This window comes from Gilliamella sp. B3023 (genome assembly GCF_026536845.1).
In the GTDB taxonomy this organism is placed as follows: Bacteria; Pseudomonadota; Gammaproteobacteria; order Enterobacterales; family Orbaceae; genus Gilliamella; species Gilliamella apicola_E.
On record NZ_JAFNNH010000020.1, the window covers coordinates 1 to 50,100 of the forward strand.

At 35.0% G+C, this 50,100-nt stretch carries 48 protein-coding genes and 1 pseudogene; 34 read left to right on the plus strand and 15 right to left on the minus strand.

The genetic code is table 11. From position 1 onward, the window contains the following. The first annotated feature begins 105 nt into the window (after positions 1-105). The 7 genes and pseudogenes from J3U16_RS10390 to J3U16_RS10420 all read left to right on the plus strand — a co-directional run bounded on the left by J3U16_RS10390 (position 106) and on the right by J3U16_RS10420 (position 5,445). Positions 106-672 (plus strand): pseudouridine synthase, encoded by a 567-nt coding sequence (locus J3U16_RS10390; protein WP_267331078.1) that lies wholly within the window; start codon positions 106-108, stop codon positions 670-672. Positions 673-825: 153 nt separating this feature from the next. Then, positions 826-1,749: pseudogene (gene ftsY, locus J3U16_RS10395) on the plus strand (signal recognition particle-docking protein FtsY); the annotation flags it as partial. Between the two features lie 9 nt (positions 1,750-1,758). Continuing rightward, entirely contained in the window at positions 1,759-2,418 is a 660-nt protein-coding gene (ftsE, locus tag J3U16_RS10400) for a cell division ATP-binding protein FtsE (RefSeq protein WP_267331079.1), read from the plus strand. Further along, entirely contained in the window at positions 2,418-3,386 is a 969-nt protein-coding gene (ftsX, locus tag J3U16_RS10405; protein WP_267331080.1) for a permease-like cell division protein FtsX, read from the plus strand. The genes ftsE and ftsX overlap by 1 nt, the downstream gene beginning before the upstream one ends. Before the next feature lie 163 nt (positions 3,387-3,549). Next, positions 3,550-4,410 carry an RNA polymerase sigma factor RpoH gene (rpoH, locus tag J3U16_RS10410; protein WP_065733540.1) on the plus strand — a complete coding sequence of 287 codons (861 nt, stop codon included), beginning with the start codon at positions 3,550-3,552 and terminating at the stop codon, positions 4,408-4,410. Between the two features lie 168 nt (positions 4,411-4,578). Further along, the gene (locus J3U16_RS10415) at positions 4,579-5,160 is read left to right on the plus strand and encodes a DUF2975 domain-containing protein (protein WP_267331081.1); all 582 of its coding nucleotides are present in this window, start codon (positions 4,579-4,581) and stop codon (positions 5,158-5,160) included. A gap of 75 nt (positions 5,161-5,235) precedes the next feature. Next, positions 5,236-5,445, plus strand: a complete 210-nt coding sequence (locus J3U16_RS10420) for a helix-turn-helix domain-containing protein (protein WP_267331082.1) — start codon at positions 5,236-5,238, stop codon at positions 5,443-5,445. Between the two features lie 4 nt (positions 5,446-5,449). Here J3U16_RS10420 and J3U16_RS10425 read toward each other — a convergent pair whose 3' ends face one another. Further along, a complete protein-coding gene (locus J3U16_RS10425; protein WP_267331083.1) occupies positions 5,450-6,139 on the minus strand; it encodes an aspartate/glutamate racemase family protein in 690 nt (229 codons plus the stop codon). A gap of 204 nt (positions 6,140-6,343) precedes the next feature. Here J3U16_RS10425 and J3U16_RS10430 point away from each other — a divergent pair, with 204 nt between their 5' ends. The 3 genes from J3U16_RS10430 to cobB are packed head-to-tail and all read left to right on the plus strand — an operon-like array spanning position 6,344 to position 8,717. Continuing rightward, positions 6,344-7,183 (plus strand): VanW family protein, encoded by an 840-nt coding sequence (locus tag J3U16_RS10430; protein WP_267331084.1) that lies wholly within the window; start codon positions 6,344-6,346, stop codon positions 7,181-7,183. Further along, entirely contained in the window at positions 7,167-7,979 is an 813-nt protein-coding gene (locus tag J3U16_RS10435; protein ID WP_267331085.1) for a hypothetical protein, read from the plus strand. The genes J3U16_RS10430 and J3U16_RS10435 overlap by 17 nt, the downstream gene beginning before the upstream one ends. Positions 7,980-8,024: 45 nt before the next feature. Beyond that, positions 8,025-8,717: a Sir2 family NAD+-dependent deacetylase gene (gene cobB, locus J3U16_RS10440; protein WP_267331086.1), complete on the plus strand. Its 693-nt coding sequence runs from the start codon at positions 8,025-8,027 to the stop codon at positions 8,715-8,717. Here the strand turns inward: cobB and mtgA are convergent. Both mtgA and mobB read right to left on the minus strand, forming a co-directional pair. Continuing rightward, positions 8,714-9,406 carry a monofunctional biosynthetic peptidoglycan transglycosylase gene (mtgA, locus tag J3U16_RS10445; protein WP_065563836.1) on the minus strand — a complete coding sequence of 231 codons (693 nt, stop codon included), beginning with the start codon at positions 9,404-9,406 and terminating at the stop codon, positions 8,714-8,716. The genes cobB and mtgA overlap by 4 nt on opposite strands. A 45-nt stretch (positions 9,407-9,451) precedes the next feature. Beyond that, positions 9,452-9,946, minus strand: a complete 495-nt coding sequence (gene mobB, locus J3U16_RS10450) for a molybdopterin-guanine dinucleotide biosynthesis protein B (protein ID WP_065563835.1) — start codon at positions 9,944-9,946, stop codon at positions 9,452-9,454. 62 nt (positions 9,947-10,008) lie between these two features. Between mobB and J3U16_RS10455 the strand changes: the two genes are divergently transcribed. Continuing rightward, complete coding sequence (locus J3U16_RS10455; protein ID WP_267331087.1) at positions 10,009-11,040, plus strand: threonine aldolase family protein; 1,032 nt, start codon at positions 10,009-10,011, stop codon at positions 11,038-11,040. A gap of 116 nt (positions 11,041-11,156) precedes the next feature. Here the strand turns inward: J3U16_RS10455 and mobA are convergent, their stop codons facing one another. Then, positions 11,157-11,750, minus strand: a complete 594-nt coding sequence (mobA, locus tag J3U16_RS10460) for a molybdenum cofactor guanylyltransferase MobA (RefSeq protein WP_267343013.1) — start codon at positions 11,748-11,750, stop codon at positions 11,157-11,159. Positions 11,751-11,979: 229 nt separating this feature from the next. Between mobA and J3U16_RS10465 the strand changes: the two genes are divergently transcribed. After that, positions 11,980-12,249, plus strand: coding sequence for a YihD family protein (locus J3U16_RS10465; RefSeq protein WP_065563832.1), 270 nt, complete (start codon positions 11,980-11,982; stop codon positions 12,247-12,249). Positions 12,250-12,263: 14 nt separating this feature from the next. Further along, the gene (locus J3U16_RS10470; RefSeq protein ID WP_267331089.1) at positions 12,264-13,007 is read left to right on the plus strand and encodes a DsbA family protein; all 744 of its coding nucleotides are present in this window, start codon (positions 12,264-12,266) and stop codon (positions 13,005-13,007) included. A 76-nt stretch (positions 13,008-13,083) separates the two neighbouring features. Here the strand turns inward: J3U16_RS10470 and J3U16_RS10475 are convergent, their stop codons facing one another. Together J3U16_RS10475 and J3U16_RS10480 are read right to left on the minus strand one after the other, a co-directional pair. Further along, entirely contained in the window at positions 13,084-15,051 is a 1,968-nt protein-coding gene (locus J3U16_RS10475; protein ID WP_065563830.1) for a MacB family efflux pump subunit, read from the minus strand. 1 nt (position 15,052) lies between these two features. Next, the gene (locus J3U16_RS10480; protein WP_267343014.1) at positions 15,053-16,243 is read right to left on the minus strand and encodes an efflux RND transporter periplasmic adaptor subunit; all 1,191 of its coding nucleotides are present in this window, start codon (positions 16,241-16,243) and stop codon (positions 15,053-15,055) included. 579 nt (positions 16,244-16,822) lie between these two features. On the opposite strand from J3U16_RS10480, the gene J3U16_RS10485 reads away from it, so the two are divergent. Further along, complete coding sequence (locus J3U16_RS10485) at positions 16,823-17,077, plus strand: YfhL family 4Fe-4S dicluster ferredoxin (protein WP_065733593.1); 255 nt, start codon at positions 16,823-16,825, stop codon at positions 17,075-17,077. Here J3U16_RS10485 and ispH read toward each other — a convergent pair. From ispH to folE, 6 genes are all read right to left on the minus strand, one after another. Beyond that, positions 17,074-18,024, minus strand: coding sequence for a 4-hydroxy-3-methylbut-2-enyl diphosphate reductase (gene ispH, locus J3U16_RS10490; RefSeq protein ID WP_267331091.1), 951 nt, complete (start codon positions 18,022-18,024; stop codon positions 17,074-17,076). The two genes, J3U16_RS10485 and ispH, sit on opposite strands and share 4 nt — an antisense overlap. Position 18,025: 1 nt before the next feature. Continuing rightward, on the minus strand, positions 18,026-18,490 hold the full coding sequence (gene lspA / locus J3U16_RS10495) for a signal peptidase II (RefSeq protein WP_065733549.1): 465 nt from the start codon (positions 18,488-18,490) through the stop codon (positions 18,026-18,028). A 102-nt stretch (positions 18,491-18,592) separates the two neighbouring features. After that, entirely contained in the window at positions 18,593-21,400 is a 2,808-nt protein-coding gene (gene ileS / locus J3U16_RS10500) for an isoleucine--tRNA ligase (protein ID WP_267343016.1), read from the minus strand. Between the two features lie 38 nt (positions 21,401-21,438). Further along, positions 21,439-22,377, minus strand: a complete 939-nt coding sequence (ribF, locus tag J3U16_RS10505) for a bifunctional riboflavin kinase/FAD synthetase (RefSeq protein WP_220225364.1) — start codon at positions 22,375-22,377, stop codon at positions 21,439-21,441. 165 nt (positions 22,378-22,542) lie between these two features. Continuing rightward, a complete protein-coding gene (locus tag J3U16_RS10510) occupies positions 22,543-23,040 on the minus strand; it encodes a hypothetical protein (protein WP_065563825.1) in 498 nt (165 codons plus the stop codon). Positions 23,041-23,057: 17 nt separating this feature from the next. Further along, positions 23,058-23,714, minus strand: coding sequence for a GTP cyclohydrolase I FolE (gene folE / locus J3U16_RS10515; protein WP_267331093.1), 657 nt, complete (start codon positions 23,712-23,714; stop codon positions 23,058-23,060). A gap of 205 nt (positions 23,715-23,919) precedes the next feature. Between folE and polA the strand changes: the two genes are divergently transcribed. The 12 genes from polA (at position 23,920) to J3U16_RS10575 (ending at position 37,572) form a co-directional block, all read left to right on the plus strand. Then, a complete protein-coding gene (gene polA, locus J3U16_RS10520; RefSeq protein WP_267343018.1) occupies positions 23,920-26,694 on the plus strand; it encodes a DNA polymerase I in 2,775 nt (924 codons plus the stop codon). A gap of 230 nt (positions 26,695-26,924) precedes the next feature. Beyond that, entirely contained in the window at positions 26,925-28,349 is a 1,425-nt protein-coding gene (gltX, locus tag J3U16_RS10525; RefSeq protein WP_267331095.1) for a glutamate--tRNA ligase, read from the plus strand. 44 nt (positions 28,350-28,393) lie between these two features. Continuing rightward, positions 28,394-29,980 carry an intermembrane phospholipid transport protein YdbH family protein gene (locus tag J3U16_RS10530; protein ID WP_267343019.1) on the plus strand — a complete coding sequence of 529 codons (1,587 nt, stop codon included), beginning with the start codon at positions 28,394-28,396 and terminating at the stop codon, positions 29,978-29,980. 18 nt (positions 29,981-29,998) lie between these two features. Beyond that, positions 29,999-30,184, plus strand: coding sequence for a YnbE family lipoprotein (locus J3U16_RS10535; protein ID WP_065563820.1), 186 nt, complete (start codon positions 29,999-30,001; stop codon positions 30,182-30,184). Positions 30,185-30,290: 106 nt separating this feature from the next. Then, positions 30,291-30,629, plus strand: a complete 339-nt coding sequence (locus tag J3U16_RS10540) for a YdbL family protein (RefSeq protein ID WP_267331097.1) — start codon at positions 30,291-30,293, stop codon at positions 30,627-30,629. Positions 30,630-30,787: 158 nt separating this feature from the next. Further along, a complete protein-coding gene (asnB, locus tag J3U16_RS10545; protein ID WP_065563818.1) occupies positions 30,788-32,461 on the plus strand; it encodes an asparagine synthase B in 1,674 nt (557 codons plus the stop codon). Between the two features lie 312 nt (positions 32,462-32,773). After that, positions 32,774-33,754: a D-isomer specific 2-hydroxyacid dehydrogenase family protein gene (locus J3U16_RS10550; RefSeq protein ID WP_065733558.1), complete on the plus strand. Its 981-nt coding sequence runs from the start codon at positions 32,774-32,776 to the stop codon at positions 33,752-33,754. A 48-nt stretch (positions 33,755-33,802) separates the two neighbouring features. After that, the gene (locus J3U16_RS10555; protein WP_081303305.1) at positions 33,803-34,621 is read left to right on the plus strand and encodes a PTS mannose/fructose/sorbose/N-acetylgalactosamine transporter subunit IIC; all 819 of its coding nucleotides are present in this window, start codon (positions 33,803-33,805) and stop codon (positions 34,619-34,621) included. A 38-nt stretch (positions 34,622-34,659) separates the two neighbouring features. Then, complete coding sequence (locus J3U16_RS10560; RefSeq protein ID WP_065563815.1) at positions 34,660-35,520, plus strand: PTS system mannose/fructose/sorbose family transporter subunit IID; 861 nt, start codon at positions 34,660-34,662, stop codon at positions 35,518-35,520. 26 nt (positions 35,521-35,546) lie between these two features. Continuing rightward, the gene (locus J3U16_RS10565; protein ID WP_065563814.1) at positions 35,547-36,044 is read left to right on the plus strand and encodes a PTS system mannose/fructose/N-acetylgalactosamine-transporter subunit IIB; all 498 of its coding nucleotides are present in this window, start codon (positions 35,547-35,549) and stop codon (positions 36,042-36,044) included. 16 nt (positions 36,045-36,060) lie between these two features. Continuing rightward, positions 36,061-36,504, plus strand: coding sequence for a PTS sugar transporter subunit IIA (locus J3U16_RS10570; protein ID WP_065733560.1), 444 nt, complete (start codon positions 36,061-36,063; stop codon positions 36,502-36,504). A 126-nt stretch (positions 36,505-36,630) separates the two neighbouring features. After that, positions 36,631-37,572 carry a hypothetical protein gene (locus tag J3U16_RS10575; protein WP_267337762.1) on the plus strand — a complete coding sequence of 314 codons (942 nt, stop codon included), beginning with the start codon at positions 36,631-36,633 and terminating at the stop codon, positions 37,570-37,572. A 72-nt stretch (positions 37,573-37,644) separates the two neighbouring features. Here J3U16_RS10575 and satP read toward each other — a convergent pair whose 3' ends face one another. Beyond that, positions 37,645-38,217, minus strand: coding sequence for an acetate uptake transporter (gene satP, locus J3U16_RS10580; RefSeq protein WP_065733562.1), 573 nt, complete (start codon positions 38,215-38,217; stop codon positions 37,645-37,647). A gap of 228 nt (positions 38,218-38,445) precedes the next feature. On the opposite strand from satP, the gene dnaK reads away from it, so the two are divergent. Both dnaK and dnaJ read left to right on the plus strand, forming a co-directional pair. Continuing rightward, a complete protein-coding gene (gene dnaK / locus J3U16_RS10585) occupies positions 38,446-40,359 on the plus strand; it encodes a molecular chaperone DnaK (RefSeq protein ID WP_065733563.1) in 1,914 nt (637 codons plus the stop codon). A gap of 126 nt (positions 40,360-40,485) precedes the next feature. After that, positions 40,486-41,622 carry a molecular chaperone DnaJ gene (gene dnaJ, locus J3U16_RS10590; RefSeq protein ID WP_065563809.1) on the plus strand — a complete coding sequence of 379 codons (1,137 nt, stop codon included), beginning with the start codon at positions 40,486-40,488 and terminating at the stop codon, positions 41,620-41,622. Between the two features lie 200 nt (positions 41,623-41,822). Here dnaJ and grcA read toward each other — a convergent pair whose 3' ends face one another. Together grcA and J3U16_RS10600 are read right to left on the minus strand one after the other, a co-directional pair. Next, positions 41,823-42,206, minus strand: coding sequence for an autonomous glycyl radical cofactor GrcA (grcA, locus tag J3U16_RS10595; protein WP_065563808.1), 384 nt, complete (start codon positions 42,204-42,206; stop codon positions 41,823-41,825). A gap of 167 nt (positions 42,207-42,373) precedes the next feature. Beyond that, entirely contained in the window at positions 42,374-42,940 is a 567-nt protein-coding gene (locus J3U16_RS10600; RefSeq protein WP_267343020.1) for a DJ-1/PfpI family protein, read from the minus strand. 242 nt (positions 42,941-43,182) lie between these two features. Here J3U16_RS10600 and J3U16_RS10605 point away from each other — a divergent pair, with 242 nt between their 5' ends. The 6 genes from J3U16_RS10605 (at position 43,183) to J3U16_RS10630 (ending at position 49,773) form a co-directional block, all read left to right on the plus strand. Next, positions 43,183-44,703 carry an MFS transporter gene (locus J3U16_RS10605; RefSeq protein ID WP_267331102.1) on the plus strand — a complete coding sequence of 507 codons (1,521 nt, stop codon included), beginning with the start codon at positions 43,183-43,185 and terminating at the stop codon, positions 44,701-44,703. A 38-nt stretch (positions 44,704-44,741) separates the two neighbouring features. Next, the gene (locus J3U16_RS10610; RefSeq protein WP_267343022.1) at positions 44,742-45,881 is read left to right on the plus strand and encodes a glycoside hydrolase family 88/105 protein; all 1,140 of its coding nucleotides are present in this window, start codon (positions 44,742-44,744) and stop codon (positions 45,879-45,881) included. A 95-nt stretch (positions 45,882-45,976) separates the two neighbouring features. Beyond that, positions 45,977-46,666: a uracil-DNA glycosylase gene (ung, locus tag J3U16_RS10615; protein ID WP_065733565.1), complete on the plus strand. Its 690-nt coding sequence runs from the start codon at positions 45,977-45,979 to the stop codon at positions 46,664-46,666. Continuing rightward, positions 46,663-47,661 (plus strand): gluconate operon transcriptional repressor GntR, encoded by a 999-nt coding sequence (gene gntR / locus J3U16_RS10620; RefSeq protein WP_267343023.1) that lies wholly within the window; start codon positions 46,663-46,665, stop codon positions 47,659-47,661. Before ung ends, gntR begins: the two co-directional genes overlap by 4 nt. 148 nt (positions 47,662-47,809) lie before the next feature. Next, positions 47,810-48,436 (plus strand): uracil phosphoribosyltransferase, encoded by a 627-nt coding sequence (upp, locus tag J3U16_RS10625; protein ID WP_065563803.1) that lies wholly within the window; start codon positions 47,810-47,812, stop codon positions 48,434-48,436. Positions 48,437-48,534: 98 nt separating this feature from the next. After that, positions 48,535-49,773: a uracil-xanthine permease family protein gene (locus J3U16_RS10630; protein ID WP_065733567.1), complete on the plus strand. Its 1,239-nt coding sequence runs from the start codon at positions 48,535-48,537 to the stop codon at positions 49,771-49,773. The last annotated feature ends 327 nt before the right edge of the window (positions 49,774-50,100 follow it).

Consider the following 50,100-nt stretch of genomic DNA (forward strand, 5'->3'; position numbering starts at 1 on the left):
CATGTGAGAGTAGGGTGCCGCCAGACTTTTAAATTAGAGCGAAAGCCCAGCAGCAATGCTGGGCTTTTTTGCATTCTAAGGTTATTTAATTCTTCTGAGGATAGAATGAGTTCATTAATCGCTTTTAATAAACCATTTAATGTCGTGACACAGTTTTCTGCTCATGAAAAATATCAGACATTAAAAGATTATATATCCATGCCTAGATTTTATCCTGCTGGTCGTTTAGATACTGACAGTGAAGGATTATTATTACTGACCAATGATGGTAAATTGCAGTCTAAAATTAGTTCTCCAAAATTTAAATTACCTAAAACCTATTGGGTACAAGTTGAAGGGTTAATTGATAAGCAAGCGATTGATAAATTAATCAGCGGTGTACAATTGAAGGAATTTCATACCGCACCTGCAATCGTGGATTTTTTAGAAGAGCCTATTAATTTGTGGCAACGAGTCCCACCTATTCGAGAACGCAAAACAATTCCCACTTCATGGATAAGTGTTACTATAACAGAAGGAAAAAATCGACAAGTTAGAAGAATGTGTGCCGCCGTTGGATTTCCTTGCTTACGTTTAATTCGAGTTCAGATTGGCAAGTATAATTTATTTACTCACAACCTACCCCAAGGCGAATGGCGATCTATTACTCTCAACGATCTTTATATTAAATAATTAAATTTAATTCACGAACCTTAAAAGATTCAAGGATCAAATAGATCAATAATATGACTCTCTTTGATCGAATACGTTGGGCTTTATAATAAAATAAGATAAAATGATCATTGATATTGATCATGGGATAAGTTATTTATGATTGAACAAAAAAAAGAAGGTTTTTTTTCTCGTTTAAAAAAAGGTCTTTTTAAAACTAAACAAAATATAGGATCTGGTTTTCTTAGCTTATTTAAAGGAAAAAAGATCGATGATCAACTGTTTGAAGAATTAGAAGAGCAATTGATCATTGCTGATGTTGGTTTCGATACCACACAAAAATTAATAAGCACATTAACACAACAAGCTTCAAGAAAAGAATTAAAAGATGCTGATGCATTACATGATCTATTAAAAAATGAAATGAAATCTATTTTAGATGGTGCTCAACAACCTCTAAATATAGAAAGTCATAAACCTTTTGTTATATTGATGGTTGGTGTAAACGGTGTTGGAAAAACGACGACAATTGGCAAATTAGCTCGTCAATTTCAACAACAAGGTAAATCAGTTATGCTTGCAGCTGGCGATACTTTTCGCGCTGCTGCTGTTGAACAATTACAGGTTTGGGGTGAACGTAATAATATCCCAGTAATCGCACAACACATTAATGCTGATTCTGCATCGGTAATTTTTGATGCCATTCAAGCTGCAAAAGCGAAAAATATTGATGTATTAATTGCTGATACTGCAGGACGTTTGCAAAATAAATCACATCTGATGGATGAATTAAAAAAGATTGTACGAGTAATTAAAAAACAAGATGAAACTGCTCCTCACGAAATCATGTTAACAATAGATGCAGGAACAGGCCAAAATGCTATTAGCCAAACTAAATTATTTAATGAAGCTGTTGGTGTAACAGGGATGACATTGACTAAATTAGATGGTACTGCAAAAGGTGGTATTATATTCAGCATTGCTGATCAGTTTAATATTCCAATCCGTTATATCGGTGTCGGTGAAAAAATAGAAGACCTAAGACCATTTGTGGCTGATGATTTTATTAACGCACTGTTTGATGAAGCAGAAGAATAGAGATAAATCATGATTCGATTTGAACGTGTTAGTAAAGTTTATTCTGGTGGAAAGCCAGCTTTGCAAAATATAACATTTACTTTATCGCAAGGGGAAATGGCTTTCTTAACAGGCCATTCAGGTGCAGGTAAAAGCACATTAATGCGTTTGATTTGTGGTTTAGAAAAAGCGAATGATGGTAAAGTATTACTTAATGGTGTTGATGTTTCTCGTTTAAAAAAACATCAAGTGCCGTTTTTGCGTCGTACAATAGGTATGATATTTCAAGATCACCAATTATTATTAGATCATACTGTTTATGAGAATGTGGCTTTTCCATTAATCATTTTAGGAAAGCCAGCCGAAGAAATTAAAAAACGAGTTTCAGCAGCATTAGATAAAGTTGGATTGATTGATAAAATGAAATTTTATCCAATACAGTTATCTGGCGGGGAGCAGCAGCGCGTAGGAATAGCTCGAGCTATTGTTAATCGCCCAACCGTATTACTTGCTGATGAACCTACTGGTAATTTAGATGATAAACTTTCAAAAGATATATTGAAATTATTTGAAGAGTTTAACCAGACAGGTGTAACTGTACTGATGGCAACGCATAACATGGGGCTTATTCGTCGAAAACACCATCGAATACTCAATTTAAATCAAGGACGTTTAGAGGTTAAAAGTTGATGATAAAGGCCAAGATTAAACCATCTAAACAAAAAAAGAATAATAGCTTTTTAGGGCGTTGGAAAAGGCAGATTGGCTATGCATGGCATAATGTATTTAACTATTTTTATCAAAATATATTTGCCTCTTTGCTGACTATTTTTGTTATTGCTATTTCAATTACTTTACCGACAATAGGCTATTTACTATTAAAAAATGCAAATCAAGCAGCAGAGCAATGGTATCCAACTCCTAACGTAACAGTTTATATAAACAAAACACTAACGCCAGAGCAAACTAATAATTTAATTGACCAATTTAAAACGATTCCTGAAGTTCAAAATGTGACTTATCTTTCTCGAGATGAAACACGCGATGAATTCAAAACTTGGTCAGGATTTGATGATGCACTTGATTTACTTGCTGACAATCCATTGCCTGCAGTTGCTATCATTTTTCCAGTTGAAGAAGCTAAGCAAACTAATAAATTACACGATCTACAAGCACGATTACGAAAAATAGATGGTGTCGATGATGTACAGCTTGATGACAGTTGGTTTACGCGATTAACGGCATTAACCAATATGGTCAAATCAATAGTATGGACGATTTCAATCTTTATGATCATTGCTGTGTCACTGGTTATTGGGAACAGCATTCGGTTAAATATATTTGCTCGCAGGCAAACGATTACGGTTATGCAATTGATTGGGGCAACGGAAGGCTTTATTTTACGACCATTTTTATATAATGGTATTTTTACTGGATTAATTAGTGCTATTTTGGCTTTGGTTCTATCGAAAGTATTTATCCTTCAAATAGATTCAACCATGTTGCATGTATCGGATGTTTTTGGAACAATAGTTAATATAAATGGTCTTTCATGGGATGAAAGCTTATTAATTATTTTATTCTCGATGATTATAGGTTGGTTTTCAGCATTTATTGCTACTAAAAAGTATTTGAATAAAATGGTTATAGCTTCATAATGGTGGATTAAATATTTGCCATTTTTACCAGATCCTACATAATAAAAATTATGATAAAAATGTGAACTAAATCACATTTTAGTGGTCTAAATTAAAAGAAAGAATTTAAATTGTTACACAAGTAAGATGTAACAAAATTAGTCTAATTTAAGGGGGGAATTAAATGAGTACTGATTTAAAAATGCAAGCAGGTGCTTTAATCCCACAAGGAAATATTGAATCATATCTTCGTATGATAAATACTTATCCGATGCTAACAGCTGAGGAAGAAAAGTCTCTAGGTGAAAGACTTTATTATCATGATGATGTTGATGCAGCAAGACAATTAATTTTGTCTCATTTACGCTTTGTTGCGCATATTGCGCGTGGATATTCTGGTTACGGTCTACCACAAGCTGATTTGATTCAAGAAGGTAACATTGGTTTAATGAAAGCGGTACGTCGTTTTAATCCAGGAATGGGAGTACGTTTAGTCTCTTTTGCGGTACACTGGATAAAAGCTGAAATTCACGAATACGTACTAAAAAACTGGCGTATTGTAAAAGTCGCAACCACTAAAGCGCAAAGAAAATTATTTTTTAATTTGAGAAAAAATAAACAACGTTTAGGTTGGTTTAATAGTGCTGAAGTTGATATGGTTGCTGATGAGCTTGGCGTAAGTCGTAAAGATGTACTAGAGATGGAATCACGAATGTCAGCGCAAGATATGTCATTTGATATTGATAGTGATGACGATGATAATTCAATTGTTGCTCCTGCGCTTTATTTAGAAGATGTTAATTCTGATTTTTCTAAATCAATTGAAAATGACAATTGGGAAAATGATGCAACTGATAAATTACATGATGCATTATCTCAATTAGACGAGCGTAGCCAAGATATTATTAAAGCGCGTTGGTTAGATGCTGATGATAGCAAATCAACATTGCAGGTTTTGGCTGATAAATATAGTGTTTCGGCTGAGCGTATACGCCAACTCGAAAAAAATGCAATGAAAAAACTACGTGTTGCTATTGAAGCATAAATAATTAGTTAATTTTTTGAAGCCTTGCCGTTAAACGGCAAGGCTTTTTTATAATCACAAATAAGTGAATAACGATAAATTATTATCGTTTTATTTTAATAAATTGTTGTTTTTTTATTTCCCTCAGCTTATACTCTATTTGGTAAATTTAACCAAAAGGAAATAAAAATGAACACAGATATAGCTAGAAATCAGACTCGCTTAAATCAATATTGTAAATTGATGTCAGTATTAATTTTGATCCCTATCTTATGTATGCTGATTGGAACGATATCGCCTTTGTTATATTACTTTTTTGATAAGAACAATATTGGGTTTGGATCGGATGGATATTCTTTTTTCATTTCCACTACAATGGATGATAGTATCGACATTTCCACAGGCCTAAACTTTTGGCAAGCTGCCTTAGCAACACTTATTGATACCGGCAGAATTGTTATTTTAATTTATGCTTTTAATCAACTACGATTAATGCTGGTTAATTTTGCGCAAGCGGACTATTTTTCCGTTAAATCAACAAAATACTGTTATAACTTTGGTAAATTTTTGGTAATTTGGGCGATAATGGGCATACTTTCAGAACCGGTAATAACGGCAATATTAAGTTACAATCAACCTGAGCGTTATTTTACGGTATCGTTTACTAGTGAAGATTTTATGACACTGCTTTTAGCAATCAGTATTATGCTAATTGGTCAGATCTTAAAAAAAGCCAGTCAGATCGCTGAAGAAAATAGACAGTTTATCTAAATATGGCATATAAATAATAACGTTGAGTGCGATACAATGATGTTAACCTAGAAACCGATTTAATAGGATCTTAATGTGGCAATTATTATAAATTTAGATGTAATGCTGGCTAAACGCAAAGTTAAATCCAAAGACTTAGCAGCCGTAATCGGCATTACTGAACAAAATTTATCATTACTAAAGCAAGGTAAAGTAAAAGGATTCAGACTGGCAACCCTCGAGGCAATCTGTAAACACTTAGATTGCCAACCGGGTGATATATTAGAATATACTGATAAAGAGTAAATGATTAACTTATTGCAAATAAGGCGGCTTCCTCGGCATGCAATAAAGCGGTATCAAAAAATGGCGTCAGGCAATCTGTCTGTTGGATTAACAAGCCAATTTCAGTGCAGCCCAGTATAACGCCTTGTGCACCTTGGTTAACAAGTTTTTCAATAATATCAAGATAAGCTTGCTTAGCGCTTGGCTTAATTATGCCATGGCAGAGTTCATCATAAATAACCCGATTGATGATTATTCTATCTTGCTCATCAGGAATCAGTACTTTCAAACCTTTATTAGTCAGTTTTGATTTATAAAAGTCTTGTTCCATCGTATATTTTGTTCCTAGCAAAGCAACCGTTTGAATATTGCCTTTGATTAAGTGCTGTGCCGTAACATCAGCAATATGGAGAATGGGAATATCAATGGCTGCTTGAACCTGATCAGCGACTTTATGCATCGTATTGGTACAAATCACGATAAAATCTGCCCCAGCTAATGCTAGTCTTTTCGCTGCATCAATTAAAATGAGCGTACTTTTATCCCACTCACCATTGGACTGACAATGTTCAATTTCTTGAAAGTCGACACTATATAAAAGTGTCTTGGCGGAATGTAATCCTCCTAATGATTTTCCTACCATTTGATTGATCACTTGATAATAAGTCACTGTGCTTTCCCAGCTCATCCCGCCGATTAAACCTATTGTTTTCATTTTATCCATTTCCTAAAAGTATTAAGCGAACTGTATGATTAAAATTATGTCGAAAAGATTAAATTTGTTTAATGTTAAGGTATTTTGGTAAATAAACCAAAGCGTCTTGTAACAATCTTTTAAACTTAAAAAACTTATATAACATAGTATATAAATCTTTTGATGCTATAATCGATATTAGTAGAATATAAGGAAAAAGCAATAATGCGAAAGCCGTTATCCAGTTATCATCCCTTACTTTATTGGTTAAGGATAAATCAGCGTCGCTTGTTTCGTCATTTGTACTGGTATTGTTCTTCGCGTCAATATAGCTTAAAACGTAGTCATGATTTACGTTTACCTTTTCGCTATAAAAAACATACCTCTAAGTTAATACGTCGATTGGGTAACAGCGATATTCAGCTTCAATACAATAAAGTCACAAACCTAAAAATTGCCGTTGATTCGTTAAATGGAATCTTAATTAAGCCTGGTGAATATTTCTCGTTTTGCCGATTAGTCGGAAAACCAACTAAAAAGCGAGGATTTGTGAATGGAATGGAACTTTCATTTGGCATAGCTCGTTCAGGTATTGGCGGTGGTATATGTCAGATCAGTAATTTAATTCATTGGTTAGCTCTCCATTCAGAACTCCAAATAGTTGAGCGAGCAAATCATAGCTTTGATCCTTTTCCTGATGATGGTCGAGTGTTACCTTTTGGTTCGGGTGCCGCTATTTTTTATAATTATATTGATCTTATTATTCATAATCCTACCGATAAAACGTTTCAAATTATGCTTCATGTTGGCGATCACCAACTAGAGGGTGAGCTATTATGTGATGCAGAAAGACTATACAGCTATCATGTTTATGAAAAGCAGCATGCCTTTATTAAAAGGCAAGGTGTTATCTATAGAAAAAATGAAATCTGGAGAGACACCATGACCAAAAACAATGTCGGTGGCGCCCCGGCATGTATTTGCTCTGAAATGATGTATAAAAATAATGTAATTGTAAAATACGAAGTGAATGGAGAATTGATAACAAATGAAGAAAGCCCGTAAATATCTATTATTAATGCTAATTATGTGTTTTTCCGTTTCATGTTTTGCTGATCCCAAAGTAATTCATGTCGTTGTTGCATTATGTGATAATAAGTATCAAGGAATTGTACCCGTTCCGGCAGCAATCGGTAATGGTCAAGATCCAAAAAATAATCTTTATTGGGGCGCCGCCTATGGCTTTAAAACATTTTTTAGTAAACAAAAAGAATGGCAAGTAGTCCAAGTCAATAAACCTCAAGAGGGTAAAATATTAGAAGAGATTATCTATAAACATAAAAGCAAAGATGTTTATATTATTGCGCAAGCTTATGATGGTAAATATATTGATAATACGATTGATGATTTTATTAATTACTCAGCAGGCAAAAAACAATCAACATTTACCCTAGATAACAAAAAAATAATCGCTGGCGGTGGTAAAGCTAATTTAGTTGTTTACATTGGTCACAATGGTTTAATGGAATGGTCTTGGAGTAAATTCTTTGGTTATGAAACGAGTTGGGCGTCAAACTCAAAAGAAGAGAAAGAAAAGCAAAAATCGCGCTATGCGGCCGTTTTTGCTTGTAAAAGTCAAAAATATTTTTCCAAACCGTTATTAGCTACCGGAATTTCGCCATTGATATTAACCATGCAGTATATGGCTCCGGAAGCGTATAGTGTGCACGCTATGATTGATAGTTGGTTAAATGGTGAAAGCAAAGCAAATGTAAGATCAAAAGTAGCTAGTGCTTATAGTAAGTATCAAAACTTAAAAAAACCTGCTATGAGCATGTTTACAACCGAATATAGCCAATAGCAAATCAATTAAACCTACCTAATTAGAAAGATAAGAAGTTAAGGTATGATGAAAGAAACGAAAATTGTTATTTTAACGGGTGCGGGTATTTCTGCGGAATCTGGACTATCGACATTCCGTGCACAAGATGGATTGTGGGAAGGATATGATGTTAATGATGTTGCAACCTATGAAGGTTATAGTCGCGATCCCATTGCGGTCCATTCTTTCTATAATATGCTACGAAAAAAATTACAAAGCCCTGAGGTAAAACCAAACTTAGCGCATTTTGCTTTAGCTGAGCTTGAACATAAGCTCGGCAGTGAAAATGTATTAATTGTGACACAAAATGTTGATAATCTTCATGAGCGGGCGGGTTCTAAAAATATTATTCACATGCATGGCGAATTATTGAAAGTTCGTAATGAGCAAACCGGGCAAATCATTGATTGTCATCAAGATGTGGATTATGTAAAAAATAAGCTTATTCGTCCACACATAGTATGGTTTGGTGAAATCCCATTAGAGATGAATAAAATTTACCATGCGCTTTCACAAGCTGACTATTTTATTTCGATTGGTACATCGGGCAATGTTTACCCGGCAGCGGGTTTTGTAGAGGTTGCTAATCAATCGGGGGCAAAAACTGTTGAGCTCAATTTAGAGCCGAGTTTGGGGGAAAGTTTATTTCAAACCAAAATTTACGGCCCTGCAAGTAAAATTGTGCCTGAATTTGTAAAAACATTAAGCGTTAATTAATTAAGTTTCTTCAAATATTTTTTCGTATCTAAATTTTCCATTTGGCCTAGGATCCATTTTGCTTTTTTTTGTGTAAGGATATTAGGATTAACTGGACTCCATTTTCTAGGATTAGGTAAAATTGCAGCCAGTAAACTAGCTTGCTCTTTGGTTAATTGCTTTGCACTGACACCAAAGTAGTGGCGTGAGGCGGCCTCAATACCAAAAATCCCTTCACCCCATTCAACGCTATTTAAATAAATCTCAAGTGTCCGTTGCTTTGACCAAATAAGCTCAATCCAAACTGTGAACCATGATTCAACACCTTTGCGGATCCAATTTCGCGATGACCATAAAAAAATATTTTTCGCAACTTGCTGAGTGATGGTACTGGCGCCACGGATTTTTCTATTATTTTTATTATAATTTAACGCACGGTTTATAGCCTTAAAATCAAATCCCCAATGATTGGCAAATTGCTGATCTTCAGCAGCTATAACGGCAATCTTAATATTATCTGAAATTTGATCCCAATCTTTCCAAATTCGTTGTTGATTAATATTCCAGTTAGCGATCTTTCTTTCGACCATCAACATGGAACCCCAAGGATTAACCCAACGCATAAGCAGAATAAGAAAAACAGAGAAAAGCATTAATCCAATTAGGACTTTCTTGGCAATGCTTATAGTTTTTCTTAGTCGAAATTTCATAATGATAATATTAGTTAAAAAAACAGTTAAGTAAAATACGATATATTAACGGCAAAATAAATAATTATTTATAAAATTCACAATTTGCTCTGGTTGATTAATATCTAATACAGGTAAAGATGTTATTAACGGCTCATCGCTAGCAACAGCAATGGTAAAATCATCAATAAATAATGGTTTTTGACATTGTTTTAGATGACACATAATTTTAGGAATTTGTTCATCTTTAAATCCCTCAATTAATATCACATCAACATCGGTAAACCGATTAATAAGCGTTTTTAGATCTGCTGGGGTATCGGGTGTTTCTTCAATCAATGCGTAACGTTTATCGCAGGCAACAATAGTTTGTAATGCCCCCGATTTGCGTAGCTCATAACTATCTTTGCCAGGGATATCTAACTCAATATCATGATGGGCATGTTTTAATGAACCTACTTTAATATTTTGCAAAACCATTAACTGAATAATCTTTTTTAGCAAAGTGGTTTTACCACATCCACTATATCCAGTAATACCAATAATTTTTTTATTATTCATAGATTCTCAACAATAACGTGCTATATTTAAACGTAAATATTATTTTATACAAGATTAATGATATGTACGATTTTTTAAATGATTATAATCAAACAGTACACCCTAAATTGTTAGAAGAATTTATCAATATCAATAATAAAAAGTTGATTGGATATGGCTTAGATGATTGTTGTAATGATGCAATCGATCAGATTAGGAAAAGATTAAAATCCCCGAATGCAGACATACATTTTATGGCTGGTGGGACAATTACCAATTTAACAACCATTTCACATATACTAAAACCATATCAGGCTGTGATTGCAGCGGAAACCGGACACATCAATGTGCATGAAACGGGCGCAATTGAAGCCACAGGGCATAAGGTTGTAACGGTGAAAACTGAAGATGGAAAATTAACACCAGAATCCATAAAACCTGTTTTAGATTATCATTGTGACGAGCACATGGTCCAACCAAAGCTGATATACATTTCCAACACTACCGAATTAGGTACCCTATATACCAAACAAGAGCTAAAAAAACTGTATCAATTTTGTCAAAAAAATCATTTATATCTTTATTTAGATGGTGCGCGTTTAGCTATGGCATTAGGCGCTAAAGATAATGACATTACTTTCCCTGATTTAGCCAAATATACCGATGTATTTTATATTGGTGGCACTAAAGTTGGTGGTTTTGCTGGTGAAGCGTTGGTATTTAATAATCATAATATTAATCGCGACTTCCGTTTTAATATGAAACAAAAAGGAGCAATATTAGCTAAAAGTTGGATTATAGCTGTACAATTTAAAGCGTTAATGCAAAATAACCTTTATCTTTTATTAGGCAAACATAGCAATATGATGGCTGAAAAACTAACAAACTTATTTGAAAATGAGGGATTCACCTTTGCAGCCAAACCACAAACCAACCAGCTGTTTGTCAATTTACCGAATCAATTAGCCAAAAAAATTACTTCACGTTATGCTGTGGATAATTTAGGGCAAAGTGATCCAAACCATATTTGTTTACGTTTTTGCACTTCGTGGTCAACACAAGAAGTTGAAATAGAAAACTTTGCTCAAGAATTAAAAAAATTGCTTAAAAAATGACAGTAAGTTTTTATCTATCAAACTGTTAATAATTAAAATATAAAAAAAGTTGAGGAACGGGGTTTTTAAACAAAAAAAATCAATAAGCTAACGCATAAAAAGGCTCGATTTGTGATTTATTTATTCGCCTCAATTACCAAATTGGCATTTTCTAGCATATCAACTGTATTAATATTGATAAAACTAGTAGGCGTATCGCTAAAATCAACAGCAGTTGCATGAATCTTCTTTAAAAACAACATCAGTTTGCGATCACCGTTTTCCAAATATTTTTTTAGTTGAGTAATGACAGATTTATTGATTAATAAAATGGTTGGATGATTATCCTTACCATCAAAAGGGAAAATAGCTTGATGAGTAGCTGAAAATTTTGCTAAACGAGCGAGCAAATCATGTGGTAAAAAAGGGGTATCACAACTAACAAATAAGTTCCAATCTGTATTGCTTCGTAATAAGCCACTATAGATTCCGGCAAGCGGCCCTAAAAATCCTTTTAAATCATCACCAAAAATAGGGTAGTTTAGCGAACCATATTGATCATCATGCCGATTACAATTAATCATTATAAAATCGACTTGAGGTTTGATGCGATCAATTACATGTTGAAAAAGTGGTTTCCCAGCTAATAACATCAAGCCTTTATCCACACCATTCATGCGGTTACTCTGACCACCAGCTAAAATAATAGCAGTAATAGGCAGTTTTTCCATAAATTCTTTCTCTTTTACATTGCCAAAAAGCAAAATAACATTACTATATAGCAAAGTTATTTTTTAGACATAAAATATATTTGTTTATGAATCTTTTAAATGGACAATTTAAATTTAAAGCCGAGTATATACTAGAAGCTTATTAATATATAGATTGTAAAGTAAAGATTAACATAAAGGTTTATGTCATCACCTATCAACTTAGTTGAATAATTAAAAGGTAGTTATTATGAAATGTCATCGTATTGATGAGTTAATTGAGTTATTACAACCAGCTTGGGAAAATGATTCAGACCTCAATTTATTACAGCTTTTAGATAAATTGGGTAAAGAAGCTGGTTTTGATGGTAATTTAAAAGATCTTAGTGATGAAGTTTTAATTTATCATTTAAAAATGCGTAATTCAGATAAAAACGAAGCTATACCTGGATTAAAAAAAGATTATGAAGATGATTTTAAATCAGCAATATTAAAAGCTCGCGGAATTATTAAAGAATAAGGAGAATAAATTAAATGAAAAAAACGCTTATTGCTATTGGAGTATTATTAACTTCTATAACCTGTTTTGCGCAAGAAGCGCCAGCAGATAATAAAAATGATACTCAACCAGCTACAGCAAATGTTGCTGAGCAGTTAAAACCGATTGAACAAGGTGAACAATATGGTGTTTTACCATTTGAACCTTCTCCAGATAAAGAGGTTGTAGAGTTTTTCTCATTCAACTGTCCTAGCTGTTTTAAATTTGAAAGCGAATATCATGCAACAGACGCGATTGCTAAAGCTTTACCAAATGGTACTAAATTTAAACGTTATCATTTAGACAATTTTGGTCCGTTAGCTAAAGAGCTAGCTGAAGCATGGGCGGTGGCTAATGTATTAGGTATTGAAGATAAAGTGTCAGATGCACTTTATAAAGCTGTACAAACCGAGCGTAAATTAAAAACTGCTGATGATATTAAAGCTGTCTTTGCAGACTTAGGTGTTGATGCTGATCAGTTTGATAAAACCAAACAAAGTTTTTTAGTTAAAGCGTTTATGACACAACAAACTGAGGCCTATAACCAATTAAGACCTGAGTCAATTCCAACTGTTGTGGTTAATCGTAAGTTTTTTGTGAACTCGCGTGGTCTTAATACTAAAAATACCACTGATTATGTCAAAGATTATGCGAGAGTTACTGCCTACTTAGTGGATTTAGATCCGCATGTTAAGGTAGAAATTGATAAAAAAACTGAAAGTGAAGAACAAAATAATTAATTTTTAAACGGTTATTAACAAATTGTCATCCCTTTGCAGTTTATCGTGCAAAGGGATTTTATTTTAATAGCGATTTTTATTCTCTTTCTAATGCATAAATTGGATCAAGTTTTGCGGCTCGTTTTGCTGGAAAATACCCAAAAATTATGCCAATTATACTTGAACAGCTAAAGGCAGCGATAATTGAAATGATTGAAAAACGCATTGCAAATGATGTGACAAAATAATTAAAAATCCCACCGACCACAAATGATAATAAAATACCTAATGTTCCGCCGATCAAACACACTAATACCGCTTCGATTAAAAACTGTTGCAATATATCACTTGAGCGTGCTCCAACAGCCATGCGTACACCAATTTCTCGAGTTCTTTCGGTAACCGATACTAGCATGATATTCATTACCCCAATACCACCGACTAACAGTGATATAAATGCAATGGTTGAGATTAATAATGTTAACACCCAAGCCGAGGAATTAACCGTTTCACGGATACTATCTGAATTAAAGATAAAAAAGTCTTTAACACCATGCCGTTGTATCATGATTTTATTAATCGCTTGTTCAGCAACTGATAAATCAACATTATCATTAATCCGAACCGTAATACTTCTTAACGATGTTTGTCCAACCATGCGATTAATGACAGTGGTATAAGGTAACCAGATATTAAGACTCTCATTATTACCAAATCCCTGTTGTTGTTTGGTGGCAACACCAATTACTCTTACCGGCAATTGACCCACCATAAGAATTTTTCCAATTGGATTTTCATTCTTAAATAACTGTTTAACGGTATTTTCATCGATAACGGCATCTTGTGCTGATGATGCAACGCTAGCTTGGTCAAAAGCAATGCCTTGGGTGATGTTATAACCACGAACGGCAAAAAATTGCTCTCCCACACCATTTACTGTACCAGTCATCGCCAAATTTTTGACTCGAAAATAGACTGATGTTGCCAGGTTTGGGGTTGTGCTATGAACAAAATTCTGTTTCGCTAAAAAGTCAGCATCGGATGAGCGTAGGGTGGTAATTTTATCTGCATTACGATCCCCAAATCCGCTACCGGGATAAATCTCTAGCGTGCTTGTTCCTAATGAGTTTATATTCGAGAGTATTTTTTGTTTTGTGCCTTCTCCTAATGCAACCATGGAAACGACAGAGGCTATGCCAATGATGATACCAAGCATGGTTAGAAAAGTGCGTAATCGTTGAGAACGCATCGACAATATCGCCATATTAAAGGCGTCTCGAAAGCGATTGTATTTAGCTTGAAAGTTGTCTTGGGTTTTAGTGGTTTCGATCTGTTTAACTTGGCGATTATCTTTTTTTTCTTCTACCTGATAGTTAGGATTGATTGAATCTGAGATAATATTTCCGTCACTGATTTCAATAATTCGCTCTGCACTTTGGGCAATATTGCTATCATGCGTTACAATAATCACAGTATGCCCTTGTTTATGAAGTTCTCGCAAGATAGCCATAACTTCTAATCCGCTTTTACGGTCAAGTGCGCCTGTTGGTTCATCTGCTAAAATAACTTGTCCGCCATTTATTAAGGCTCGAGCAATACTGACACGCTGTTGTTGACCTCCCGATAATTGACTGGGTTTATTATTAATTTTATCTTCAAGCCCTAAACGCGTTAATATTTCAATAGCTCGTTTTTTTCGTTGTTCATTAGTGATTCCTGCATAAATGGCGGGAATTTCAACGTTACCTTGTGCAGTTAAGGCGCTTAATAAATGATAGCGTTGAAAGATAAATCCAAAATGTTCTCGACGTAATTCAGCTAATTCATCGGGTGATAATTTATTGGTGGTTCGACCTCCAATGGTATAGACCCCCGAGCTTGGTTTATCTAAACAACCTAAAATATTCATTAACGTCGATTTGCCTGAGCCAGATGCACCAATAATGGCAACCATTTCACCGGCATTAATCGTTAAATTGATATTTTTAAGTACTTGTATGGTTGAATCACCGGCTGGAAATTCACGAACAATATTTTCAAGTTTGATAAGTGGATTATTTGTCATATCAAAATCTTATCCTCGGCGTGCGTCCATTAGGATTAAATAATGCGCCATTGTTACTACCAATAATGACGATTTCACCTTCTTTAAGTCCCGATTTGATTTCCACATTGATATTATTATTGATACCTAGACTGACTTCTCGTTCTTCAACATTATTATGTTGATCAAGTAGATAAATAATCGCTTTATTATCTGCTAAATTTTTTTGAACAGCTTGGGATGGAATAGTCAGTACATTTTTCGCTTCAGCTAACACAATATATACTTGAGCTGTCATTGAAATACGTAAAAGATGATCAGGATTGTCAACATCAAATAATCCATTGTAATAAATTGCGCTTTTGGAGGTAGATGATGAGCTTAACGTAGAGTTTTCGCTATTAATTGAGTCAGGTGCAGGCTCAATCGATCTTAATGTTAATCCCTCAAACCGCTTGTTTGGTTGTCCTAATATAGTGAAATAAACGGGCATACCTTTTTTAACACCAATAACATCGGCTTCCGAAATTTGTGCTTCAATGGTCATTTTATCCAATTGAGCGACTTTAACGATAGTCGGAGCACTTTGTACCGAGTTTACCGTTTGCCCTTGGTCGACAGGAATGGCAACAATAACACCATCAATTGGTGAGCGTATTTTGGTATAACCTAAATTAACTTTTGCAGTATCAACTGCCACTTGAGCGCTAACAATATCTGCATCAAGCGCTGCAATATCAGCTTTGATTGCATCAAGATCGGCTTTTGCTGAATCTAAATCTGATTGTACACCAACCCCTTTTTTAACCAGTTTTAATTGGCGTTCATAAGTTAGTTGATAGTTAACTAATTTTGCTTGCTTAGATGTACGCTGAGCTTCCAAGCTGTTTAATTTTGCTTCAGATTGTTTGAGATCGTTACTTTGTTTAAGATCATCAATCTCAGCAATCATATCTCCCTGCTTAACTTCATCGCCAAGTTCAACATACAATTTTTTGATTTGTCCAGAAACTTGTGCACCAACACTAACTTGTTTAAAAGCGCTTATAGTGCCATCAGCAAGAACCGTTTTCTCAACATTTCCTTTCGTTACTGGCGACGTAATATAATTAACGGCCTGCTCTGAAGGAAAAAAAATTAATTTTCCTAAATAAAGCACAACTAAAGTGGCAATAAAGATAACGATATATTTGAATCTAAAGAATTTTGCCAATTTTTCATCCTTTCGTTTTTGTTATTTTTTGAGCATTGTATCGTATTAATTTCATTTGCAATGATAACTAAAGATAATAAATTGTAATTTTTATGAAAATTTTTAACTGTATTAAAGATATTTCTGAATTGATAGAAAAAATCACCTTTCTTTTAATATGTACTTAAAAATTTGATTATAAATATCATTAGATAATCATACATAGGAATACTTGTTTATTGCACAAAAAAGTAGGCAATTCCTAATTAACTTACTAATGGAAATTAGTGAAGCTTTGAGCCGTTCCTTTGTTCAATTTACTAATAAAACTATTTTCGCGTCAAGCTGATAAGTTTCTAAAATAATTCTAAAATTCCAATAACTATTTAGGTGGATGATATGATTAGGAACACTTATTTTGATATGCATTAGGCTTTAATTTTCAAATTTATGCAATTTTAGACCTTCAAAAACCCCGTTCCTCAAAATTTTTTGCAAAAGTTTTGTCAATACTCAATGTAAATGTAGATCCGTATTAGGATTTATTTAGGATTGCGTTATAATGGCGCAAATTTTTTATTCGTTAAAGATATTGTAGCAATGGCGTTAAAAATAACTGATAAGTGTATTAATTGTGATATGTGTGAACCTGAATGTCCAAATGAGGCCATTTCAATGGGGTTCGATACTTATGAAATTGATCCAAATAAATGCACTGAGTGTGTCGGTTATTATGATCATTCTACCTGTCAACGCGTCTGTCCAATTCAAAATGCGATTATTGCTGATCCAGAGCATGTCGAAACCCAAGAAGAGTTATTAGAAAAATTTAAGCAACTAACACATGCTTCTTAATCAGTTGTTTTAACTTCTATACGTAACTCTTTGGGAATTTCAAAAGTAATATTTTCTGAAATACCTTCGGTTTCAATCATTGATGTGCAACCTAAACTTTTTAGATGCTCAATAACTTGTTTAACTAAAATTTCTGGGGCAGAAGCGCCAGCGGTGACACCAATAGTTTGAGCATTTTCTAACCATTTAAGATTGATGTCTGAGGCGTAGTCGATTAAGTAGGCATTTTTGCTGTTTCGTCTTGCAAGCTCTGCTAATCGACTGGAGTTTGATGAATTTTTAGATCCAACCACTAAGACAATATCGGCTTGAGATGATAACTGCTTAACTGCTTGTTGGCGGTTAGTGGTGGCATAACAAATATCGTTTTTACGAGGGCTACGAATATTGGGAAATCGATTTTTTAACGCTTCAATGATTTCTGCGGTATCATCAACCGATAAGGTTGTTTGTGTTGTAAAACAGAGATGATTGTCATTTTTTACTTGCAAGTTTTGTACATCTTTAATTGATTCGACTAAATAGATTCCACCTGCTGGATTACCATATTGTCCCATCGTGCCATCTACTTCAATATGGCCAGCATGACCAATAAGAATAACCTCTTCACCTCGATAGCTTGCTCTGGCGACTTCCATATGAACTTTAGTTACTAAAGGGCATGTAGCATCGAATATTCGTAGCTGGCGACGTTTGGCTTCATCACGAACTGTTTTAGATACCCCATGGGCAGAAAAAATAAGGATACTGTCGTCTGGGACATCATTGAGATCTTCGATAAATATTGCGCCAAGTTCTTTAAGACGGTTAACTACGTAGCGATTATGTACAACTTCATGGCGAACATAAACAGGAGCACCAAATAGCTCAAGCGCGCGTTCAACGATAGTAATAGCTCGATCTACTCCAGCACAAAAGCCACGAGGATTAGCGAGTATAATCTGCATATTAGTCAGTCTTTTTAGCATAATTGCTTAGGATGTAAAATCCAATACCTAAACAAATCGCACAATCAGCAATATTAAAAGTTGGGTAGTGCCAATCACCAAAATTGACATCTAGAAAGTCGACAACAAATCCATGGTAAAGACGGTCAAATAGGTTTCCTAATGCACCACCTAAAATTAATGCTAATGAAAAATTTTCTAATTTTTGCTTATGGTTACTGCGATATAACATATAAACAATTACGACACTAACAGCAAAAGCTACGGCAGCAAGTATCCATCGTTGACCTTCAAAAATACTGAAAGCTGCGCCAATATTATGTACATAGGTGATAGAGAAGAAGGGTAAAAGATTTACAGATTCAAATAAGTAAAAATTATTTATAATCCAGAATTTACTTGCGATATCGATAATAAAAACTACAACCGCAAATAATAACCAGTGAAGTCCGTTATCTTTTTTCATATAATTTATGCTCATTATTATAATACCGCCGACAATCGTCGGCGGTAAGTGTTCTTAATTGCTATAAAATTATTTTTATAGCCCTATTTATTTTTATATCACTTAGGCAAAATGTCTAACTTCACCATTACCATGAATGTTTTGTTCACAACGTTTACATAAGTGAGTGGTTGGGTTGTTATCAACTGTAAAATGCCAGCAACGAGGACATTTATCGCCTTGTGCTTTAGCAAGCTCAATTTTAAGACCTTGAATATCACTTTGTACCGCATGTTGTGGTGCATTTTCTAAAGGTTTCACCGTCGCTTGTGAAGTCAGTAATACAAAGCGTAATTCGTTTTCTAATTTAGCGAGAGCCGTTGCTATTTCGCTATTAGCATAAAGGGTTACCGCTGCTTCAAGTGATCCCCCGATAACTTTATCATTACGGCCTTGTTCTAAAACTTTATTGACTTCACTTCGAATAGCTAAGATTTGAGCCCAATAAGCACTGTTTAATGTTTCACTATCTGATAAGGTAAATAGCAAGGTATACCATTCATCTTCAAATACAAATTCAGATTTTTCAGAAGCAGGTAGATATTGCCAAATTTCATCAGCAGTGAATGATAAAACTGGTGCAATCCAACGAACCATTGCTTGAGCGATATGATATAACGCAGTTTGACAACTATGGCGCGCAACACTATCGCTTTTTGCTGTATATTGACGATCTTTGATAATATCTAAATAGAATGAGCCCATTTCGATTGAGCAAAATTGCATAATACGTTGTACGACTCTATGGAAATCGTAGTTTTCATAAGCTTGAATGATTTGCTCTTGAGCTTCTTTAGCTATACTGACAGCCCAACGATCAAGTACTACCATATCTTCTGGTTTAACCATATCTTTAGCTGGATCGAAACCATTTAAGTTAGCCAGTAAGAAGCGTGCGGTATTACGAATACGACGGTAGCTATCGGCTGCACGTTTAATGATTTCATCTGAATAACTCATTTCGCCTGAATAATCAGTCGATGCAATCCACAAACGTAAAATATCTGCCCCAAGTTTATTCATCACTTCTTGTGGGGTCACAATGTTACCAAGTGATTTAGACATCTTACGTCCTTGTCCATCGACCACAAAACCGTGAGTTAATACTTGTTTATACGGTGCTTTGTTATCAATTGCCGTTGATAGCATTAATGAAGACATAAACCAACCACGATGCTGATCTGAACCTTCTAAGTACATATCGGCTTCGTGCCCTGCAAATTCAGGACGCACGCCAACCACTGAGTAGAATGTTGAGCCTGAATCAAACCATACATCTAGTGTATCGGGCACTTTACGATAATCATCAGCATCAGGACCTAATAAATCTTTAATATCGGCATCCCACCATGCTTGAATACCGTTTTGTTCAACCAATTTAGCCACTTTCTCAACTAGTTGTAATGTGTCTGGATGTAACTCTTCAGTTTCTTTATGCACAAATAGCGTCATAGGCACGCCCCATGTGCGTTGACGTGAAATACACCAATCAGGACGGTTCGCTACCATAGTTTCAATTCGAGCTTGTCCCCAATCTGGAATCCAACGAACTTGTTTGATCTCTTTTAGTGATTGAGCACGTAAACCTTGTTTATCCATACTGATAAACCATTGTGGTGTTGCACGGTAGATAACAGGCGTTTTATGTCGCCAGCAACAAGGATAGCTATGTTCAATATTTTCAAAGTGTAGTAAAGCATTGCGTTCTTTTAATAGTTCAACTACCACTTTATTGGCTTTGAAAACAAATAAACCATCTAAACCAACACCTGTTCCAGGTAAATAACAGCCATTGCCACCAACAGGGTTAGCAACTTCAAGCCCATATTTTTGACCAACTAAAAAGTCTTCAACACCGTGACCAGGCGCCGTGTGCACTGCACCTGTACCTGCGTCAACTGTCACATGTTCACCAAGTACAATTGGTTCATCAAACTCAAGGAAAGGATGTTTAAAGCGTAATAGCTCAAGCACATCACCTTTACAGCTGCCAAGTACTTTCCATTCTGAAATTTCGGCACGTTTCATGACTGATTCGACCAGATCAGCGGCTAAAATTAAGCATTCTTTATCGTTTATTTGTACTAGTTGATACTCAAATTCAGCATTTAAGGCAATACCTCGGCTGGCAGGTAATGTCCAAGGTGTTGTCGTCCAAATCACGGCATAAATAGTTAGGTCGGTATTAACACCAAATTTACTTGCAACAGCTTGGTTATCTACGGCTTTGAATTTTACATCTATTGCGGGCGATGATTTATCATAATATTCGACTTCAGCTTCCGCTAAAGCTGACATACAATCTGTACACCAATAAACTGGTTTAGCACCTTTGACTAAATGCCCATTTTGAATTACTCTACCTAAAGCACGAATAATATTCGCTTCAGTATCATAGTCCATTGTACGGTATGGATTTTGCCAATCCCCAAGCACACCCATGCGAATAAAATCAGCTTTTTGTAATTCAACTTGTGAAGCAGCATAATCACGACAAATTTGGCGAAACTCAGCTGGTGTTACTTTTACACCTGGTTTACCGACTTGCTCCTCGACTTTTTGCTCAATCGGCAAACCATGACAATCCCATCCTGGAATATATGGGGAGTCATAACCACTTAAGCCTTTTGATTTGATAATAATGTCTTTAATAATTTTATTAACGGCATGACCAATATGAAGTTTTCCGTTTGCATAAGGAGGGCCATCATGCAGAATAAAAGCTTTTTTGCCTTTTTTGCCTTGACGGATTTTGCGATAAAGTTCTTTATCGTACCAATTTTGCAACATCGCCGGTTCACGTTTAGCAAGATCACCTCGCATAGGGAATCCGGTTTCCGGTAAATTCAATGTGTTTTTATAGTCTGTCATGCTGATTTATTCCAGTTAATTTTTGTTGAAACTACTTTTTAATTGGTTAATTTTGCACTGATCTGTTTCGCAGTGCAAACATCTTGTGCAATTTGTTGTTTTAAATCGGTTAGCGAATCAAATTTTTTCTCGTCGCGTAACTTATGAACGAATATAACGTCTAAATATTGTCCATAAATATCACCTGAAAAGTCAAATAGATTAACCTCTAAAATAGCCTTTTTGCCTTCAATGGTTGGTCTTATACCGATATTGGCAATGCCATGATAATGCTGATTACTACAACAGTTTTTGACTTTTACAAAATAGACGCCTTGTAAAGCGGGTTTTTTTCGATTTAAATGAATATTGGCTGTCGGAAATCCTAATTGTCTGGCTAACGCATTGCCATGAACCACTTTCCCTTCAATGGCGTAATTACGGCCTAAAAGGCAATGAGCCAATTTAAAATCACTATTAAATAATGCCTCACGAACAGCCGTACTGCTGATCCTTAAATCATTCCAAACAAACGTAGGCATACTCTCAACTACAAATTGATTGTTATGAGTATATTGTTGTAAAAGATTAATATCACCTTTACGCTCACGACCAAATCGGAAATCATCACCAATAACAATATATTTAGCTTGTAATTTGTTTATCAACCAATCTTGAATAAAATCTGGGGCTAACATATTGGCAAAGGTTTGGGTAAATGGCACCGCAATAATATAGTCGATACCCAATTTTTTAATTAATTCCACTTTTTCTTTAAAAGACGTTAACCTAGCGGGAGCATTTTGTTTGCAAAAAAACTCTAAAGGTTGAGGCTCAAATAACATAACCACTGTTGGTAAGTTTAATTTCTTACTTTGTTTTATTAAATGGTTAATTAATTGTTGATGTCCTAAATGCACGCCATCAAAGTTGCCCAATGTAAGTACACATTGAGTAAATTGATTGTTTAAATTATCAATACCGCGAATGATCTTCATGAAAGCGTGCTATTAATTGTGATGTTTTAACTAAAATAGCTGTGAATTATACCAATCTTTCTTAAAGATGCACGTAATATAAAGTTGATTTGTATTTGATTTTGGGATTTTGATGAATAATCAATTCCCATACAACTGTCACAAAAATCCACTGAATTTGGATTGTTACCAAAAAATCCGACAATAAGCCAGTTCTTTTGCCCGTTTTTTATATTCAGCTTGTTGCTCATTAGGAATAAAAAATCGGTTTTTTTCTATCTCTTCGCACTCTTTTACATCGCGTTTAATGTGCTCTGCTTCTTCTTTTGAAATTCGAAAGAAATGGGTATTAAATATACCGATTTTTGTATCATCATCCATAGTCACTTTGTTTTCTAAACCAAAATTTCTTTCTGATGGATAAGCCAGTCCGTCGAAATAGTCTTGTGATTTTGTGAGTTTTCGCATCGCAATGGTTTGACCATTACCATAAACGTAGTTTTCATTGATAAAGTAATTGTCTCCTTGTTTACTTATTTCAACAAGATTGGCGATCGACGCCGTATGTTTATAATCCGGACCACCTTCAACCCAAAAACCAATAAATTTATCATTATGATTAGATTCCTGTTCAGAACATGCTGTAATAAACAGTATCATAAACATGAGTGATAAATATTTCATTCAATATCCTTATATTATTAATGATTTAATGCGCGCAAAAACTCTTGTCGGGTGCTTGGATTCGTTTTAAATCCTCCACCTAATGCAGTCGTGGTCGTTAAACTATTGGAATCTTTAATACCTCGAGCTTTAACGCAATAGTGTGTAGCGTCAATTGAAACAGCAACATTAACTGTTCCTAATAGCGTCTGTAGTGCCACCAAAATTTGTTGGGTTAATCTTTCTTGCACTTGCGGGCGCTGGGAAAAGAATTCAACAATCCGATTGATTTTTGATAAACCAATCACTTTATCTTTTGGGATATAAGAAACGGTGGCTTTACCGTCAATGGTCACAAAATGGTGCTCACAAACACTGGTTAAAGTAATATCACGAACGGTAATCATTTCATCAACCTGCATTTTGTTTTCAATCAGGGTGATTTTGGGAAAGTTATGATAGTTAAGTCCGGAAAAGATCTCATCAACATACATTTTTGCAACGCGATGCGGAGTTTCAGCAAGGCTATCATCACTCAAATCAAGTTCCATAAGTTTCATGATTTCTCGGAAATGCGCTTCTATTTTTGCTTTCCGTTCGCTATTGTCCATAGGTAAACGACATGATGGGGTTTCAAGATTTTTAGCTGCTAGTGCTTTTTTGACCTCTAGTGCTGCAGGACTTAATTCTGTCATTTATTTGATACTCAGACGAAAATAGATATCAGTATTATATAATAGTGATATAGCGATATACAGTATTTTTAATTAATCAATTTGACTTAAAGATTGATGCGATCTCGAATATTTTTACACTATATTATCGGTGTTCACAAGAATATTGTTACTAATTAGGTTATACTACTAATAATTGTATTAAATAACATTTGGGTAACTATTAATGCCAAATAATACGCCAATTATTTTAATTGATGGCTCTTCTTATCTTTATCGTGCTTTTTTTGCATGTCCTCCATTAACTAATTCCAAAGGTGAGCCAACAGGGGCTATTTTTGGTGTGGTCAATATGATACGCAGTCTAATGAATCAATATGATCCAACTCATATTGCTGTCGTTTTTGATGCGAGTGGCGGATCTTTCCGTAATGAACTTTATAGCGAGTATAAAGCGACTCGAGAAGAAATGCCTGAAAATTTACGGCCCCAAATCGAACCAATTCATACTATTTTAAAAGCGATGGGATTACCGCTGCTTTGTGTAGATGGTGTAGAGGCTGATGATGTGATAGGCACATTGGCTAGACAAGCAGAAAAAGAAAACCTAGAGGTACTAATCAGTACTGGTGATAAAGATATGGCACAATTAGTCAGTGATAAAATCACACTAATAAATACCATGAATAACACAATTCTTGATCCAGAAGGTGTTATGAAAAAATTTGGTGTGCCGCCAGAAAAAATGATTGATTATTTAGCATTAAGAGGTGATACGTCTGATAATATTCCTGGTGTTCCGGGAATTGGTGAAAAAACGGCACTAAATTTATTAACGCATTTTGAAAGTTTAAATGATATTTATAGCCATTTGGATGAAATTGAAAAATTGCCTATTCGTGGTGCTAAATCATTGAAAAGTAAATTGGCTGATCATAAAAAAGAAGCTGACCTTTGTTATTTATTGGCGACAATTAAAACGGATGTTCCATTAGATTTCACGACGGAACAATTACTTATAGGTGATATCGATGCAACTAAATTAGTTGAATTGTTTGCTTATTATGATTTCCATCGTTGGCAAAAAGAATTAATCGCTGGTAACTTTTTAAATCAGCAAAGTCAAATTCCTGTCGAAATTGCAGGGGAATTGCCCTCAATTGACCAAGAAGAGCTAGAGACTGAAGTGCACGAAAAGGATTATCAATGTATTTTAACCAATACACAATTAGATGAATGGATTGCAACATTAACTAGTTGCGAAGCCTTTGCATTTGATACGGAAACGGATAATGTCGATCATTTCCATGCTAAGCTTGTTGGGATATCGCTAAGTGTTACTCCAAATCAAGCTGCTTATATTCCTCTAGCTCATCAATACCTAGATGTTCCAGAACAGCTACCGCTTAATGATGTATTGGCAAAATTAAAACCAATATTAGAGAATCCTCAAATCAAAAAAATCGCCCAAAATGCCAAATTTGACTACAGTGTATTGGCGAACTATGGCATCCAAGTGCAGGGTATTGCTTATGACACGATGCTAGAGTCCTATGTATTAAATAGCACTCAACGACATGACATGGATAGTATGGCAAAACGCTATTTGAAATATAAAACAATTACTTATGATGAATTAACTAAAGTTGGTAGAAAGCAATCAAGTATTGATACTATTGATATTGAAAAAACAACTCAATATGCAGCAGAAGATGCGGATATTACTTTTCAATTACATCAAAAATTATGGCCACAGCTAGAAAAAAATGAAAAACTCACTAAGTTATTTTCAGACATTGAAATGCCACTAGCAATTATTTTAGCTAACATGGAAAGAACTGGGGTTCTTGTTGATGCTGAACAATTAAAAGCGTATTCAAAAGAACTTAACAAAATATTAAAGGATACTGAAGAAGAGTTACAATTCCTTGCGGGTGAAAAATTTAATCCGGGTTCACCAAAACAAATTCAAGCAATTTTATTTGATAAACACCAATTACCCGTACTCAAAAAAACGCCTAAAGGTGATCCTTCAACCAGTGAAGAAGTATTAAATGAATTAGCAAATACATATGTATTACCTCGTAAAATTTTATATTACCGAGGGTTAGCCAAATTAAAAAATACTTATACCGATAAACTACCGTTGATGATTAGCCCAATTGATCACCGAATTCATACCAATTATAACCAAATTGGTACTGTAACAGGACGATTATCATCAAACGACCCTAATTTACAAAATATTCCTGTTCGAACCGAGGAAGGTCGCCGTATTCGTCAAGCATTTATCGCCCCAAAAGGTTATAAAATTATTTCAGCTGATTATTCGCAAATTGAGCTACGTATTATGGCGCATTTATCGCAGGATAAAAGTTTGCTAAATGCTTTTGCTCATGATAAAGACATTCATCGGGTGACAGCGAGTGAAATTCTAAGTAAACCAGAGCCAGAAGTTACCGCAGAAGAGCGAAGAAGAGCTAAAGCTGTAAATTTCGGATTAATTTATGGCATGAGTGCTTTTGGGTTATCTAAACAAATTAATATTCCTCGTAAAGAAGCAAAATTCTATATTGATCGTTATTTTGAACGTTATCCTGGTGTACAAGTGTATATGGACAGAATTCGTCAACAAGCATCCGAGCAAGGCTACGTTGAAACCTTATCAGGAAGACGATTATATTTACCAAAAATTAGCTCATCTAGAGTTAATGAAAAACGAGGTGCTGAGCGTGCGGCAATCAACGGACCAATGCAAGGTACAGCAGCTGATATTATCAAAATAGCAATGATCAAAATGAGTGAATGGATTAAAACCCAGTCTAACGGTAATATCAGAATGTTAATGCAAGTACACGATGAACTTGTATTTGAGGTTAAAGAAGAGTTTGTTAGTGAATATAGTAAATCTATTAAATCTATCATGGAAAATTGTTATCAACTCTCAGTACCATTAAAAGTGGATGTCGGTATTGGTAATAATTGGGATGAAGCTCATTAATCGCTTTGATAATTTATATTTTTATACTCGATTTTATATTGAGTAACTACTTAAATTAGTTGCTAATTTTGTCTATTACTGACGGCTTGCTGAAACCTTTTGACGTGTTAAAATAAGCAACTAAATTGAACTTATTGCAATTGCCTTTCCTATCTATGGAAAGCGGTTAAATAAAAAGAGCATAAGTGATAAATTGACATTTTAGGGCTCTTTATTAATAGGATTATTTCATGAAAATTAAAACCCGTTTTGCACCAAGCCCAACTGGTTACTTACATGTTGGTGGTGCACGTACTGCGCTTTATTCTTGGCTATATACCCGCCATGCGCATGGCGCCTTTGTATTGCGTATTGAAGATACCGACCTTGAACGTTCAACACCAGAAGCGATTGACGCGATTATGGAAGGTATGAATTGGTTAAAATTATCATGGGATGAAGGCCCATATTTCCAAACTAAACGTTTTGATCGTTATAATCAAGTTATTGACGAAATGTTAGCCAATAAAACGGCTTATCGTTGTTATTGCTCAAAAGAGCGCTTAGAAAAATTGCGCGAAGAGCAAATGGCGAAAGGTGAAAAAGCCCGATATGACGGCCATTGTCGTTGTGATGAAGTGCAAAAACAGCATTCACACACTGAGCCACATGTTGTCCGCTTTGCTAACCCGGTAGATGGCGTAGTTGTTTTCAATGATCTGATACGTGGTCCAATTGAAATTGCCAATAAAGAGCTTGATGATTTAATCATACGCCGTACTGATGGTTCTCCAACTTATAACTTTTGCGTCGTTGTTGATGATTGGGATATGGAAATTACCCATGTTATTCGTGGTGAAGATCATATTAATAATACGCCTCGACAAATTAATATTTTAAAAGCACTAGGCGCACCATTACCTGAATATGGTCATGTATCAATGATTTTAGGTGACGATGGACAAAAACTCTCTAAACGTCACGGCGCAGTGAGTGTGATGCAATACCGTGATGATGGTTATCTGCCAGAAGCCTTACTTAACTATTTAGTTCGTCTAGGCTGGTCTCATGGCGATCAAGAGATATTTTCTGTACCAGAAATGATTGATTTCTTTTCATTAGATGCAGTAAGTAAATCTGCCAGTGCATTTAATACTGAAAAGTTACTTTGGTTAAATCATCATTATATTAATCATTTAGATGCTGATTATGTTGCACAGCATTTAGTTTGGCATATGAATCAGCAAGGTTATGATTTAACACAAGGTCCTGATTTAATTACTATAGTGAAACTATTTGGTGAACGTTGTAAAACATTGAAAGAAATGGCTGAGTCATGTACTTATTGCTATCAAGATTTTGATGAGTTTGATGCTGATGCAGCTAAAAAACATTTACGACCTGTTGCAAAAGAACCTTTAGAGGTAATCAAAGCTAAAATTGCAGCAATTTCAGATTTTGATTGGCAAATTGATAAAATTCATCATGCTATTGAGGCAACAGCCACCGAGCTTGAAGTCGGGATGGGTAAAGTAGGTATGCCACTTCGTGTTGCAGTGACGGGAATTGGGCAATCGCCTTCTGTTGACGCAACTGTTTATGCTGTTGGTAAAAAACGTACATTAGCAAGAATTGACAAGGCATTGGCTTATATTGCTAACAGAGAACAAGCATAATAATCGCCGATACTATTCGGCGATCCACTTGTTGAGAGTTTATTATGGCTCGCTTAAAAAAACGTTATTGGATTCCATCTCTTATATTACTCATAATAGTGATATTAAGCTTATATGGTTGGCGATATTGGTTATCATTCAAGGATGAACATAATCTTTCTATAGATTGGCAAGGTATTGATATCGGCCTCGGCGGATTATCTTTTGATGAACTAACTATTTCACAACAGCCACAATTATCGTTAAAAGCGAGCAATGTCAAACTATCGTTGTCAACCTTTACGGCAAAAAGTATTGATATTTACTGGTCCGATTCAACAGATAAATCAGGCTTGCCAAAGGTGACAGATACACAAGAGCTCAATCAATCTTCTCCTAATTCTTCCACTGTATCGACTATCATTTATTGGCTTCCAAATAATATCAATGTCGACTCTTTAACATTTTATCAACAGAAAAAAGAGTTAGTTAACCTGAAGGTTCAGGCCACTAAAGAGCAAAATACAATACAACTTAATCTATCAAGTAATAATCAACACACATTAACTGCTAACCTTTCGTTTGATCAGTTAAATTCTTGCTTCGAAATCAAAGAGGGGGTCTTGACGACTTCCTTGAATCAATTTGGAATAGAAAAAGGTAATCTGACTTTACCATTTACTGGGGTTTTAACTAGCGATAAAGTTATTTTAAAGAGTTCAGACAACGCTTTATTTAATATTGAAAAAGCGAAATTTTCAGATGACTTAATTGTTAAACCATCAGTAGGAAAGCTGACCTTTGAAGTAACAATACCTATTTCGCTTGAATCGAAACAAATTAATGCAAAATCAACATTAACAATTAATAAATTTGATGGCATATTTAAAGCGAGTGAATTTAAATCCGCAGTTGGCAACATCGACATTTCATTTAATAACAATCAATTTACTATTTCAACGCCCGCATTAACTATTCAACAAGTTAATATTGGTGTTAATTTCGAGAAGATTAGATTAGCAGGTAGTTATTCAGCATCGCTAAATGCACCGAGTAAAGGGTTAGTGAAATGGACGAAAGCGCAAGCCGCTATTTTTTCTGGCTCAGTTTTTCTTGATCAGGGACAATTGAATTTAGCTAAATTACCCCAACAATTTAATTTAAGGCTAAAAAAGATACAATTGAAAGATATCTTGGCTAAATATCCTGCCGATGGTTTAGCTGGAGATGGGGCAATTGATGGCACTTTGCCAATAACATTATTACCGTCCAGTAAAAAAGGGACAGCTTTTAATGAAGTCGTCATAAAAAACGGCCAGTTAGTTACGGTTAATGAAGGATATTTACAGTTTGAAAATACGGCACTGAAAAATTATGCCCAAGCTAACCCGAATATGAAAATTCTCACTGATATAATCAAAAATTTTCATTATACTAAGTTGTCGGGTATGGTGAGTTATCAAAATGAAATTGCTAAATTAGGACTAAATATTCAAGGTAATAACCGTGATGTTGAAAATGGTAAAGCGGTGAATTTGAATATAAATCTTGAAGAGAATATTGCAAAACTATTAATAAGTTTACAACTTTCCGATCAAATTAACGAACCTATTCGCAAACGTATTGAAGCGTATTTAAAAAGGAAATCTTGATAGATAAGAGGTTATTCTATGATTAAAACTATTATTACAATTATAGTGTGTAGTGCTGTACTAATGGGTTGTACGCCAACGGTTAAAGTGCAAGCACCAAATGAACCAATTAATATCAATTTGAACGTTAAGATTGATCACGAAATTAATATCAAAGTGGACAAAGCGCTAGATAATATTATTAATAAATCAGGTTTATATTAATATTAATGAGTGCATAAACACGACTTTTATAGCAAAACATTAAAATTTCAACCGTTTTTACATATTTAATTCATCTTAATATGATGTATTTAATAAGGAGTCTGTTATGAATAAAAAAGCGATAGTAGCATTATTATCAATCTTATTAGCTATGCCAGTTTTTGCTTTAAATTTAGATCAAGCGATTAATTCACTGCCTCAAGCAAAAGCAAACGGTCTAGTGGGAGAACAAACCGATGGTTATTTAGGCGTTGTAAAAAATGAAGGTAATGCAAGCGAAATTGCCCAATTAATTAATCAGGCTCGTAAACAAGAGTACCAAAAAGTATCAGCTGAAAGTAACGTGCCACTAGTTGAAGTTCAAAACAAAGCAGGAAGTAAAGCTCAAGAAAAAACGCCTGTTGGTCAATACATCAAACAGCAAGGGCAGTGGATAAAAAAATAAAAGCAATCTTTATTATAGGAAAAGTATAACGATATTGTACTTTAATTGTTAATCAATAATGTGTATCCTGTTATTTTTGTGATTTGCTTGCAATAATATTTAAAATAAATTTTATTAGTAAATAGTATCGCTATAGCGATTTTAAATGGAGAAATTCAATGTGTTCGATTTTAGGTATTCTTGATATTAAATCAGATCCGGAACAGCTACGAACAAAAGCATTAGAGCTATCAAGCCTGCAACGTCATCGTGGCCCTGATTGGTCTGGTATTTTTGCTTCTGATAAAGCGATTTTAGCTCATGAACGTCTATCAATTGTAGATGTTAATACTGGATCTCAACCGCTTTATAATAAAGATAAAACATTAGTTTTAGCGGTTAATGGCGAAATTTATAATCATCAAGAACTCCGAAATCAGTACAAAGATCGTTATGAATTCCAAACAGGCTCTGACTGTGAAGTGATCTTAGCTTTATATCAAGAAAAAGGTATACACTGTCTTGATGACTTACAAGGCATGTTTGCGTTTATTCTTTATGATATTAATAAAGGCACCTATTTTATTGGTCGTGATCATATCGGTATCATTCCGATGTATATGGGACATGATGAAAACGGCACGTTTTACGTTGCGTCTGAAATGAAAGCATTGGTTCCGGTTTGTAAAACGATTGAGGCTTTTCCTCCTGGAAGTTACTTATCAAGTACAGAAGGTGAAATTAAAACCTATTACAAACGTGATTGGATGGAATATGATAACGTCAAAGATAATAAGACAGATATCAATGAACTTCGTGTTGCACTAGAAGAGTCTGTAAAAAGTCATCTTATGTCAGATGTTCCTTATGGCGTTTTATTATCTGGTGGACTTGATTCTTCTGTTATTTCAGCAATTACTAAAAAGTTTTCTGCTCGTCGCGTTGAAGATCATGAAAAATCAGAAGCATGGTGGCCACAATTGCACTCATTCGCGGTTGGTTTAAAAGGTGCCCCAGATCTTAAGGCTGCACAAGCAGTTGCTGATCATCTAGGTACTGTTCACCACGAAATTAACTTCACCATTCAAGAAGGTATTGATGCAATCCGTGATGTTATTTATTTTATCGAAACGTATGATGTAACAACGATTCGTGCCTCAACCCCAATGTATTTAATGGCAAGAAAAATTAAAGCAATGGGTATCAAAATGGTCCTATCAGGTGAAGGTGCTGATGAAGTATTTGGTGGATATTTGTATTTCCACAAAGCGCCAAATGCCAAAGAGTTCCATGAAGAAACTGTCCGAAAATTAGCCGCGTTACACATGTACGATTGTGCACGTGCTAATAAAGCAATGGCTGCATGGGGCGTTGAAGCGCGTGTACCTTTCTTGGATAAAAAATTCTTAGATGTGGCAATGCGTATTAATCCGAAAGATAAAATGTGTGGTAGTAACGGTAAAATGGAAAAACACATTGTTCGTGAAGCATTTGAATCTTACTTACCAGCATCAGTGGTATGGCGTCAAAAAGAACAATTCTCTGACGGTGTAGGCTACAGTTGGATCGATACCTTAAAAGAAATTGCTGAAAGCAAAATTACGGATCAACAGCTAGAAAATGCAAAATTCCGTTTCCCATACAATACGCCAACATCAAAAGAAGCGTATATGTATCGTGAGATTTTTGACGAATTATTCCCTGTTGAAAGTGCAGCACACTGTGTACCAGGTGGCCCAACCGTTGCTTGTTCAACTGCAAAAGCGATTGAATGGGATGAATCATTTAAAAATCTAAATGATCCCTCAGGCCGTGCAGCAGTTGGTGTACATAATGATGCTTATAAAAAATAGCAATCTTAAATTTTATAAAGGGCATGATTGCCCTTTTTTTATGTCTTGAACTCGTTAATGCTACATTCCTAAAGCTATATTCTTAAAGTCCTCCAGCATTATTAGTATATTTTCTGATAGAAAATAAATATCCCCTTATCAAAGCCGATTTTTATAATATTTCTTAAATATGTGATCTAAATTCATTTTTTTTTAAATCATTTTAATTATAATCAATGTTACCTGTCACATTTAAGTTAAAAAGAGGTTTATGAGCGTTAATTTTTTATAAAAAAGCAATAACGTTTATCTTTTATAAATTAGGAGTATGGAGTGGATAATTATAAAATTGCGATAATTAACTCAAGTAGTTTTGGAAAATATTTTCCAGATCATTTAAAACGATTAGAAAAAATTGGCGAAGTAAAGCATTTTACTTTTGATAATGATATACCAGGGAAGGAATTAGCAAAGGCTTTAGAAGGTTTCAATATTTTTATTGCTAGTGTTAGACCTTTTTTTAACAAAGATTTTTTTGATAATAAAAAAGACCCTTTGTTTTTAATTTCTCGTCATGGAATAGGTTTTAATAATGTTGATGTTGTTGCTGCAAGGGAACATGGAACAATTGTAACTATTGTACCCCCTCTAGTGGAGCGAGATGCTGTAGCCGAAAATGCAGTGACTAATTTACTTGCATTAATTAGGCAAACAGTTCAGTCACAAGCTGCAGTGAAATCAAATGATTGGAAAAAAAGAGCCTCTTTTTTGGGTATCAATGTTACGGGTAAAGTTGTTGGCGTTATTGGTTGTGGGAATATTGGAAGTCGTGTGGCAGAAATTTTTAAACACGGGTTTAATGCGCGCTTACTTGTTGTAGATCCAAACGTAAATAAACAATGGGCTAATCAACATAATATTGAAATTGTTGATTTAGAGTATTTACTAAAACATGCGGATATCATTTCTCTAAATGCTTCATTAAATGAAACTAGTTATCATATCTTAAAAGATCACCAATTTTCTTTAATGAAAAAAGGCGTTTACATTACCAATACTGCTCGAGCTGAATTGATTGATGAAAATGCACTATTACACGCATTAAATGAAGGTATTGTCGCTGGTCATGCAACTGACGTAATGTATGTCGAGCCTTCATATAACGATAATCCTTTAGTTCAACACCCAAAAGTTCTTGTTACTCCACATACATCCGCTTATGCCATTGAGTGTTTGCAAGGTATGGGGGAGAAATGTGTCGAAGATGTAGAGAAATTTGTCAATAAGCAAGAATTACAATCAATTGTTTCATAAAATTTTTTAAACATTATAAAAAAATCGAGGAGTTTATATATGCAAGAAATGCATGTAACGTTTCTTCAAGCAACCATTATTTCAATATGGGTTGCAATGGTAATGTCTCGGGGGTTGGGTGGAGCAACATTAACACTCAGATTCTCACCGATGATGACGGGGTTAATTGTTGGAATAGTCTTTAATGATATTTCAAACGCGATGATAATAACCGCAGCAATACAGTTAATTTATATGGGGGTATTTTCTCCTGGCGGACAAATGCCATCAGAACCCGCAATTGCAACTGCTGTCGCTGTACCTGTCGCATTACTCGGCGATATGCAACCAGCAGCTGCGGTGGCGGTAGCCGTACCTGTTGGTTTGTTAGGATCGTATTTATACCAATTAAGATTTTTCCTCAATACAATGATTATGAAATTAACTGAACGATATGCTGACGAAGCTAACAGTTCGGGATTAACTTTATCAATTATTATCTTACCAATCATTTGTAGTGTCGCACTCTTTTTACCATTTATGTTTGTCGCACTCTATTTTGGTGCGCCAATAATTGCAGATATCATTAAATCCAATGCTGGTGGACTTGTTTTCCATATTCTTAATGTAATTGGTGGTGGTCTTGCAGCAGTAGGTATTGCTCTGACTATTTATGTTATCGGTAAGAAAAATTACATCATTTTCTTCTTATTAGCTTACTTCATGGCCGTAATTGCAAAACCACTGAATATCACAATGGTTACCTACGCAATTGTCGGCGCTATTGTTGCGTTTATCTTTGTCCTTGCAAAGAATGAAGCGGTTAATTCTGCGGCTGAGCAACCTAGAAGTAATTCAAATAATCAAGTAGATGATGACGATTATTAATCTTTAATTGATTAATAAATTAAAAAGAGGAATTTATAATGACTGAAATCGTACAAGAAAGTATTGATCTCAAACCAGAAGCAATAACTAAAAAAGATATCACTATTGCATGGTTACGTTGGTATTATGCAAATGAAATCCCACACTCATTTGACCGCTATCTAGCCGCTTCTTTAATGTGGGGATTGATGCCAATTCTCAAAAAATTATATAAATCAAAAAGTGAGCTTTCAGCAGCTTATCAAAGACACTTATTGTTCTTTAACACTCAATTAACCTGGGGTGGCGGAACAATTTCAGGAATTATGGCGTCACTAGAAGCTGTAAGAGCAGATGAAGTTTACCAAAAGAAACCGATCAGTATTGATAACGACGTTCTCTATAATACAAAAGCTGGTTTAATGGGGGCTTTAGCCGGAATAGGTGACGCAATCGACTCTGGAACAGTGCAATATATCTTTATTGCAATTGCGCTTCCTTGGGCTCAAGAAGGCCTAGCAATTGGTGCTTTATTTCCTTTCATTGCATTTGTTATCTATCAACTTTTTGTTGGGTACTATTTTGCTCAGTTAGGATTCAAATTAGGTAGAAATGCGGCTACCGAAGTGGTTGGTAATAAAATGCAAATGGTCATTGAAGGCTTGTCCATTTTAGGCCTATTCATGATGGGTATTTTAGCTGCTAACTACATAAAAGTATCATCAAGTTTGAAATTCAATTTATCCGGTAAAGAATTTGTCATCCAAGATACGTTGGATAAAATCCTACCGGGTGTATTGCCTCTTATGGTCGTGATGGGATTATATTTCTATTTTTCTAAGAAAGGGTTAAAAGTAACTCAAGCATTAGTTGGATTAACCATAATACTTGGTGTATTAGCAGCCATTGGAATTTTATAAAATTAAAAAAATATAGAGGTAAAATTATGGGAAAAGTAGTGTTAGCGCGTGTAGATAGCCGCCTTATTCATGGTCAAGTTGCAACTAATGTCTCTAAAGCAGCTGGAGCAAATGCGTTATTTGTAGCCGATGATTACTCAGCAAATGATGAATTTACTAAAAATATTATATTAGGTGCTGGGGCAAGTACAGGACACAAAATAAGAGTATTAAAAGAAGATGGCGCGGTAAGATATTGGAATGATCGCCAGTATGATGATTTTAATGTTATTTTGATAACAAAAAATATAGAAGTTATGTATAAAATCATTAAAGCGGGTGTGCCAATAACTAATCTTAATATTGGGGGTTTACCGCTAGTACCTGGAGCAACTTCAATAATTAAAGAAGTATCGATTAATAAAGAACAACTTGATTTACTAATCGATTTACAAAACAGCTTCCCTAATATGGATATCTATTTTCAAGCGACGCCTTCGTTGAAAAAAGTCACATTAAACGAAGCGATTAAGATGTTTGAATAATATAGGTATCGAAAATATGATAGGTGTTTTATTAGTTAGTCATGGCAAAATGGCTGAAGGGATTAAAGATAGTGTATCAATGATTGTTGGAGAACAAGATAAATTTGAATCACTATCACTCAATCCAGGACAAGATATTGAACAATTAAAAGATAATTTATTTGATTGTTCAAAATCTCTAGACTCAGGGCAAGGTGTCTTAATTTTTGTTGATTTATTGGGTGCCTCACCTTATAACGCATCAATGCGATGTTTGCCAGAATGGGAAAAATTAGGTATGAATGTCCGCGTCATTACCGGTATGAACTTGCCAATGGTAATTAATGCTGTATGTAATAGAGATTCATTATCACTACTTGATTTGGCAAAAGAGTGTGTTGAAACTGGACATGAGAATATCCAAGAAGCGATTAGCAATATGGCTAATTTCTCCCAATCTCAAAATGAAGATGATTATTGATTAAACTAACATCTTCTATAGATAATATTATTTGATAATCATTATTTTAATATTATCTATTTGTTTCGCTGTTAGTGTGACTAATATCGCACTAACAGTTTTTCTAAATTTAAATAATTATTAAAAATGGATAAATTTAAAGACCTTGTACTAAGATACTGTGTCATTTTTGGCAAAAGATTTACGTCTAAAGAAAAAATCACTTTTTTAAGAGTGATATCTAAAGAACTTACTCAATTGGGCTATATAGTTGATGCTAAATTAGCGAAATTAAAGTTAGCAACAAGACGGTATGAAAATTATTACAACGCTTATATTGGTAATTTAGATCAAGCTGAATTAATCATTTGTACCTATTATGATACTGGTATTAAAAATTTTAATTTTAATAAAAAATATGCATTCACGCCTCACTTTAGTAAATTAGGCTATTTTATAAGTATTTCGCCAATTATTTTCTTATTCATCACCTCATTGGTATTAAATTACTGGGTGTTCATACCCAAAATTCAGTCGCAGGGTTTTTTTAGTATTCCCGGCGTATCGTCTATTGTTTCGACTATTTTATTATTTTTTATTATTTTGAAATACAAAAGTGGCATTCCGAATCAAAAGAATTTTGTTTGTAACTCTTCAAGTATTATTACAATTATCAATTTAATTAATAAATTAGATAAAAAAGAAAAGAAGAAAATTGCTTTTGTTTTATATGATGATGGTAATAATGGACAATATGGCCTAAAGATGCTGGAAAGCTATGCAAAACAATTGAAAAATAAAAAATTCATATTTATTGATAGCATTGGAAATGGTGATGAATTGATTTATTTAAAACCTGAAGAGTCAAATATTCATTTAGAAAATATTGTTTTTAAACAAGGAACAATGGACATCCAATTTCCAAATTACATTATGATGACATCGGGAACAATGGATAACAGTGGTAAAATTATGATAAATAATGCTTTTAGCTCAAAAGATAATAATTTATCTGAAGAAATAATAAATAAACATACCCAGTCTCTTTTAAATGTATGTAAATCATTGATAAATTCAAATAAAAATTAAAAGCTAGATTTTTTATTTTCCTTTTCAAAAAAATCACATCTACCAATTTTGTTAGTAGATGTGATGTTTTTATCAATGCTGAGATTTTGCACCAACTGGTAAAATTGTACGTCCATATTGTTCATTAAGCACTTCAGCCATCGCTAAATAAATAGCACTGGCACCGCAAATAATACCCTCAAAACCGGCAATATGAATGATGTCATGGTTACCACAAATGTTACCAATTGCCAATAAAGCAAATAAAACAGTTAAACTTGCAAAAACAAATTGTAATACTCGATTACCTTTTAAAGTACCGATAAACATAAATGCGGTAAAAATTCCCCATAATGCCAGGAAGATACCCACAAACGTTGCATCAGTTGGTGCTGTTGCTGGTGATGTCGGTAAATACCAAATACCAACAAGAGCGATCCAAAAGAAACCATATGAAGTAAACGCTGTAGTACCAAAAGTATTACCTTTACGAAATTCTAAAATTCCAGCGATCACCTGTGCCAGTCCTCCATAAAAAATACCCATTGACACAATGGCCGTCATGACAGGAAAAAAACCTGCGTTATGAATATTTAATAAAATTGTAGTCATACCAAAACCCATTAAGCCGAGAGGACCAGGGTTTGCTAATTTAGTTTGTTCCATAAAGATCCTATAAATTAATTCTCATAATAAAAAAGGCGGCAATAATAAGTGTAGAGAGGTCTATAATCAAGATTTAAGAAAAAATAATTTATTTTGCCCCTTGATATTAAAAATATTGTTCCCATTTATGTGAAAACAATTACATATCTTTGTCAAAATAAGGACTTGAAATTAAATATTTAAGACTTATATACAAAGAATAAAATACAGGTTTGAGGAGAAACGATTATGGGTAAAATTATTGGTATCGACTTAGGTACAACAAATTCATGTGTTGCAGTAATGGATAACGGCCAAGCAAAAGTATTAGAAAATGCCGAGGGTGATCGCACAACCCCATCGATTATTGCTTACACACAAGATGGCGAAATTCTAGTTGGTCAACCAGCTAAACGCCAAGCAGTAACCAATCCACAAAATACATTATTTGCGATTAAACGTTTAATCGGTCGTCGTTATGAAGACGCTGAAGTACAACGTGATGTTGGCATCATGCCATATAAAATTGTTAAAGCAGACAATGGCGATGCATGGGTTGATGTTAAAGGCCAAAAAATTGCTCCACCACAAATTTCTGCTGAAGTATTGAAGAAAATGAAAAAAACAGCAGAAGATTATCTTGGTGAGCCAGTAACAGAAGCAGTAATTACTGTTCCTGCTTATTTTAATGACGCACAACGTCAAGCAACTAAAGATGCTGGTCGTATTGCTGGTTTAGATGTTAAACGTATTATCAACGAACCAACAGCAGCAGCATTAGCGTATGGTTTAGATAAAGATGTCGGTAACCGCACCATTGCAGTTTATGACCTTGGTGGTGGTACATTTGATATCTCAATTATCGAAATTGATGATGTTGATGGTGAAAAAACATTCGAAGTATTAGCAACTAATGGTGATACTCACTTAGGTGGTGAAGACTTTGACTCTCGTTTAATTAACTATTTAGTTGATGAATTTAAACGTGAACAAGGATTCGATCTTAAAAATGATCCACTTGCAATGCAACGTCTAAAAGAAGCAGCTGAAAAAGCGAAGATTGAATTATCATCAGCACAACAAACTGATATTAACTTACCATATATCACTGCTGATGCAACTGGACCAAAACACTTAAATATCAAAGTGACTCGCGCTAAACTTGAATCATTAGTTGAAGATTTAGTTAAACGCTCAATGGAACCAGTTAAAACAGCATTAAAAGATGCAGGTCTTACTGTTTCTGATATTAAAGATGTGATTTTAGTTGGTGGTCAAACACGTATGCCAATGGTACAAAAAGCCGTTGCAGACTTCTTTGGCAAAGAACCACGTAAAGACGTTAACCCTGACGAAGCAGTAGCAGTAGGTGCTGCGGTACAAGGTGGTGTATTAGGTGGTGATGTTAAAGACGTATTATTACTTGACGTAACACCATTATCATTAGGTATTGAAACAATGGGTGGTGTAATGACTACCTTGATTGAGAAAAACACAACTATTCCAACTAAACATAGTCAAGTGTTCTCAACTGCTGAAGATAATCAATCTGCGGTAACCATTCATGTGTTACAAGGTGAACGTAAACGTGCAAGTGATAACAAATCATTAGGTCAATTTAACCTTGATGGTATTCAAGCTGCACCACGCGGTATGCCACAAATTGAAGTAACATTTGATATCGATGCTGATGGTATATTGCATGTATCAGCAAAAGATAAAAATACTGGTCGTGAACAAAACATTACCATTAAAGCTTCTTCAGGATTAAGTGAAGAAGAGATCCAAAAAATGGTAAATGATGCAGAAGCAAATGCTGATGCTGACCGTAAATTTGAAGAATTAGCTCAAATTCGTAACCAAGCTGATCATCTTGTTCACTCAACTCGTAAACAAGTGACTGAAGCTGGCGATCAATTATCAGCTGATGACAAAACCGCTATCGAAAGCGCCGTGAGTGATTTAGAAAATGCTGCACGCGGTGAAGATAAAGCAGAAATCGAAGCTAAAATTAATGCATTAATGGAAGCTTCAAAAAAATTACTTGAGTTAGCTCAACAACAAGCTCAAGCTGATCAATCTGCAAGCCAAGCAAATAGCGCAAACTCTGCTGATGATGTAGTTGATGCGGACTTCAAAGAAGTTGATGATGATAAAAAATAAGCATTAACTAATATGTTTTTTAATGAGTTATTTCAACGAGTTTTAAACATGTAAAACATTAAACGGGCGCGAGGTAACTCAAGCCCGTTTAGTTGTTTATATAATGATTAAAGTTAAAGGTTAATTATGGCGAAGAAAGATTATTATGAAACATTAGGCGTAAGTAAAAGTGCGACTGAAGCTGAGATAAAAAAAGCCTACAAACGCCTAGCCATGAAATATCATCCGGATAAAAATCAGGATAATAAAGCAGAAGCTGAAGCGAAATTCAAAGAAGTCAAAGAAGCTTATGAAATCTTAACCGATCCACAAAAGAAAGCTGCTTATGATCAGTATGGACATGCTGCTTTTGAACAAGGTCAAGGTGGTGCTGGAGGCGGTGGCTTCGGCGGATTTGGTGGTTTTGGTGGAGGTTCTGCATTTGATGATATCTTCAGTGATTTCTTCGGTGGTGGGCGTGGACGTGGTCAAACCGCGTCACGAGGCGATGATTTACAATACAACATCTCATTAACGCTAGAAGAAGCAGCAAGTGGCGTAAGTAAAGAGATAAAAGTACCAACATGGGTAACTTGTGATGTATGTCATGGACAAGGAACAGAAAAATCATCAGATGTTGTAACGTGTGATACATGTCATGGCGCTGGTGTTGTACAAATGCGACAAGGCTTCTTTGCTGTACAGCAAGAGTGTCCAACCTGTCACGGTCGTGGAAAAATCGTTAAAAATCCATGTAAAAAATGTCATGGTGAAGGACGTATTCAGAAAACGAAAACACTATCTGTTACCATCCCTGCTGGCGTGGATACCGGAAACCGTATTCGACTTTCAGGCGAAGGTGAAGCGGGACTTAATGGCGCCCCAGCCGGAGATTTATACGTTCAGGTACAAGTAAAACCACATGCAATCTTTGAACGTGATGGTACAAACTTACATTGTGAAATTCCAATTAACATTGTTTTAGCATCACTTGGTGGTGAAGTAGAAGTACCAACACTAAATGGTAAAGTCAGCTTAACCATACCAGCTGAAACTCAAACAGGTAAAATGTTCAGATTGCGTGGAAAAGGAATTAAATCATTACGCGGTAGCGCAGTAGGTGATCTATACTGCCACGTAGTGGTTGAAACCCCAGTAAACTTAACTGGCAAACAAAAAGAGTTACTAAAAGAATTGGGTGAAAGTTTCAAAGCGGACAAAAACTCAAAACACAGCCCAAAAGAAAAAAGCTTTTTTGATAAAGTGAAAAAGTTTTTTGGATAAAATCAATTATCACTTAATAGCGAAGCAGGGTTTCCTACTTCGCTATTTTTTTGACACTCAAATAAGACTAAATGTATCTGTAAATATTGAATGTAAATTTGACCCGGCGCAGTAGTTAACTTGGGTGAAATAAAACCTAAATTAAAAGTTAAAAAAAACCCAGCATAAAGCTGGGCGAAACTTATTGTCAAATAAGAAACTTAGATTTTAGTTGTAAAAGTACGAGCAATAACATCGCGTTGTTGTTCAGCTGTTAACGAGTTAAAACGAACAGCATAACCAGAAACACGAATAGTTAATTGTGGATATTTTTCTGGATGTTGAACAGCGTCTTCTAAAGTCTCACGACGAAGAACGTTCACATTTAAGTGTTGACCACCTTCAACTTTAATTGTTGGTGCTACATCTAATGGAATTTCACGATATTCGATTTGACCAAGTTCAGCAGTTGGGACAACTTGATCTTCTTTATAAACTGATTTAGCAGCAACACAACGAGCTTCTTTTGTTGAATCATCTAATAACCAGAATGAGTTAAGTAGTGCTTTATTATCAGCTTTAGTAATTTGGATACCTGTAATCATTTTAAATCCTCCTAATGGATCTGGACGTTATTGTCCTAAACTATTGAGACTAATATAGCACTTTCAAAATTTGATTAAAATCAAAAAAAGCTATTAATCTGATAAGTTTTACCGTTGATTAGCTTTTTAACAATTAATAAGGTATAAACTTCAATTATATTGGGGGGTTAATAATGGATATAAATATGTTCGGCTTGAAAGTGAACTTCATCTTTATCTATTTTTAACGATTCTGCTAGTGTAAAAGCGAATTTAAATGCCATACCCAGCCCTTTACCACTCAAAAGATTTCCGTCACAGACAACATCTTGATCAACAAAGATCCCATCTTGAACATTTTTATATAAATCACCAGAACAGACATATTTCCGACCATTTAATAGCTTATTCTTACTCAACACTTTTGCTGCTGCCGAGCAAATCGGGCAAATCCACTTATTTTCCTTATCGTGGCGTTTAATAAAATTAATCACATTGGGATTATTGCCTAAATTAACTGTGCCATCTGGCCCACCCGGTAAAATCACTGCATCGTATAGCGTTGTTTGTTTATCCTTAAGCAATGCATGAGCTCTCATCTCAATACCATGATAACTTTTAACCTCAATATCATCTTGGCAGGCTAATAGATGAACGGCTATTTTTACTCGGCAAAGTGCGTTATAGATAATAATGGCTTCAGCTTCTTCAAAACCTTCAGCTAATAAAATGGCTACTTTTGGGATCTTCATCATAAATACTCATAATAATGATTGAAATTTGAATCATTGTTTCATAAATTTTTTTACCAAATAAAAATTATTTTATAAAAATAAGATATATGTGAACAAAATCACATCGACTTTCAAAATTTTGCCATTTTTATAAAAAGTTGGCATATATATTAAAGTTTAAGAAAAGCACCCACCATAGACTAGCTAAAGAATGTGAAAAGGATATTTATTTTTTGAAATAAGGAAAAATGAGTGGGGCAAATATGAAAAAGAGAGTGATAGGTTTAAAAAATTACTTAGCTTATGGCGCGGGTGATTTTTTAGGTGCGGGAACAACAGCATTGACTGCTGTGTGGTTATTATATTTTTATACAAATTTTTGTGGACTAACGCCTATCGAAGCCACATTTATTTTTGCGGCAGCAAGGGTTCTTGATGCAGTGATTAGCCCATTGATGGGTTATTTAACGGATAACTTTGGCCGAACTCGATTAGGTAAACGTTTTGGTCGTCGTAAATTCTTTATCTTACTTGGTATTCCACTCATATTTAGCTATAGCGTAATGTGGGCACCTGGTATGAATTATCTCTACTACTTAATCACCTACCTCTTCTTTGACATGGTCTACACCATGGTGCTGGTTCCATACGAAACATTAGTTCCTGAAATGACCGATGATTTTAAACAAAAAACCAAATTTTCCGGTGCACGAATTTCAATGGCACAATTATCGGCAATATTAGCCGGGTTCTTACCGGGGATTCTACTCAACTATTTTGGTAAAGATAATGCAATATCATTCTTCTATGCAAGTTTAGTCTTCTCAATCCTATGTTCTTTTGCCCTTTGCATGGTATACCTATTTACATGGGAAAGACCAAATGAACTAAAATCGAAAGAGGCTTTACAAGCAGAACAACTAGCTGCTTCATTATCATTTAAAGAAAGTATCCGCCATTTGGTTATCGAATTATTATCCACCTTCAAAATAAAAATCTTCAGACAGCATTTAGGTATGTATCTTGGTGGATATATTGCTCAGGATGTATTTAACGCCGTCTTTACCTATTATGTAATTTTCGTTCTATTACAAGAGCCAACCGTTGCTTCAATGCTAATTGGAACCATGTCTATCACCCAATTTGTTGCTGTACTTTGTATGATGCCATTATGCATAAAATATGGTCCAGCGCCGGCATACCGAGCTGTTGTAACTATCTTTGGCTTAAGTTGCCTCTCTTATGGCATCATTTGGTATTACAACTTAAGTCACATTCACACTTTACTTGTTACCATCTCAGCAATAGCTGGATTAGGTCGAGGTGGTATCAACTACGTTCCTTGGAATATCTACACTTATATTTCAGATGTTGATGAAATTATTACCGGCAAACGCCGAGAAGGTATTTTTGCTGGCGTAATGACATTTACCCGAAAAGCTTCACAAGCGGGAGCAGTAATGTTGATTGGTGTCTGTTTACAATGGTCGGGCTTTGTGAGTGGCCAAAATCAGCAACCTGAACAAGTCTCGCTAACTATCTTATTCTTATTAGTGATTGGAACAATATTCGTTCTCTCATTAGGATTTTTCATTTCGTTGAAATTCAAATTAAATCTAACCACTCACAAAATTTTAATCAATGAAATTAATAACATAAAAGGTATTGGAACGAGTTCTGAAAGACGAATTAGTGATGAAGGCAAACCGGTTGTAGAAATGTTAACTGGTATGCCGGTTTCCCAGCTCTGGGGAAATAACAATATAGGTTATAAAAATAAATAAAAAAAGAATTCAAATTTAATGATTAGTAGAGGTACAAAATGCAGATATTTCCTGTAAAACATAGCAAATTACTTTGTAAACCTGAATATATAATTTCACGTTCTGAATTAAAACAACTGATACATAAAATTATTAATAATCTAATTAATATCAAAGATGAAACCGGTGAATTTCTATTACGCTTAGATGATGGACGTGTAATAGACACTAAAGGTTGGAATGGCTGGGAATGGACTCATGGCATTGGACTTTATGGTATGTATCAATTTTATCAACAAACAGGCGACAAACCAACCCTCGACATTATTGACGACTGGTTTACACAGCGCTTATCAGAAGGAACACCAACCAAAAATGTGAATACGGTTTGTCCATTTCTAACATTAGCCTATCGATATGAAGAAACCAAAAACCCTGTTTTTCTACCATATTTAGAGCGTTGGGCTGACTGGGTAATGTATGAAATGCCAAGAACGAAATTTGGCGGTTTACAACATATTGTCTACAACAATGAAAATCATCAACAACTTTGGGATGACACGCTCATGATGAGTGTATTACCTATCGCCAAAATTGGTAAATTACTTAATAAACCAGAATATATACAAGAAGCCATTTACCAAATACTGATTCACATCCAATATCTAATGGATCGCCAAACTGGGCTTTGGTTTCATGGATGGACTTTTGACGGCAACCATAACTTTGCCAAAGCCAGATGGGCAAGGGGAAACAGCTGGTTAACCATCGTCATTCCCGAATTTATTGAACTACTTGATCTTGATCAAAACGATCCATTTAGAAAACTACTAATTGAAGTACTCAATGCCCAAATTCAGGCATTGGCTAAATACCAAAATGAAAATGGGTTATGGCACACAATCATCGATGATCCAGATTCCTACTTAGAAGCATCGGCAACCGCGGGATTTGCCTATGGTATTTTAAAATCGATAAGAAAACGTTATATCTCTGATGAATATACAGTAATGGCAGAAAAAGCAATTAAAGGAATATTAACAAACATAGATGACAACGGAACACTACTCAATGTTTCATTTGGCACTGCAATGGGCAGTGACTTAGCATATTACAAACAAATACCATTAACATCGATGCCATATGGCCAATCCATGGCAATTTTGTGTTTAACTGAATATTTAAGAGTGTTTATTTAATATCATCCAGCATTGATTAGCATTAGGTTTATTATTATTTTTAGGTATAATTATTATTAATGCAGTACCGTATAAAATTTTAGTAAAGGCAAAATATGAGTAATCAATTAACCTGGAACGATGTTATTGGCTCTGAAAAAGAGAAGCCCTATTTTCAACATATAATGCAATTTGTTGCCACACAACGCGCTGAAGGTAAAACCATTTATCCTCCTCAGCGCGATGTGTTTAATGCATTTCGTTTCACTGAATTTAATAACATCAAAGTAGTAATTCTAGGGCAGGACCCTTATCATGGCCCAAACCAAGCTCATGGTTTATCCTTTTCTGTATTACCGGGAATCAAACCACCGCCATCACTACTCAACATCTATAAAGAACTCTCAACGGATATTGACGGATTTACCATTCCAAATCATGGTTACTTAGGTTACTGGGCAACTCAAGGCGTACTACTACTTAACAACGTATTAACGGTTGAAGCTGGTCAGGCCCACTCTCATGCCAAAATAGGTTGGGAAACCTTTACCGATCATGTTATTGCTGCGATCGATAAACATTTGGAAGGCGTGGTATTTTTACTTTGGGGCTCGCCGGCTCAGAAGAAAGGTCAATTTATTGATCGTCAAAAACATCATGTATTAACCGCCGTACACCCATCGCCATTATCTGCACATCGTGGCTTTTTTGGATGTAAACACTTCTCAAAAGCAAATGCGATCATTACACAGCATGGTAAAACACCAATCGATTGGCAACCAAGATTACCGGAAAATAAACAATGAGTAAAAAACGTCGCCCTGGCTTACAAGAAATCGCCAACTTAATCGGCATCAGCAAAATGACAGTCAGTCGCTTTTTGCGAGATCCCAACCTAGTATCAGAATCACTTCGGTTAAAAATCTCATCGGCTATTGATAAATTAGGCTATATTCCAAACAAAGCGCCTGACATGCTATCTAATGCCAAAAGTTATGCTATTGGCGTGGTATTACCCTCATTAACCAACCAAGTCTTTGCTGATATTTTAAAAGGTATCGAAATGGTTACTGATGTAAAAGGGTACCAAACCATGATCACCCACACCGGATACAGTGCGGATAAAGAAGAGCTACGGGTTCGTTCATTACTCTCATACAACATCGATGGACTCATATTAACAGAAAGAATACACAATCCGGCTACGCTCAAAATGATCGAAATATCTGGCGTACCTGTAGTTGAAATTATGGACAGTGTCTCACCCTGTATAGATATGGCTGTTGGATTTGACAACTTTACAGCCACCAAAAATATGATCCATCACATGATAGACAAAGGCCGACGCAACATAGTCTACTTCAGTGCAAGGCAAGATCAGCGAAGCATCATACGTCAGCAAGGATATGAAAAAGCCATGCAAGAGGCAGGATTAACGCCTAAAACATTAGCAACCAAAGAAGCCTCATCCTATGAACTAGGCGCAAGATTTTTACACCAAATACTAAAAGAGTACCCAAGTGTCGATGGCATATTTAGTACTAATGATGATTTGGCGCTAGGTGTGCTACTTGAATGTCAACGTATTGATATTAAAATACCGAAACAAATAGCCATCGTTGGATTCCATGGTCATAAAATTGGTCAATATATGAATCCCAAGCTAGCCTCAATCCAAACACCAAGAATCGAAATGGGCAAAATTGCTGCCGAATTACTACTAAAACGTATCAATGGTGAAAAGGTCGAGCAAAAGGTTATTGATTTACCTGTTGAATATCTCGAAGGTGAAAGCTTATAAAAAATGAAAAGCGAGTATTCACATCATCAATAATAATGCCTTTATTGGGATTTCGGGTTTTCATGATTTGATAACTCTGCTATAATTACCTCTCAGTGGTTATTTATACCTACTAATTAGATCATCGAAAAATAACACTGAGGCCCCCATGAAAATTGTTGAAGTAAAACACCCTCTAGTTCGCCATAAAATCGGCTTAATGCGTGAACACGATATTAGCACAAAAGATTTCCGAGACCTTGCTAGTGAAGTTGGTAGCTTATTAACTTATGAAGCGACAGCCAATCTACCGACTGAAAAAGTCACAATTCAAGGTTGGTGTGGACCTGTTGAAGTAGAACAAATCAAAGGTAAAAAAATCACCGTTGTGCCTATTTTACGTGCTGGTTTAGGAATGATGGATGGTGTCTTAGAACATATACCTAGTGCAAGAATTAGTGTTGTTGGTTTTTATCGTAACGAAGAAACGCTTGAACCAGTCCCTTATTTCCAAAAACTAACTTCTGATATTGAAGAACGAATGGCATTAGTCGTTGATCCAATGCTTGCTACCGGTGGTTCAATGGTTGCAACTATTGATCTGCTTAAAAAAGCTGGATGTAAAAATATCAAAGTACTTGTATTAGTTGCTGCGCCAGAAGGAATCAAAGTATTAGAACAAGCTCACCCAGATGTAGAACTTTATACCGCATCAATCGATGAACGGTTGAATGAAAAGGGCTACATTTTACCAGGACTTGGTGACGCCGGAGACAAAATATTCGGCACTAAATAAAATCTCAAATTTTAGACCGGTTTTAACCGGTTTTTTTATGCCTACTATTTGATTATAAATAGATATGATTAACATTAAGTGGAATAAGAGAGGACAATGTGTCTAAAAATATCGATAATGAAGCATCACAACACTCGTGGCAAGACATTTTTACCGGCGCCCAAATGCTATTTGTTGCATTTGGTGCATTAGTACTTGTGCCATTATTAACCGGCTTAAATACCAATGTTGCTTTATTCACAGCCGGATTGGGCACACTATTATTTCAACTCACCACCAAAGGAAAAGTCCCGGTATTTTTAGCATCATCCTTTGCTTTTATTGCACCGATCTCTTTTGGCGTTGCACAGTGGGGAATTCCTGCAACATTGGGTGGACTTGTTGCAGCCGGTTTTGTGTTTATGTTTTTTGCCTTTTTGGTCAAAATTAACGGAAAGCACGTAATTGATCGCATTTTACCGCCAGTGGTTACTGGACCGATCATAATGGTTATCGGTCTATCACTTGCACCGGTAGCCGTCAAAATGGCAATGGGAACCGACAGTGGAATTCCCGCCGAAAACTATCAATTAATTTTGATCTCAATGGCGTCACTATTAACCACCTTAATTGTAGCAATTTGGGCCAAAGGCTTTTTTAGATTAGTCCCGATCATTGCAGGTATTGTTGTGGGATACGCATTGTCTTGCATAATGGGCATAGTCAATTTTCAACCCATTATTGATGCGCCATGGTTTAAAGTACCAGATTTCACCTTTCCAGAGTTTCACTGGCAAGCTATCTTATATATGATCCCAATTGTAATTGCACCGACGATCGAGCATGTTGGGGATATTATGGCGATCAGCGCAGTAACCGGAAAAGATTATACCCGAGATCCGGGCTTACAAAGAACATTGCTTGGTGATGGATTAGCAACCTCAAGTGCAGGCTTCTTTGGTGGTCCACCTTGTATCACTTATGCCGAAGTTATTGGCGCGGTCACATTAACCCGTAACTTCAAAACACGAGTAATGACTTGGGCGGCAATTTGGGCGATTTTCATGTCATTTGTTGGAAAGATCGGCGCTTTTTTAAGTACGATCCCAACAGTTGTTATGGGTGGAATTATGGTGCTTTTATTCGGATCGATTGCATCAGTCGGTATTAATATATTGATCAAACATAAAGTCGATCTTTCTATATCACGCAATATGTGTATTGTCTCATTAGTATTAGTTTTTGGGATCGGCGGAATGATCTTTGATTTTGGATCTTATGCACTACAAGGCATTAGCTTATGTGGAATTTTAGCGATTTTATTAAATTTAATCTTACCTAAAAAATCAACTGACTAATAAATAGCTGTTAATCATCAAATTGATTAACGGCTAAAAAAATTACTGATTTTTACAAAAAAAAGTGAGGAGTGGGGTTTTTAGCGTTTAAAACTCCACTTAAAAATCAATAAATTATTCCAATAAAATAAAATTTTCCTGAATTAAAGATTATAGTTTTTAAGGATTTGTAAAGTTGATATTTATCAATTAAAACATAATTTCACAAAAAAATGTTTAGATCTTTTTCTGAAGATCTTTACAAAGATTAACGATCTAAAATGAAAAAATTATTGCGTCATATTTTTTCAGTCACTATACTTCCGGATCATTATTAGTTAGACAGAT

Bases quoted from the DNA above. Each gene is read 5' to 3' on its own strand.
- J3U16_RS10430 (WP_267331084.1), top strand. From the start codon at position 6,344: ATGCGAAAGCCGTTATCCAGTTATCATCCCTTACTTTATTGGTTAAGG.
- ftsE (WP_267331079.1), top strand. From the start codon at position 1,759: ATGATTCGATTTGAACGTGTTAGTAAAGTTTATTCTGGTGGAAAGCCA.
- rpoH (WP_065733540.1), top strand. From the start codon at position 3,550: ATGAGTACTGATTTAAAAATGCAAGCAGGTGCTTTAATCCCACAAGGA.
- grcA (WP_065563808.1), bottom strand. From the start codon at position 42,206: ATGATTACAGGTATCCAAATTACTAAAGCTGATAATAAAGCACTACTT.
- gltX (WP_267331095.1), top strand. From the start codon at position 26,925: ATGAAAATTAAAACCCGTTTTGCACCAAGCCCAACTGGTTACTTACAT.
- mobA (WP_267343013.1), bottom strand. From the start codon at position 11,750: ATGGAAAAACTGCCTATTACTGCTATTATTTTAGCTGGTGGTCAGAGT.
- J3U16_RS10565 (WP_065563814.1), top strand. From the start codon at position 35,547: ATGGGAAAAGTAGTGTTAGCGCGTGTAGATAGCCGCCTTATTCATGGT.
- J3U16_RS10415 (WP_267331081.1), top strand. From the start codon at position 4,579: ATGAACACAGATATAGCTAGAAATCAGACTCGCTTAAATCAATATTGT.
- ung (WP_065733565.1), top strand. From the start codon at position 45,977: ATGAGTAATCAATTAACCTGGAACGATGTTATTGGCTCTGAAAAAGAG.
- J3U16_RS10605 (WP_267331102.1), top strand. From the start codon at position 43,183: ATGAAAAAGAGAGTGATAGGTTTAAAAAATTACTTAGCTTATGGCGCG.
- folE (WP_267331093.1), bottom strand. From the start codon at position 23,714: ATGACAGAATTAAGTCCTGCAGCACTAGAGGTCAAAAAAGCACTAGCA.
- J3U16_RS10600 (WP_267343020.1), bottom strand. From the start codon at position 42,940: ATGATGAAGATCCCAAAAGTAGCCATTTTATTAGCTGAAGGTTTTGAA.
- upp (WP_065563803.1), top strand. From the start codon at position 47,810: ATGAAAATTGTTGAAGTAAAACACCCTCTAGTTCGCCATAAAATCGGC.
- lspA (WP_065733549.1), bottom strand. From the start codon at position 18,490: ATGAAAAAAGATAACGGACTTCACTGGTTATTATTTGCGGTTGTAGTT.
- dnaK (WP_065733563.1), top strand. From the start codon at position 38,446: ATGGGTAAAATTATTGGTATCGACTTAGGTACAACAAATTCATGTGTT.
- J3U16_RS10570 (WP_065733560.1), top strand. From the start codon at position 36,061: ATGATAGGTGTTTTATTAGTTAGTCATGGCAAAATGGCTGAAGGGATT.
- J3U16_RS10540 (WP_267331097.1), top strand. From the start codon at position 30,291: ATGAATAAAAAAGCGATAGTAGCATTATTATCAATCTTATTAGCTATG.
- J3U16_RS10425 (WP_267331083.1), bottom strand. From the start codon at position 6,139: ATGAAAACAATAGGTTTAATCGGCGGGATGAGCTGGGAAAGCACAGTG.
- ileS (WP_267343016.1), bottom strand. From the start codon at position 21,400: ATGACAGACTATAAAAACACATTGAATTTACCGGAAACCGGATTCCCT.
- cobB (WP_267331086.1), top strand. From the start codon at position 8,025: ATGATGAAAGAAACGAAAATTGTTATTTTAACGGGTGCGGGTATTTCT.
- J3U16_RS10530 (WP_267343019.1), top strand. From the start codon at position 28,394: ATGGCTCGCTTAAAAAAACGTTATTGGATTCCATCTCTTATATTACTC.
- gntR (WP_267343023.1), top strand. From the start codon at position 46,663: ATGAGTAAAAAACGTCGCCCTGGCTTACAAGAAATCGCCAACTTAATC.
- satP (WP_065733562.1), bottom strand. From the start codon at position 38,217: ATGGAACAAACTAAATTAGCAAACCCTGGTCCTCTCGGCTTAATGGGT.
- J3U16_RS10485 (WP_065733593.1), top strand. From the start codon at position 16,823: ATGGCGTTAAAAATAACTGATAAGTGTATTAATTGTGATATGTGTGAA.
- dnaJ (WP_065563809.1), top strand. From the start codon at position 40,486: ATGGCGAAGAAAGATTATTATGAAACATTAGGCGTAAGTAAAAGTGCG.
- J3U16_RS10575 (WP_267337762.1), top strand. From the start codon at position 36,631: ATGGATAAATTTAAAGACCTTGTACTAAGATACTGTGTCATTTTTGGC.
- J3U16_RS10455 (WP_267331087.1), top strand. From the start codon at position 10,009: ATGTACGATTTTTTAAATGATTATAATCAAACAGTACACCCTAAATTG.
- J3U16_RS10465 (WP_065563832.1), top strand. From the start codon at position 11,980: ATGAAATGTCATCGTATTGATGAGTTAATTGAGTTATTACAACCAGCT.
- asnB (WP_065563818.1), top strand. From the start codon at position 30,788: ATGTGTTCGATTTTAGGTATTCTTGATATTAAATCAGATCCGGAACAG.
- J3U16_RS10610 (WP_267343022.1), top strand. From the start codon at position 44,742: ATGCAGATATTTCCTGTAAAACATAGCAAATTACTTTGTAAACCTGAA.
- J3U16_RS10470 (WP_267331089.1), top strand. From the start codon at position 12,264: ATGAAAAAAACGCTTATTGCTATTGGAGTATTATTAACTTCTATAACC.
- J3U16_RS10475 (WP_065563830.1), bottom strand. From the start codon at position 15,051: ATGACAAATAATCCACTTATCAAACTTGAAAATATTGTTCGTGAATTT.
- J3U16_RS10555 (WP_081303305.1), top strand. From the start codon at position 33,803: ATGCATGTAACGTTTCTTCAAGCAACCATTATTTCAATATGGGTTGCA.
- J3U16_RS10535 (WP_065563820.1), top strand. From the start codon at position 29,999: ATGATTAAAACTATTATTACAATTATAGTGTGTAGTGCTGTACTAATG.
- J3U16_RS10435 (WP_267331085.1), top strand. From the start codon at position 7,167: ATGAAGAAAGCCCGTAAATATCTATTATTAATGCTAATTATGTGTTTT.
- J3U16_RS10390 (WP_267331078.1), top strand. From the start codon at position 106: ATGAGTTCATTAATCGCTTTTAATAAACCATTTAATGTCGTGACACAG.
- ispH (WP_267331091.1), bottom strand. From the start codon at position 18,024: ATGCAGATTATACTCGCTAATCCTCGTGGCTTTTGTGCTGGAGTAGAT.
- ribF (WP_220225364.1), bottom strand. From the start codon at position 22,377: ATGAAGATCATTCGCGGTATTGATAATTTAAACAATCAATTTACTCAA.
- ftsX (WP_267331080.1), top strand. From the start codon at position 2,418: ATGATAAAGGCCAAGATTAAACCATCTAAACAAAAAAAGAATAATAGC.
- polA (WP_267343018.1), top strand. From the start codon at position 23,920: ATGCCAAATAATACGCCAATTATTTTAATTGATGGCTCTTCTTATCTT.
- J3U16_RS10510 (WP_065563825.1), bottom strand. From the start codon at position 23,040: ATGAAATATTTATCACTCATGTTTATGATACTGTTTATTACAGCATGT.
- J3U16_RS10560 (WP_065563815.1), top strand. From the start codon at position 34,660: ATGACTGAAATCGTACAAGAAAGTATTGATCTCAAACCAGAAGCAATA.
- mobB (WP_065563835.1), bottom strand. From the start codon at position 9,946: ATGAATAATAAAAAAATTATTGGTATTACTGGATATAGTGGATGTGGT.
- mtgA (WP_065563836.1), bottom strand. From the start codon at position 9,406: ATGAAATTTCGACTAAGAAAAACTATAAGCATTGCCAAGAAAGTCCTA.